Raw genomic sequence first — 40411 nt, 5'->3', positions numbered from 1 at the left:
CCGAGTCGCTGCTGGTGGCCACCGACTTCGACGGCGTGCTTGCGCCGTTCGACGTCGACCCGATGGCCGTGCGGCCCGCCGGGGGCGGCATGGAGTCGCTGCGGGCGCTCGCTGCCCTGCCTGCGACGACCGTCGCGATCGTGTCCGGACGGGACCTCGATGCGCTCGGCACCCTGACCTCCGTCGCCGAGGACGAGCCGATCGTGCTCATCGCCAGCCATGGCGCCGAGTCGACGAGCGCGGCCGTGCGATCCGCCATGGAGGCCGCGGCGGTGAGCACCGAGGACGAGAGGCGACTTGCAGCGCTCGATGCGGACATCAGTCGCCTTGTCGCCGAGCGGCATCCGTTGGCCACGGTCGAGCACAAGACCGCCGCGGTCGTCGTGCACACACGGGGCCTGCCACGCGACATCGCGGATGCGGCCGTCGCGGAGGCGCGCGAGGTGGCCCTGACCCATTCCGGCGTCAGGGTCCTCAAGGGCAAGTCGGTCCTCGAGCTGTCGGTCTCGCACGCCGACAAGGGCTCCGCCGTCACGGCCCTCGGGCGAGACCGCGGCGTCACCGCCCGCGTGTATTTCGGCGACGACGTGACCGATGAGGACGTGTTCGCGCGGATGACCCGGCCCGAGGACGTGACGGTCAAGGTCGGGCCCGGCTCGACCGCGGCGCGCCACCGCGTCGACGACATCCCCGCGGTCGTCGCCGCCCTCGAACAGCTCCTCGCCACGCGCCGCACCCACACCCCGATCGAGTGAACAGCTTTCGGGGCCTTCGGGCCCCGAAAGCTGTTCACTCGATCGGGTGTGTGCGCTCGTTGGGGATCAACGGCGGAGGGCGCCGGTCGAGCCGCGCACGACGAGCTCGGGCCGGAAGACGTACTCCGCCCGGGGAGACGGCTGGCCGGCGATCTCGTCGAGCAGAGCGCGAACCGTGGCCGCACTCATCGCGGGCACACTCTGACGCACCGTCGTCAACGGCGGATCGGTGAAGGCGATGAGCGTCGAGTCGTCGTAGCCGACCACCGAGATGTCCCGCGGCACGTTGAGGCCGCGCTTGCGCGCCTCCCGGATCGCACCGAGGGCCATCATGTCCGAGCCGCAGACGATGGCCGTGCAGCCCTTGTCCATGAGCCGGCCGGCAGCGGTCGCTCCGCCCTCGACCGAGAAGAGCGAGCGCTCGATGAGGTCGCCGACGTCGGATCGACCGAGCAGCGCCTGCATCGAGTTGCGGAAACCGGCGATCTTGCGGATGACCGGGACGAACCGGTCCGGGCCGACCGCCAACCCGATCTCACGGTGGCCGAGGCTCACGAGGTGGTCGAGCGCAAGCCCCATCGACGCGACTTCGTCGTTCGAGATGAACGGCGCGTCGACGCCCTCGATGTAGCCGTTGACGAGGACGAGCGGCAGGCCGCGCTCGCGCAGGGCGGTGTAGCGCTGGGGGTCGGCGTTCGTGTCGGCGTGCAGGCCTGAGATGAAGATGATGCCGGCGACACCGCGGTCGAGGAGCATTTGCACATAGTCGTCCTCGTGCACTCCCCCGGCGGTCTGCGTGCACAGCACGGGGGTGAAGCCGTTCTGGGCGAGGGCGTTCTCAATCTCCTGCGCGAAGGCCGGGAAGATGGGGTTGGTCAGCTCGGGCACAATGAGGCCGACCAGCCCAGCGCTCTTGCGGCGCAGCCGGCTTGGTCGGTCGTAGCCGAGGACATCGAGAGCCGTGAGCACCGACTGGCGGGTCCCCTCCGCGACCCCCGGCTTGCCGTTGAGGACGCGAGAGACGGTTGCCTCCGACACGCCCGCCTGGAGGGCTATGTCCCTGAGTCTTGCCTTCACGACCCGCCTTTCTGCTTCGCTGCCCAGCTTCGTTTGGTCCGAGCGGGATGGCTGGAGGCTACGGCCTTGCAACAGTCTTGCATAGATTTTCAGCAAACCGGGCCCAAAATCTTGCAAAGACTTGCAACGGAGTGCTTGACTCCGGTCACCACGGTGTTTCACCCAACCAAGGAGTAAGAATGCGTCGCACCGCCAAGGCCGCCGCGGCCGTTGCGGGCATCAGCCTCGCCCTCGCCGCATGCGGCGACTCGGGCACCCCCAACGAGCCCGCAGCCCAGACCAGCGCGCCCACCGCGAACCCCGCCGACATCAAGGCCGACCTGACGTGGTGGGACACGTCCGACGCCACGAACGAGGGCCCTGCCTTCAAGGAGCTCATCGCCGAGTTCAACAAGACCTACCCGAACGTGAAGATCAACTACCAGTCGGTCCCGTTCGGCGAGGCACAGAACAAGTTCAAGACAGCCGCAGCGGCGAAGTCGGGCGCTCCCGACATCCTGCGCGCCGAGGTCGCCTGGGTGCCGGAGTTCGCCTCGCTCGGCTACCTCTACGAGCTCGATGGCACCGAGCTGACCGCTGATGCCGGCGACTTCCTGGCCGCACCGGTCGGGTCGACGAAGTACAACGGCAAGACGTACGGCGTACCGCAGGTCACGGACTCGCTAGCGCTCATGTACAACAAGAAGCTGCTCAACGACGCCGGCATCACCGCCGCCCCCAAGACCTGGGACGAGCTCAAGGCGGCCGCCGCCACCATCAAGGAGAAGACCGGCAAGACCGGCGTCTACCTCAACCCGCAGGGCTACTTCATGCTGCCGTTCATCTACGGCGAGGGCGGCGACCTCATTGACCCCGAGGCGAAGAAGATCACCGTCAACGCGCCCGAGGCGGTCACCGGCGCCGAGAAGGAGCAGGAACTGCTCAAGTCCCCCGGCTTCGCCAAGCCGCCGGCCACGGACGCCTACGCGGCCATGATGAACGAGTTCAAGGCCGGCAACGCCGCGATGATCATCAACGGCCCGTGGGAGGTCAACAACATCAAGGGCGCCGCGACCTTCGGCGGCCTCGAGAACCTCGGCATCGCCCCGGTCCCGGCCGGTTCCGCCAAGGCCGGGGCCCCCGTCGGCGGTCACGACTACGTCGTCTGGTCCGGCATGCCGCAGGAGAAGGCGGCGGGCGCCATCGCCTTCATCAAGTTCATGGCGAGCGCCGAGAGCCAGGCCAAGCTGGCCGACAAGCTGGGCCTCCTGCCGACGCGCACGTCCGCCTACGACAAGGTGTCCAACCCGATCATCAGCGAGTTCAAGCCGGTGATGGAGGTCGCCGTCGAGCGCGCGTGGATCCCCGAGGGCGGCAAGCTGTTCGGCCCGCTCGACGAGGCCGCGACGGCGATCCTCGTCCAGGGCGACGACGCCCAGAAGGCGCTCGACGAGGTCGCCAGGAAGTACAAGACCGAGGTCGTCAAGGACTACTCCACTCAGTGAGCCCGGCTCGCTGAACCATGCGGTGGCGGTGGGACGACCCGTCCCGCCGCCACCGCTGGACGTTCACCCCCACCACTCGCTGCCTCCAAGGAGCCGGAATGCAACGGCTGCGCGCCAACTTCGACAAGTACTGGTACGCGTGGGCGATGGTGACGCCCGTCATCGTCGTGCTCGCCCTTCTCGTGTTCTATCCGCTCGTCCAGGGCATCTTCATGTCCTTCACCAACCTCACCGAGGCGAACCAGGCCGCCGAGGTGTGCAGCAAGACGCTCGGTGGTGGTGAGGTCTGCCAGCCCAACCCCAACAAGTGGAGCTTCATCGGACTGGACAACTACAAGAACCTGCTCACCGGCGAGGTCGGCAACTTCTGGCAGCTGTTCCGGATCACCCTGATCTGGACCGTGGCCTGCGTCGTCTTCCACTACACCATCGGGCTGGCCCTGGCCGTCCTGCTCAACCGTGAGATCAGGGGACGGGGTCTCTACCGCGTGCTGCTCATCATTCCGTGGGCCATCCCTGCCTTCGTCGCCTCCTTCGCCTGGAAGTTCATCTACGACCGCGACTACGGCATCATCAACGCCGTCCTGGCCGCACTCGGCCAGGAGCGCGTCGACTTCTTCGACACGACGGCCAAGTCGCTCACCGCCGTCATCATCGTCAACATCTGGCTCGGCGTGCCGTTCATGATGGTCGCACTGCTCGGCGGCCTGCAGGCCGTCCCCGGCGAGCTCTACGAGGCGGCCGAGATGGACGGTGCCACGCCCTGGCAGCGATTCCTCAACGTCACGCTCCCAAGCCTGCGACCGGTCTCGGCGTCGGTCATCCTGCTCGGCACGATCTGGACGTTCAACATGTTCCCGATCATCTACCTGATGAGCAACGGTGGGCCTGCTGGCACGACTGACATCCTCGTGACGGGCGCCTACAAGGCCGCCTTCCAGGGGATCCGCGACTACTCCCTCGCCGCCACGTACGGCGTGCTCATCCTCTCGATCCTCATCGTGTACTCCATCGGCTATCGCTACTTCCTGCGCAAGCAGGGAGAGGTCTGGTGATCATGAGCAAGCCCCGCCCCCGCGGACACCGGTCGCCCGCGGCCAGCATCGGCATCCACGCCACCCTCGTCCTCACGACCTTCATCGCCGTCTTCCCGGTCGTGTGGATCGCCTTCACCTCGATCAAGCCGAAGGACAAGATCGGGTCGCTGGCCCTGATCGACGAGCCGACCCTGGACAACTACCGAAACCTGCTCGCCAACACCGACTTCCTCGTCTGGTTCCGCAACTCGGTGGTCGTCGCGACGTTCACGATGATCTTCGGTGTGGCCATGGCTGCCACCGCCGGCTACGCGATCTCGCGCTACAACTTCCCCGGGAAGCGGCCGCTCATGTGGACCTTCCTCGTCACCCAGATGTTCCCGGTGGCGATCCTCATCGTGCCGATCTACGCGATCATGTCGAGGCTGGGCCTGATCAACACCCACGCGTCGCTCATCATCGCCTACTGCACCGTCGCGGTGCCCTTCTGTACGTGGATGCTGCGGGGGTACTTCGACACGATCCCCCGGGACCTCGACGAGGCGGCCTCGGTCGACGGGCTCGGTCCCTACGGCACGTTCTGGCGGGTCGTGCTGCCGCTCGCCCGCCCCGGCCTGGCCGTGACGATGTTCTACACGTTCCTCACCGCGTGGGGCGAGGTCGCCTACGCCAGCGCCTTCATCAACACCAACGACAAGTTCACGCTCGCCTACGGCCTGCAGACCTTCGTCCCCAGACCGCCGACGCTGCCGCTCTGGGAGCTGATGACCCCGGCCGCGATCCTCATCGTCATCCCCGCGGGCATCGTCTTCTTCTTCGCGCAGAAGCACCTCGTCGCCGGCCTCACGGCCGGTGGCACCAAGGGGTGATCGACGGCACCGGACGGCCACTCGACCAACCCTCGACCCCAACTCAACCCACCGCGGAGGCGGGTGTCCGGTGGACCAAGCACAGCGGCATACGACATGATCAAGGGGCCCCACCCCGAGGGCACCTTTACAACGGATCGTCCGGCACGTTCCTGCCGGTGAAGGAAAGGCAAAGACGCCAATGGCAACAGTGACGTTCGACAACGCGACCAAGACCTATCCGGGCAACCCGAAGCCCTCGGTCGACAAGCTCAACATCGAGATCGCGGACGGTGAGTTCCTCGTCCTCGTCGGCCCCTCCGGCTGCGGCAAGTCCACCGCGCTCCGCATGCTCGCCGGCCTCGAGGAGGTCAACGCCGGCCGCATCCTCATCGGCGACCGCGACGTGACGAACCTGTCCCCCAAGGACCGCGACGTCGCGATGGTGTTCCAGAACTACGCCCTCTACCCGCACATGTCGGTCGCCGACAACATGGGCTTCGCGCTCAAGATCGCCGGCGTCGACAAGGCCGAGATCCGCAAGCGCGTCGAGGAGGCCGCGAAGATCCTCGACCTCTCCGAGTACCTCGAGCGCAAGCCGAAGGCGCTCTCCGGTGGCCAGCGCCAGCGCGTCGCCATGGGCCGCGCCATCGTCCGGTCGCCGCAGGTCTTCCTCATGGACGAGCCGCTGTCGAACCTCGACGCCAAGCTGCGCGTCCAGACCCGCACCCAGATCGCGTCGCTCCAGCGCCGTCTCGGCGTCACGACGGTCTACGTCACGCACGACCAAGTCGAGGCCATGACCATGGGCGACCGCGTCGCCGTGCTCAACGCGGGCGTCCTGCAGCAGATCGACAGCCCGCGGCGGATGTACGACCACCCGACCAACGTGTTCGTCGCCGGCTTCATCGGCTCCCCCGCGATGAACCTGCTGGAAGCCCCCGTCGTGGACGGCGGGGTGGACGTCGGCGGCCATGTCGTCCCGGTCGAGCGGGACCTGCTCAAGGGCGCCGGCTCCAACGTCACGATCGGTGTTCGCCCCGAGGACCTCGAGACGGCCGAGGGCACCGCCGGCATCCCGGTCACGGTCGACGTCGTCGAATCGCTCGGCGCAGACGCCTACATCTACGGCTCGGCCAAGGCACACCAGGTCAATATTGAGGGCGAGGAGACCACCGACGCGCCGTTCATCGCGCGCGTCGACGGCCGCCGTCCTCCGGAGAAGGGCGAGCTCGTCCACCTCCGCCCCAAGACCGGCCACGTCCACATCTTCAACGCCGACTCGGGTGAGCGCATCAGCGACTGACCGTCGCCCACCGCACGAATGAGGGCCCGCGCCGCGACGACGGCGCGGGCCCTTCCCGTTTGGCGCGTTCACGACACCCACATGCCGTATGCCGCTGAGCTCGCTCCCAGCCCACCGGACGTCCCTGCCCTCCCAGTAGCGTCACGAGGGCAGATCCGTGCGGGAGCCAGCCCAGCGGCATACGGGATGGACGTGCCACGATGGGGCGGTGAGCCCCGCGATCACCACGGCACGCCCCGAGTCGGCCCTGTTGGACCTGCCGTGGTCGACGCCGCTCGAGGACTGGCCCGCGTCGGTCCTGGCGGCCCTGCCGCGCGGCATCTCACGCCACGTCGTGCGTTTCGTCCGGCTCGGCAAACAGGTCCTGGCCATCAAGGAGATCAAGTCGGAGCTGGCCGACCGGGAGTACGGGATGCTGCGCAACCTGCGGCGGCTCGGCGTGCCCTGTGTGGAGCCGTTCGGGGTCGTGCACGGCCGCACCGGCGCCGACGGTGTCCCCCTCGACTCGTGCCTTGTCACCCGGCACCTCCAGTTCTCCCTCCCGTACCGGGTGCTCTTCAGCCAGTCGCTCCGCCCGGACACGGCGGTGCGGCTCATGGACGCTCTGGCCCTGCTCCTGGTCCGCCTGCACCTCGATGGCTTCTGGTGGGGCGACGTGTCGCTGTCCAACACCCTCTTCCGGCGCGACGCCGGTGCCTTCGCCGCCTACCTCGTCGATGCCGAGACGGGCGAGCTGCACGCGCAGCTGAGCGACGGGCAGCGGCAACACGACCTCGACATCGCCCAGGTCAACATTGCCGGCGAGCTGATGGACCTCGACGCCGGCGGGTTCCTCGAGGAGCAGGCGGACCCCTTCGAGGTGGCGGCCTCGATCATCGAGCGCTACCACTCGTTGTGGGAGGCGCTGACGGGCACGGAGCGGTTCGAGGTCGGGGACCGCTGGCGCGTCGACGAGCGCATCCGCCGGCTCAACGACCTCGGCTTCGATGTCGACGAGCTGACCATGACGACGGATCTCGGCGGCACCCAGATCCAGATCACGCCCAAGGTCGTCGACGCGGGCCACCACTCGCGCCGCCTGCTCCGCCTCACCGGCCTCGACGTCGGCGAGAACCAGGCCCGGCGCCTGCTCAACGACCTCGACTCCTACGCGGCCGCGACGGACCGGCAGGGCGACGACGAGGAGATCGTGGCGCACGACTGGCTGACGAAGGTCTACGAACCGATCACCCGCTCCGTGCCCCGCGAGCTGACCGGTCGCCTCGAGCCGGCGGAAATCTTCCACGAGGTCCTCGAACACCGTTGGTACATGAGCGAGCTCGCCGGACATGACATTCCCATCGACGAAGCCCTCGCGGACTATGTAGCCACGGTGCTGCCGAGCAAGCCGGTCGAGAAGTCCGTCGTCGGCGTCGACACCATCGAGATGCCCGTCATCGCTTGGGACGACTGACCGGGCTCTGCGCCTCGTCGCCTGAATCGGACGGTTCGGCAGCGACCGCGTCGCCGCGCGTCGAGAGGATCTGCCCGAAGAGGACGATGATCCACAGCGCGAACGTCACGACGTGCACGACGGTGCACCACGAGCAGATGGCGTGGATCCGGAACAGCTCGGCCCAGACGAGGTAGAGCGCCATCCCGAGCCCGACGGTCAGCAACCCGAAGCGGAGCCAGTCCAGCCAGGGCTCCGGCCGGCGCCACACCGACGGAAGCATCAAGATGGTGACGGCCACGAAGAAGAGCAGCCCGAGCAGCGCCACGGGCACGCCCATGAACGTCGACCAGGCGCTCGACGTGACCTTGCCGCAGTCGATGACACCTGTGACGGTGCAGACGAGCGTCTCGTTGCCCGTGTAGTGCTCGAACGTCAGGTACACCGAGACGAGCAACCCCACGATCGACAGGATCAGCGAGGTGGGGGCGAGCCACCGGGGTCGGGAGATCACTTCTGGACCAGGGCCGCCGCTGCCGTCACTCCGGGGCTCGTGCAGACGTTGGCCGGCTGGCCGCCGGTCAGCTGGCACACCTGCGCCGAGATCATGTTGGCGTTCGCGTTGATCGACGTGCCGACGTCGCCGGTCCCGGTCTGCATCTGGCCGACGATCTCGTTCCAGCCGTTGTCACCGGTGTGGGCGAGCAGCGGCTCGAGCGGGATGCCCGAGCCGGACATCTCGTGCGTGCCATAGAACGTCCACGGGATGCCGCCCTGGGGGTTGTACTTCTTGAAGAGCGCCTCGACGTCGGACGGCAGGGTCTGTAGCGGCTTGTGCTCGCGGTCGCTCGTCTCCCAGGCACCGAACTTCACGTAGTCGCTGGTGTACTTCGTGTTGGTGAAGGTGACGGTCGGGATGTTGCCGTCGTTCACTGCGGACCGGGTCGGCGCGAGACCCTCGAACGTCCCGAACCGCGACAGCGCCGCCACCATGGCCCAGCGCTCCGAGGCGCAGTACGGGCAGAACTCGGCACCGACATAGATCACCCGCGGCTTGCCGTCCTCCTTGAGGACCTCCCCGCCCTGGACCTTCTGCGGGACCGCATTGGCCTCGGTGGGCGCACCGGCCGCGTCGAAGGCCGACGCCGGGATCGAGGTGAGCTTGGGGATGAACGCAGTGTCAGACGCGGCTGTCTGGCCACCGCCGTCGTTGTTGTTGGCCACCACGACACCCACCGCCACGGCGATGATGACCACCACGACCGCCACGGCGGCTGCAATCATCTGCTTCTGCTGCCGCTCCTTGCGGGCCTGTGTCGCCCGCATCTCCGCAGCGCGCGCCGCCACGTCGGCACGATTGCTCTTCGCCACGAGTCACCTCGTCCTGTTGTTACTACACGTCGTAGGAGACACTAACATCCCGAAGAACCAACTGCCGGACGGTCGTCGAGGTTCCCCTGGGTTCCATTATCCGGGTGGGTTGCGGAGGTCATGCGCGGCGCTGGCGGGCGATCTCGTAGAGCGCGACACCCGTGGCCAGTCCCGCGTTGAGCGACTCGACCGCCGAGCTCATCGGGATGGCGACGATCTGGTCGCACGTCTCCCGGACGAGCCGCGAGAGCCCCTTGCCCTCCGAGCCGGTCACCACGACGAGCGGCTCGGACGCGAGAGTGAGATCGGGCAGCTCCACGTCGCCGTCCATGTCGAGGCCCAGGACGAAGAAGCCGGCCTTCTTGAAGTCCTCGAGGGTCCGGTTCAGGTTGCTCGCCTTCGCCACGGGGATCCGGGCCGCGGCCCCGGCCGACGTCTTCCACGCCGACGCTGTCATTCCGACCGACCGCCGCTCCGGGACGACGACACCGTGGCCACCGAATGCGGCGATGGACCGGACGATGGCCCCGAGGTTGCGCGGATCGGTGATCCCGTCGAGGGCGACGACGAGCGGGATGCCGGGCGACTCCGGATCGATGAGGTCCTTCGGGTCGGCGTACTCATAGGGCGGCACCTGAAGGGCCAGGCCCTGGTGGACGGCACCGTCGGTGAGCCGGTCGAGCTCGCCACGAGGCGCCTCGAGGACGGCGAGGCCGCGCTCGCCCGCCAGCTTGAGTGCCTCCCGGACGCGGTCATCGGAGTCGATCCGGGTCGCAACGTACATCGTCGAGACGGGGACACCGGCTCGAAGCGCCTCCACGACCGAGTTGCGGCCGGCGACGATCTCGCTCGAGCCCTTGGCGCGCCGCTGGGAACGGCCCGTTCCGGACGCGCCGCGGGGAGCGCCCGCACCCGCTCGCTTGGCCGTCGCCTTCGCTCGCTTGTGGGCCGGGTGGTACTCACGGTCGACCGCCTTGGGGGTTGGGCCCTTGCCCTCGAGCCCGCGTCGCCGCTGCCCACCCGACCCGACGGTGGTCTTCTTGCCGCCCTTGCGCACCGCGCCTCGGCGCTGCGAGTTCCCTGCCATGTCAGGCCTCCTCGCCCGTGGCCCTGGTCGGTGAGCCCGAGCCACCCGTGCGGACCAGCGACCACTCGGCGCCGGACTGGGTGTCGGTGATCGCGACGCCGACAGCCGCCAGCTCGTCCCGGATCGCGTCGGCCCGCTCGAAGTCGCGCTCCTGTCGCGCCGACTGCCGCTCCTCTAGCCTCGCCTGCACGAGCGCGTCGAGCGCCGCCTCGGCAGCCGACGACGACGTGTCGCCCCTCGCAGTCCACTGCGGCGCAAGCGGGTTCACGCCAAGGACCTCGCTCATGGCAACGACCCGAGCGGCCGCCGTGAGCGCCGCCTCCTCATCCCCCTCGTCAAGGGCGACGTTGCCGGCCCGGACCGTCTCGTGGATGACGGCAAGTGCGCCCGGGACGCCGAGGTCATCGTCCATCGACTCGATGAACTCCGCCGGCAGGATTGCTCGCGCCGCCTGGCCGTCCACGGGCACGGCGATCTCGCCGCGGCGGGCCGCCCGCTCGAGGAAGCCCTCGATCCGATCCACTGCCGCGGCCGCCTCGTCAAGGGAGCCGGGGTGGTACTCGATCGTCGACCGGTAGTGCGCCGCCGTGAGGTAGTAGCGCAGCACGATCGGCCGGGTCACCTCGAGAAGGCGCCGCACCTCGAGGGCGTTGCCGAGCGACTTGCCCATCTTCTCGCCCTTGACGGTGACCCAGGCGTTGTGCAGCCAATAGCGCGCAAAACCCAGCCCCGCGGCCCGTGACTGGGCCTGCTCGTTCTCGTGGTGCGGGAAGCGCAGGTCGATGCCGCCGCCATGGATGTCGAACTCGTCGCCGAGCCACCGCCGGGCCATCGCGGAGCACTCGAGGTGCCATCCGGGGCGACCGACTCCGAACGGGGTCGGCCAGGACGCGTTGAGCGGCTCGTCGGACTTGCGTCCCTTCCACAGGGCGAAGTCGCGCGGATCCCGCTTGCCTCGCGGATCGGCGTCCTCGGCGGCCACCATGTCGTCGAGGGACTGGTTGGACAGCGAGCCGTACTCCGGCCATGACCGCACGTCGAAGTAGACGTCGCCCGAGCCGTCCGGCGCTGGATACGCGTGGCCCTTGTCGACGAGCGTCTCCATGAGCGTGATCATGTCGGGCACGTGGCCCGTCGCCCGCGGCTCGTAGGTCGCCGGCTTGACCCCCAGCGCATCCAGGGCCTCGGTCGTCAGGCGCTCGTTGTGGTAGGTGAGGGCGAACCAGTCCTCGCCGGCCTCGGCCGCCTTGCGCAGCACCTTGTCGTCGATGTCGGTGACGTTGCGGATCAGCGTGACCCGGTAGTCGTGGCCCGTCTCCAGCCAGCGCCGGAGGACGTCGAAAGCCACGGCGAAGCGGATGTGCCCGATGTGGGGAGCGCCCTGCGTGGTCAGTCCACAGATGTACATGCCGACCTTGCCGCTCTCGCGCGGGACGAACTCGCGCAGCTCACGGGTGGCGGTGTCGAACAGATGCAGACTCACCCGCGGAAGTCTATCGGCGCTCCCGACCGCTCCCGACAACGCGAGCCAGCGCCCATCGAAAGAAACACCTTCCGGGCTGCTGAGCCCAAAAGCCGTTCTCTCGATCGAGGAGTTGTGCCCGACGCTCGGATCCACCCCGCGCGGGGCAGGGTTCCTCCGACTAGCGCGCCGCGGGTGGGTTGTCGACGCCCCATCCCGGCAGAGTGCGCCGACAAGCGCGCAAAGGCTGAGTTGTCGGAGGTGCTCGGCACGACGATGCCGTATGCCGCTGGGCTCGCCCCCAGCCCAATCGAGAGAACACCTTCCGGGATGACTGAGCCCAAAAGCCGTTCTCTCGATTAGGGATTGGGCGCCCGACTGCTCCCGACAACGCGAGCCGGCCCAGCGGCATACGGCATCTCTGGAAATTTGTTCGGTGCTAATCCACCGTGCGTGCCCGCGAACCGGCAAGATCTGGCCGGACTGCCTTAGGCAGTCCTTAGTCGGCGCCGGGGTGGCGTCGGTCTATCTCAAGGGAGAGTTCATGAGGATCAGCACCGTCGCGCGCCATCGCCGGCGCGCCGTTGCTGTCGTCCCCACCATCGCACTCGCAGCCGCTGGACTGGCTGCGACTTCGGTGTCTGGGGCCGCGACAGCGGCACCCGCCGATTCGCCCACCGGCGCATCGGAGTCAAGCGGCTACTACATCAACTACGCCGCGCCCCAGATCGAGCGGGCCTACGCCAACGACAAGGCCGTCGGCTCGATCGCCAATGGCAAGGTCGACGTCAAGGATGTCGTCGCCCGCGCGGAAGCGTTCGACGCCAAGTACGCCCAGGGCAACCCGGTCACCGCACGCGAGCTGGCCAAGCTCGAGGCCAAGGCGATCACGTCGGGCCAGAGCCCCAAGTCGATCAAGAACCTCTACAAGGGCGCGAAGTCGACGCAGGAGGCCAAGCTCCTGACGATCCTCGTGGAGTTCAACGAGAACGCCAACGACGACTTCACCGGCGTCCAGGTCCCCGAAGCCTTCGGAGCAACGACCTGCAAGCCGGGCTCGGTCCAGAACGGACCGATGCACAACAACATCCCGAACCCCGCCACCGGCGCGATGAAGGACAACAACTCGTTCTGGCTGGACGACTTCTCTTCTGAGCACTTCAACAAGATGCTCTTCACCGACGAGGGCATCACCGAGCGGGTGCGCCCCGACCTGACCGGCCCCGACGGCAAGCCCGGCATCGACATCTCCGGCTACACGATGAAGGCGATGTACGAGGAGATGTCCCACGGTGCTTACACCGTCACCGGTGAGGCGACCCCGTGGGTCACGGTGAACCACTCGGAGGCCTACTACGGCGCGAGCGTCTGCCACCCGAACGACGAGGGCGTGTACGAGGCCGGCGCCATCCAGGACATGCAGGGTCACCCGGACAACCCGCTCGGTCCCGGCCAGCTGCCGATCGACGCCGTGGCGGCCCTCGCCAAGGCGCAGCCCGACTTCCCCTGGGCCGACTACGACATCGAGGACCAGGGCGACGTCGACGGTGACAAGAACTACTACGAGCCCGACGGCGTCATCGACCACGTCGTGCTCGTGCACGCCGGTGCCGACAAGTCCGGCGGCGGCGGTGCCGAGGGCACCTACGCCATCTGGGCGCACTCGTCGGCCGTGGCCGGTGGGGCTCCGATCCCCGGAACCGACCTGAAGCTGTCGAACTACATCGTGCAGCCGGAGGACTCCGGCGTCGGCGTCTTCGCGCACGAGTACGGTCACGACCTCGGCCTGCCCGACCTCTACGACACCGCCAGCGGCGGGGACTCCGACATCGACTTCTGGGACCTCATGTCGTCCGGTTCGCACTCGGGCCCGATCTTCCAGTCGATGCCGACGCACATGGGCCTGTGGGACAAGTGGGTGCTCGGCTGGGCGGACCCCGTCGAGATGAACCCCGGTGATGACCCGAAGGCGGTCGTCGTGGGACAGAACTCGCGTCCGCTCAAGGGCACGGCCGACGGCGTCAAGATCAACCTGCCGACCAAGGTCGTCACGCTGGCCACCCCGCACAGCGGCGACAACATGTGGTGGGGCAACAACGACCAGAACTGGGCCAAGAACACCCTGACCCGCTCGGTCGAGGTCCCGAACGCGTCGGATGCCAAGTTCTGGATGTGGAACAACTACGTCATCGAGAAGGACTGGGACTTCGGCTTCGTCGAGGTCTCGACCGACGGCGGCGCCACGTGGACCGAGCAGAAGGTCTACAACGAGGCCGGCGCCGCGGTGACGACGCCGGATGGCTATGCCGACCCCAACGGCCGCATGGCTGACTACGGCGGCGACGCCGGCCCCAAGAGGTACGGCTTGACCGGGACCACGGATGGCTGGAAGCACCACTACGTCGACCTGTCGGCCTTCGCCGGGCAGACGGTGCAGATCCGGCTCCTCCAGGCCACGGACGCGGCCTTCGTCGAGCGCGGTTGGTTCGCCGATGACTTCTCGGTCACCGGCGCCGGCGCGACGACGTGGTCCGACGACGTCGAAGGCGGCGCGAACGGCTGGACGGCCGCGACGGGCACCTTCGTGCAGGGCGAGGCGGTCGGTGCCGGCTGGGTCGTCGACACCGGCACGAGCTCGCGGGCGCAGTACTACCTCGTCGAGTGGCGCAACTTCGACGGCTTCGACGAGGGGCTGAAGTACGCGTACGACACGACCTACCAGGACGGCGAAGGCCAGTGGAAGGTCGAGAAGATCAAGTACAACGCCCCCGGCGCGTTGGTCTGGTACCGCGACACCTCGTTCGGCAACGCCAACCACACGCTCAACAACCTCACGTCCCTGCCGAGTGAGGGTGCCAAGGGTGGCCTGCTCATCGTCGACAGCCACTACGAGCCGCTGCGTCGCTCCGGTGCGAACGCCGCCGCGGACCCGTCGACCCTGAAGAACCTGCCGTCCCGTCCGCAGTCCTCGAACGCCGCGTTCGGCCTCCAGTCGACGTACGCGTTCAACGAGTGCCAGCTCAACGCAGCCGGCACCGAGGTGTGCAACACCTTCGGGCCGCAGGCACCGGTGAAGTCCTTCACGGACAACAAGGGTTGGTACCCGGGCTTCGAGCTGCGGCCCGATGGCCGGGTGTTCTACCGCGACGCCGACGCCTCGACTGTCGTTCCGTCGAAGGGCAACGCTCCGTACAGCACGCGCTTCGTCGACAGCAACGGCACGGCGCTCCCGCAGTACTACGGAGCCGACATCGGCGCCATCACTCCGCTGGGCTCTGGCAACCCGGCTGACGACGGCGTCGGCTTCGGCACCGTCGTCACCGTGACAAAGTCGATGTACGGCAACCAGGCCGCACAGATCAAGATCACCCCACCCACCCCGTGAGTGGCTGACTCGATCACCGGCTGACCAGAGGGCCCGTCTCCCGTTCCGGGGGCGGGCCCTCCGCTCATCTTCTTGCCCGACTCAATCGAAAGAACGACATTCGGGGCCCGCACCGCCCAGAAGTTGTTCTTTCGATCAGGGATGTCGCCGCTTGGGGGTATCGCCGCTCAGGGACGGAAGACCACCAGGGCGGTCGCGATGGCGGCGAGCCCGTCACCGCGGCCGGTGAGGCCGAGGCCGTCCGTCGTCGTGCCGCTCACCGAGACGGGGGCTCCCACGACCTCGGTCAGCACCCGTTGGGCCTCATCGCGCCGAGTCCCGATCTTCGGCCGGTTGCCGATGACCTGGACGGAGACGTTGCCGATCTGGAACCCCGCCCGCCGCACCAGCCGTGCCGCCTCGCCCAGCAGGGTCGCGCCGGCGGCCCCCGCCAGCTCGGGACGGTCGGTCCCGAAGTGCGCTCCCAGGTCACCGATCCCCGCCGCCGAGAAGAGTGCGTCGCAGGCCGCGTGCGCCGCCACGTCGGCATCAGAGTGTCCCTCCAGGCCCGGCTCGCCCGGCCACAGCAGGCCGGCGATCCACAGCTCACGGTCAACGCCCTCGGGAGCGAAGGCATGGACGTCGACGCCGATGCCCACCCTCGGGAGGCCACTCATGTCAGGCTTCCGTCTTCCAGTCGATCGGCGCTCGATACAGCTTGTGGACCGCGGCCTGGGCGACCGGCTTGACGACGAGGGTGTCGATGTTGACGTGCTGCGGCAGCCCGACGACGAAGCCAACGCACTCGGCGACGTCGGAAGCCACGAGTGGTCGGTCGACCCCCTCGTACACCTTGTCCGCGGCGGCCTGGTCACCGTGGAGGCGGGTCAACGAGAACTCCTCCGTGTGGACGAGCCCCGGCCGCACGTCGACGACCCGCACGTGCTCTCCGTTGAGCTCGAGGCGTAGCGTCTCCGAAATGACCGACGTGCCGTGCTTGGCAGCGGTGTAGCCACCGCCACCCTCGTAGACGCTTTCGCCGGCAACGGAGCTGATGTTGACGATCGTGGCCCTCGGCGACCGGCGGAGAAGAGGCAGGACGACCTGGGTGACGCGAACCGTGCCGAGGACATTGGCGTCATACATTCGCTGCCATTCGGCGAGGTCACCGTCCTCGACGCGGCTCACGCCGAGTGCCCCTCCGGCGTTGTTGACGAGGACGTCGCAGCGGCTGATGCCGGCCACCGCCTCGCGCACCGACGCATCCGACGTCACGTCCATGACGATGACGGAGGCCGCGCCGGGAAAGTCCACGTTGATCGCGGTGGCCGTCGCGTCGAGCCGCTCGCGTCGACGGCCGGCGATGACGACGTGAAAGCCGTCGGCGGCCAGGCGTCGAGCCGTTGCCGCACCGATTCCGGTGCCACCACCCGTGATCAGGGCCGTCGCCTGGGATGACTCGTCAGCGCTCACCCTGCGAGGATACGGGCCGCCGCCTCGAGGTCGGCCGGCGTGGTCACCTTGAGCGCGCGTGGATCGCCCTCGACGACGAGCACGGTCTCACCGAGACGCTCGACGAGACCGGCGTCGTCCGTGGCCTCGCTCGACTCCGCGTGCGCGCGCTCGAGCACGTCACGGCGGAAGCCTTGCGGAGTCTGGACCGCCCGGAGTTGCGATCGCTCCGGCGTGGCCACCACCCGTCCAGCAGAGTCGACCACCTTGATCGTGTCGACGACCGGAACGCCCGGGACGACGGCCACCGCGCCGTGGCGGACAGCGTCGACGACGCGGCCGAAGACGTCGGCCGGGGTGAGGCACCGCGCAGCGTCGTGGACGAGCACGATCCCGACCCGGTCGGACAGTGCCGCCAGACCAGCAGCAACCGAGTCACCGCGCTCCGCCCCACCGGCCACAACGGTCACGCGCACACCCGAAAGCTGTTCACTCGATTGAGCGGGGGAGGCTGGCCCGGCAGGAAAGGGCGGTCGCGCGGACGCCACTCCAGGCTGGGAGCCAGCCCAGCGGCATACGGCATGGGCTTCCTCCAGCCACCCGGTGGGAGACACGACGACCACCTCTGCCACGTCCGGACATGCCAACGCCCCCCGCAGGGCGTGACCCAGCAGGGGCACGCCCGCGAGGGGCACGAAGGCCTTGGGCACATCAGCGCCCAGACGACTACCAGAGCCGGCGGCGACGACGATGAGGCCGACCGCCGCCGACGCGGGCTGCATCAGGAGGCGAGAACCTCGTCGAGGATCGACTCGGCCTTGTCCTCGTCCGTCTTCTCGGCAAGCGCGAGCTCGGACACGAGGATCTGGCGGGCCTTGGCGAGCATGCGCTTCTCACCGGCGGAGAGGCCACGGTCCTGGTCGCGGCGCCACAGGTCGCGGACGACCTCGGCAACCTTGATGACGTCGCCGGAGGCCAGCTTCTCGAGGTTCGCCTTGTAGCGGCGAGACCAGTTGGTCGGCTCCTCGGTGTGCGGGGCCCGCAGGACCTCGAACACCCGGTCCAGACCTTCCTGACCAACGACGTCGCGGACGCCGACGAGGTCACAGTTCTCTGCAGGAACTTCGATGGTCAGATCGCCTTGTGCGACCTTGAGTTTGAGGTAGAGCTTGTCCTCTCCCTTGATCGTGCGTGTGTTGATCTCTTCGATCAGTGCCGCCCCGTGGTGGGGGTACACGACCGTCTCGCCGACCTTGAAAACCATGTGCTGTTTTCCCCTTTCGCGACCTCCAGATTATCACGGATCGGCGTGCGCGGCGATCTGGCGCGGCGGCATCTGCGCAGGTCAGAGCCTTTGTCGCCCTCGCCTTGCCGTCTCATCACGTCTTGACAACCGGCCGCTGCACGTGCTTTCACGGGCGCTCAGGGGGCTTGGCCGACGGGCCACCTCGGGCCGTCCACCGCTGATGCGCGCCACGCCAACCGGGTCGCCCACGAACGCCGTGGGTTCGCCGGTAGGCTGTCGCCCGTGATGCGCCGATTCCTCACCCAGACCGCCGCGCCCGCCTCGCGTTCCCGGCGCACCGCCGCCGTTGTCGGGGGTGTCGCCGTCGCCGCGCTCGCCAGCGGATGCATGGTGTTCAACCCGGTCCAGACCGACGTGCCGTACGAGCCAGCGGACGGCATCTCGGCCGAGGTCGGCAACCTCGCGATCCGGGACCTGCTCCTCGTTGGCGGTGGCGGCCAGACGGCCGTCGTCTCCGGCGCGGTGATCAATCTCGGTGACGAGCCGATCAGGGTCCAGGTCGTGCCGCAGGACCAGGCGGCCTCAGGCGGCGGCTCGGAGGTCGCGGTGGGACCGCGCGGGCACGTCAACCTGGCCGACAAGGGCTTGCGGTTCGAGGGCCTCGCGGCGAAGCCGGGAACGATCGTCCCGGTCGCTGTGACGGCACAGCCGGGTGGGACGACGATCGTCGACGTCCCCGTCCTTGCCGCGACTGGCCCCTATGCGACGCTGACCCCGGCTGCCGGCGGCCCCGAGGCCACCACAACCACGCCCGCGAAGGCTCCGACCCAGACGTCCACCGAGACGCCCACTGAGACGCCCACGCAATCACCGACGGAGACGCCGACCTCGTCGCCCACGACGAGCTGACCGACCGGGCTCATCGCCCACCCGACCGTCCGCCGTCGCGGGGCCGGTCAGTTCGTCTCGAACTTGTAGCCGAGGCCCCGGACCGTGACGATGTGCACGGGACGCGCCGGGTCGGGCTCGATCTTGGCGCGCAGACGCTTGATGTGGACGTCGAGGGTCTTCGTGTCACCCACGTAGTCACTGCCCCAGACCCGGTCGATCAGTTGCATGCGGGTCAGCACCCTGCCGGCGTTCCGGAGGAGCATCTCGAGCAGCTCGAACTCCTTGAGCGGCAGGGCCGTGGGCTTCCCGTCCACCGTGACGGTGTGCCGCTCGATGTCCATCCGGACCGGGCCGGCCTCGATCGTCGACGGGAGCAGGTCCTCGGGCTCCGCGAGCCGGCGCAGCACCGCCTTGACTCGGGCGAGCAGCTCACGGCTTGAGTACGGCTTGGTGACATAGTCGTCGGCACCGATCTCGAGCCCGACGACCTTGTCGATCTCGCTGTCCTTGGCGGTCAGCATGATGACCGGGACGGATGACCGCTGGCGCAGGGTCCGGCAGACGTCGATGCCGGAGAGGCCGGGCAGCATGAGGTCGAGCAGGACGAGGTCAGCGCCGTTCTTGTCGAACTCGGTCAGCCCTTCGGGACCGGTCTCCGCCACCACGACGTCGTAGCCCTCCTTGCGGAGCAGGTAGGACAACGGGTCGGAGAACGACTCCTCGTCCTCGACGATCAGGATTCGACTCAAGGCTGACCTCTCGTGGCTCTGGCCGCGGTGGCCGGATGTGACTGGACTGGAGCTTGACCGACGGCCTCCGGAGGAGGAGACCCGTCCGGGTGGCCGGGCTGCGAGCCCGCGCCGGGCTGCGAGTCCGAGCCGGGCTGCGAGCCCGCGCCGGACTCCGCTGCCGCTCGGACGGGCGGCGCCGCCGGGAGCGAGATGGTGAAGGTGGAGCCCCGGCCCACCTGTGACCACACGGTGACGGTGCCCCCGTGGTTCTCGACGACGTGCTTGACGATGGCGAGCCCCAGACCCGTGCCCCCGGTGGCCCGCGACCGGGCCGCGTCCACCCGGTAAAAGCGCTCGAAGATCCGCTTCTGCTCGTCCGGCGAGATCCCGAGGCCCTGATCCGTCACGGCCACCTCGACGAGGCCTGCATCGCGTCGACGCGTCGACACACCCACCCGGGTACCGGAGTCCGAGTAGGAGATGGCGTTGCCGACGAGGTTGCCGATCGCGGTGGTGACGAGCTCACGGTCTCCCCACACCTCGCAGCCGGGCTCCGCCTGGATGGCCACCTCGATGCCGTTCTCCTCGGCGAGGAGGTGGTAGCGCTCGACGGCGTCCTGGGCGCACGCACCGACGTCGACGAGAGCCGGGTCCGTGACGACATCGGTGCCCTGCAGGCGCGACAGCTCGACGATCTCCTTGACGAGGTTGGTCAGGCGGCGCGACTCGATGCCGATGCGAGTCGCGAAGCGCTGAACTGCCTCGGGGTCGTCGGCGGCGTCGAGCAGGGCCTCGGCGAGCAGGGAGATCCCGCCGACGGGGGTCTTGAGCTCATGGCTGACGTTGGCCAGGAAGTCACGCCGGACTTCCTCGACGCGGCGAGCCTGGGAGATGTCCTCGACGAGCACCAGCACGTGGTCACCGCCGAGCGGTGCGACTCGGACCGCGACGACGAGCCGGGCCTCACCGAGGCCCTTGCGCAGGTCGAGCTCGACCTCGCGGATCACCCCGTCGCGCCGGACCGCCCGGGCGAGCTGGAGCAGCTCGGGGTGGACCAGCTCCTGGCCGCGCACGAGGCCGCGCGCCACGGCAGCAGGCGAGTTGTTCACGACGCGGTCCGAGCGGTCGACGACGACGCCGCCCGAGCGGAGTACCGCCAGCACCTCGGCGACGCCCGGGGGCAGGTCGGGCGATGGCGCGATGACGACCTCGTTCCGCCTGGCCCGGTCCGAGAGCCGGACGGCGAGCACCGCGACACCGCCGAGCGCCAGGCCGGCGATGCCGCCCAGGGTCGCCGCGGTCGTCGGATCCACACCCTCAGGTTACGCATTCGTGTGGCACGCTCCTGACCAGCCGGTGCCTTGGCACGCTGGGACAGAACTGAGAGTTCATCTGCAGGCCGCCCTCCATTTACGCTCGACTGGGAGCCTCGGCCCCGAACCCGCCTGCACGACCGCACGAGACGAGGAAGACATTGCGCGACCAGTTCCACGAGGACCTCGACCGGATCACGGACCAGCTCGTCGAGCTGACCCGGCTCGCGCGGTCCGCCATTTCTCGGGCCACGACCGCCCTGCTCGACGCCGACGTGCAGCTCGCCGAGTCGGTGATCGAGGCCGACAAGAAGCTTGACGAGATCCGCATCGACCTCGACAACCTGTCGGTCAACCTGCTCGCCCAGCAACAGCCGGTCGCCACCGACCTGCGAATTGTCGTCACCTCGATGCACATGAGCTCGGACCTCGAGCGGATGGGCGACCTGGCGCGCCACGTGGCCAAGGTGGCCCGGCTGCGGCACCCCGACTCCGCCGTGCCCCCGGCCCTGCGGTCGCACATCCTCGAGATGGGGCAGGTCGCCGAGGCCATCGTGGCCAAGTGCGGCTCCATCATCGCGAGCAAGGATGTCGAGGCGGCGGCCGCTCTGGACAAGGACGACGACGCGATGGACGAGCTGCACAGCGAACTGTTCGCGGCTCTGCTCGACGAGGACCGCGCCCTGCCGCGGGCGACCGTGCTCGACCTGGCCCTCATCGGTCGCTACTACGAGCGGTACGCCGACCACGCCGTGTCGGTGGCCCGGCGCGTCATCTACCTCGTCACGGGTGAGTACGACTCCGAGGTCAGCTACGACCACGAAGAGGCCGAGGACGCCGACGTCATCGCGGAGATCGAGCGCAACGGTTGACCCCAATCGAAAGAACGACTTCGGGGCACGAGCGCCCGGAACGTGTCCTATCGATTGGGCTTGGGGGACAAGGGGGTATGCCGCTGAGCTCGCTCCCAGCGCCACGTGGCCTGCCAGCCCTGGACGCTCGAAAGGACGACTCCGGGGTCAGGGAGGCCCCGAAAGCTGTTCTTTCGATCAGGCAGGGGTGAGGATCAGCGGCCCTGCTTGGCCACGGCCTCCGCGGCAGCCCGGGCGGCCTCCGGGTCGAGGTAGCGGCCCCCGCGCGTGACCGGCACGAACGAGTCGTCGAGCTCGTAGATGAGCGGCATTCCCGTGGGGATGTTCAGACCCGAGATGTCGTCGTCACTGATCTCGTCGAGCGTCTTGACGAGCGCCCGAAGTGAGTTGCCGTGCGCGGCGAGCATGACCGTGAGGCCGTCGGCGAGGTCCTGCTGGATCTCCTGCTCCCAGTACGGCAGCATCCGTGCCACGACGTCCTTGAGGCACTCCGTGCGGGGCATGGCGGCACCGAGGCCGGCGTACCGCGGGTCCCCGGTCTGGGCGAACTTGTCATCGGGGTCGATGGGCGGCGGCGGCACGTCGTAGGAGCGGCGCCACTGCATGAACTGTTCCTCGCCGAACTGCTCGAGGATCTCCTTCTTGTTCTTGCCCTGGAGCGCGCCGTAGTGACGCTCGTTGAGCCGCCAGCTTCGCTTCACCGGGATCCAGTGCCGGTCGGCCTCGTCGAGCGAGAGGTTCGCCGTCGTGATGGCACGCCGCTGCACCGAGGTGTGGACGATGTCCGGCAGGATGCCTGCCTCCTTGAGCTGTTGGCCAGAGCGGATGGCCTCGGCCCGCCCCTTCTCCGTCAGGTCGACGTCGACCCAGCCGGTGAACAGGTTCTTGGCGTTCCAGTCGCTCTCCCCGTGGCGGACGAGGACAAGGGTGTAGGTCATGGCGCCAGCCTAGCGACGCCGTCTCAGCCGTCAGCCGGCTCGTCCAGCAGGTGACGGAACGGCTCCAGGTTGCGGGTCGACTCTCCTCGGGAGACGCGCCAGGCCCACTCCTTCTTCATCGAGCCGAGGAAGCCGAGGGCGAGCAGCTCGTTGAACGCCTCGTCGCTCGCGGCGAGGATGACACCGAAGAGTTGGTCGAGGTATTCCGCTTCGAGGGCACTGGTGGGGACCTCCCCGCGGACGTACACGTCGCCGTCGCCGTCGATCGCGTAGGCGATGCCGGTGAGTCGAAGGTTCCTGCGCAGCAGGGTCCGGTAGAAGTCCTCGTGGTTCTCGTCGGGGTTGCGGACGACGAAGGCCGACACACTGGTCGTCCGCGCCCGGAGGAGGAGCGAGACGACGGTCCTCAGCTTCTTCTCGCCGGGCAGGGTGACGATGTATTCACCCTCGCGGCCACCGAGCTCCCACTCGAGGTCGACCGATTCGAGGTACGCCACGAGCCGCTCCTCCGCGGCCGTCACCGGTTCCGTCGCTGGCTGGGTCTCAGGCTCGCTCACACCGCCATTCTGCCAACGCTGGGTCGACGTCCGGTCGGCGCTGCGAGCCGCGGGCTCACGGGATCACGGCGCGCGGGACTCCCGCCAGCCCCTCCCCCTCCGCGATGGGAGAGTGGGTGCGGTCGTGGATCGCCTGCCGGTAGACGGCCAGCAGCCGGTCCGTCGTCGCCTCCCACCCGAAGGCCGAGGCGTGCTTGACGGCCAGACGCCCGAGTTCCGCGCGGCGCTCATCGTCGTCGAGCAGCTCCCGGACTGCGTCGGTCCAGACGGCGACGTCGTGGCCCTCGACGAGCACGCCCGCATCTCCGACGGCAGTGGGCAGGCCACCGACGTCTGCTGCGACGACCGGCGTGCCGCAGGCCTGTGCCTCGATGGCCACCAGGCCGAAGGACTCGCTGTAGCTCGGGACGAGGACGAGGTCCGCTGCGCGGTACCACTGGGCGAGGACCGGGCGCTCGACCGGCTTGACGAACCGGACGACGTCGGCGATGCCGAGCTGCTCGGCGAGGTCCTCCAGCTCGTGAGGTCTGGCGAGGCCGGTCCCGCTCGGACCCCCGAGGACCGCAACGGAGAGTTTCGACCGGCGACCCGGGTCACGGCGCAGCAGCTCCGCCGCGACGCGCAGGAGCAGGTCCGGCGCCTTGAGGGGCTGGATCCGCCCGACGAAGAGGAGCAGGTCCACGTCACGGGGCAGCCCGAGCTCAGCCCGGGCCTGGTGCCTGTCGCCCGGGGTGAAGGTCGTCAGGTCCACCCCCGGAGGGACGACGGAAACCTTGCCGGCGGGTGCGTCGTAGAGCGCGATGAGGTCGCGTGCCTCGCCATCGGTGTTGGCGATGAGCCGGTCCGCGGCTTCGACGACCTGGGCTTCGCCGATCTCCCGGCCCCGCGGCTCAGGCCTGTCGCCCTCGGCGAGGTGCAGGTTCTTGACGCGCGCCATGGTGTGCATGGTGTGGACGAGGGCGACGCCCCACCGGTCGGCGGCCAGCCAGCCCACCTGGCCGGAGAGCCAGTAGTGCGAGTGGACGAGGTCGTAGTGGTCCTCGGGCACGGACAGACCGGCCTGCATGATCCCGGCGGAGAACGCGCACAGCTGGCCCGGCAGCTCCTCCTTGGCAAGTCCCTCGTAGGGACCCGCGGTCACGTGCAGCACGCGGACCCCGGGCACGAGCCCGCCGATGATCGGCGACTCACCTGTGGTGCGCCGCGTGAAGATGTCCACCTCGACGCCGCGGCGGGCCAGCTCCTTCGCCGTCTCGGCCACATAGACGTTGAGGCCACCCGCATCGCCGGTGCCCGGCTGCTCCAGCGGGGACGTGTGAACGCTGATCATCGCCACGCGCTTGGGCTCGTCCGACATCTGCGTCCTTCTCCTCGCCCCTGTCTCTCCTGACTCAACCACACGGTCGATTTGATGTATTCCGCCGTTCGTCCCGTGGTCACCGGCATGGGCTCGCCGTCCCCGGACGTTATGCTGCGCGCCGTGTCCGGCCCAGTTCGCCCCGTCGGGACGATCACCCGGGGCACGACGAACCCGAACCGGCTCCGTCGTTGTGACCGCTGGCTTGCCGGACCGCAGGCCTGGCGGTTGCGCCGCAGTCCGACCCGACCGATCGTCGTTGACCTCGGCTACGGATCGTCACCGGTCACGGCGGTGGAGCTGCATCGCCGGATGCGCCACGTACGGCACGACGTCCACGTGGTCGGCATCGAGATCGATCCCGACCGCGTCGCAGCGGCCAAGCCGCTGGAGCGTGAGGGGCTGGCCTTCCGAAGGGGTGGTTTCGAGATACCGCTCCGTGATGGGACTCGGCCGACCGTCGTCCGTGCCTTCAACGTGCTGAGGCAGTACGGGGAGGCCGACGTACCGGCCGCGTGGGCGCGCGTCCAGGAGCGCCTCGCGCCGCGCGGCCTCCTTGTCGACGGCACGTGCGACGAGATCGGCAGGCGTGCCACGTGGGTAGCCGTGGACGCGACGGGACCGGTGTCGCTGACCCTGTCGCTGCGACTCGGGGGTCTGGCGTGGCCGTCGGACGTCGCCGAGCGACTGCCCAAGGCGCTGATCCACCGCAACGTCGCCGGTGAGCGCATCCATGCCTTCCTGGCAGACCTCGACCGGGCGTGGGCCCGCAGCGCGCCTCACTCGTCGTGGGGTGCGCGCCAGCGGTTCCTCGCCGCTGCAGCCGAGGTCGGTGAGCGTTGGCCCCTGCTCGACGGCCCGGCGCGGTGGCGTCTCGGGGAGATCACCGTCGCGTGGGAGGCGGTGGCCCCGCGTCCCTGACGCCCAGAGGCGGACGCGCCGTCAGCGGGCGTAGTCGTCCTGAAGTCGCTCGATGTCACCCTCGTCGAAGTGGCCGAACGCCACCTCGAGCAGACGTCCCGGGTGCGAGCCGGAGTTGCCCATGCGGTGCGTCGACCCGCGCGGCACCCAGACGGTCTCGCCGACCTCGGCCGTCCACGTCCGGTCGTCGACCGTGATGTCGATGGGCACGTCGAGCACCTGCCACATCTCACCCCGGTGGTTGTGCCGCTGGAGCGAGAGCCGGTGGCTGGGCTCGACCGTGATGATCTTGACGGTCACCTGCTCGTTCGAGACGAACTGCTGGAAGGTTCCCCACGGGCGCTCGGCGACGAAGATGTCGTCGGTCGGGTCACGGTCGCCCAGCACGTAGTCGTCCGGGGTGTGATGCGACAGCGGCTGGTGGCCGCCGTCATCCACGTCCGGCAGCTCCGTCGCGGTCGACCCAGCGGTCTGGTTGTTGCTCATGCCCTCCCCTTTGGCTCGTGAGTGCCCAGTGTGCCGCATCCCGGCAGCGCTCGGGCCCAGTTCACCCGATGGTCACCACTGGCCCCGCGATCCGCCGATCCCGCGCACCTGGCGCAGGGCGGGACGCACATCGGCGAGGTAGACGGCGGCGCCCACGATCGCGAGCAGTCCGAAGATGGAGAGCGGGTTGAACATGGTCACGAAGCCGATCGCGACCGCCACTCCGAGCAGCACGAGCCAGAAGGCGCGGGTGCGCTTGCCCGCCGCGAGGTAGGCCCGCTCGGGGTGGCGCAGGGCATCCACGAACGCAAAGACCTCCGCAGCAAAGGCGACGATCCCGATGACGAGTTGGACGGCGCTCTGGAAGCCGTAGAACAGCTGCATGCTGAAAGCCTAACTGCCGATGTGGCCCGAACCACCACGCCGTCATCACGATCGGGTCGAGTTGGGGGATCTTCCAGGGTGATCCCCGGGCCGCGACGCCTCGCTCGCATCGCGAGCGGTCACGCGTCCACGACGAGTGTGACCGGTCCGTCATTCGTCAGCGAGACGGACATCATCGCGCCGAAGCGGCCGGTGGCCACCTCGACGCCTCGAGCACGAAGCGCGGCCACGACGGCCTCGACGAGGGGCTCGGCCACCGGTCCGGGTGCGGCCGCCGACCACGAGGGCCGCCGACCCTTGCGGGTGTCGGCGTAGAGGGTGAACTGGCTCACGACGAGGACCGGTGCGGCCGCGTCCACGAGGCTCTGCTCATCGCGCAGGATGCGCAGCTCGGCGATCTTGCGCGCCATCCGCTCGACCTGCTCCGGCCCGTCGTCGTGCGTGACGCCGACCAGGGCCACCAGCCCTGGACGGGAGATCTCTCCGACGACCTCGCCATCGACCTCGACCCTCGCCCGGGTCACCCGCTGGAGCACCGCCCGCACGGCGGTGTCAGATCTCGACCGCGACGACCGCGCCGACGGGGTGACCATGGCCCAGCACGGGTTGATGCTCAAGGGCGGCGAGCACCTCGTCATCCTCGATACCGAGCCTGCGGAGCACGGCCGCGACGACAACCGCGCGCGCACGTGAGCCGCCATCCGCGATCTTCACGGCGATACCGCGGCCGTCGGCCAGCCCGACGGCATAGACGGCCTCCGCGCCGTCCTTGGCAACGAGACCTGGCACGCGACGCATCAGCGTGGTCACGTCACGTCGTGTGCCGCCGACGTATTCGGGGAAGTCCCGCATCGCCTGCGCGACCCGCGCCTCCGGGCCTTCCTGCGCCGCGGCGAGGCGGCCGAACGATCGCGCCAGCCCGGCGAGCGGGATGGCATGGATCGGTGCACCACACCCGTCGACGGCAACCGCCGACGGCATCGCGCCGGCCAGCTCGGCGACCGTCTCGGAGATCACGACCTGGAGTGGGTGGCTGGGTTCGCGGTACGTCGCGATGTCCCAACCGTTGGCGACGCACGTCGCGAGCATGGACGCGTGCTTGCCGGAGCAGTTCTGCACGATGGACTGCTTGGGCAGCCCGGCGGCGATCCACGCGGTTCGAGCGACCTCGTCGTAGGGGTAGTCAGGCGTGTTCTGCAGGTCCGCCTCGGACAGACCCGCCCGGGCGAGGATCTCCCGGGCGGCGTCGACGTGGAACTCCTCGCCGGAGTGGCTCGAGCAGGCCAACGCGAGAAGCGCTCCATCCGAGTCGAGGCCGTGGCGCAGCATGGCGAGAGCCTGGATGGGTTTGCTCGACGAGCGAGGAAACACCGGGCCCGCCGAGTCGCCCACCTCGAGCTCGAGGCTTCCGTCCGGAGCGGTGACGACGGCCAGGCCGTGATGCACCGACTCGACGAAACCACCCCTGACGACGTGGGCGACGACCGGCGCGCTGGTCAGGGCCGACGAGGCCCACGCGTCAACGGGCAGGGACAGTTCGGCGTCGGCGGGCACGCCCCGAAGTATGCCGCAGGACGGCAGTCGGGCCGCCACCCCATGAGGGTGACGGCCCGATCGTGTGACGTTTCGGTCACTCCGCGGTCTTCTTGGCCGCGGTCTTCTTTGCCGAGGTCGTCTTCGCGGGGGTCTTCTTCGCCGGAGCCTTCTTGGCGGTGGCGGTCCCCGTGGACTTCTTGGCGGCGGCGCTGCGCGCGGCGACCTTGCGGGTCGTCGTGCCCTCGACCTGGGCAGCCTTGCGCGTCGCCGCACCCTGTCGAGCCGCTGCCGAGCGGACGGCGGTGCTGCGAGCCGGCGTGCGCTTCACCGGGACAGGCTCGGCGGCCCGCTCGACCGACTGGACCGAGGACTCGACCTGGGCTGCGACCTTCTGGGCGTCGTCGGACACCGTGTCGGCGAGCGTCCGGGCGACCTTCTCGCCCTCGGTCCGCGCCGTCTTCGCGACCTTGCGGCCCCGAGCCATGACGGACTCGGACCGCTCGGCCAGGCCGACGGCGGCCTTGGTGCCCTCGGTGCGCAGGTCGGCCACGACTCGCTCACCGCGCGCTGCGGCGGCGTCGTACTGGTCCTTGGCGTTGCTCGCGAGGACGAGACCCTGGTTGAGCACCTGGGCAGGGAGCTCCTGGGCCTCCTTGATGAAGCGGTCCGCGTACTGCGTCGCCATCTTCTGGAGCTCCGCGGTGCGTGCCTGGAGCTCGTCAAGCCGCTTCTGGAGGTCCTTCTGCAGCTGCTTCGCCTCCTTCTTGGCACCCTTGCGCACGTCAGCGGTCCGGGCCTCCTTGGCAGCGACCTGCAGCTCGTCACGGGCGTGCCGGACCGTGTCGACCGCGATGGTGGCGGCGCCCACGACGGCGAAGAACGGCGTCGGGTCGACCGTCAGGTCGGGTAGCCGGTCGTCGATCTGGCTGCGCATGTCGGCGACGGCTGCCTCCGCCTGCTTCTGGGCATCCTTGACGGCCTTGCTGATCTTCTTCTGGTTGAGAGCCATCTCAGTTCTCCTTCTGGGTTGCCTTGCGCTTCCCATGGGTCTTGGGTGCCGTCCCGCCCCGGCGCGACTTCGGGCCGACGAACGACTCGTAGATCTCGACGAGCACCGCGCGCTGCCGGTCGGTGAGGACCGGGTCGGCCGCAATGGCTTCGAGGACGCCCGGGGCGGTGGCCGGGTACCCGTTGGTGAGGACCCGCTCGTCGAGAATTCCCGCCCGGACGTAGAGCGACTCCGCGGACACCTCGAGCCCCTTTGCGATCTGCTGCAGGATCTCGGCGCTCGGCTTCTTCAGGCCGCGCTCGATCTGCGACAGATAGGGATTCGAGATTCCGGCGATCTCGGCGAGCTGCCGCAGGGACAGCTGGGCGTTCTCGCGCTGCTCACGCAAGTACGCGCCGAGATCGGGAAGCCTGCTCACACCTCCATTATGCTAACTAAAGCAAGCAGAATGCAAACTCCAGACAGCGTGACACCGCACACACAGCCGCGCCGGGCGCAGCACCTCCACGTGGCCTACCCATGGGATGCAGAGTGAAACGAGCCCGGTCCCAGCCACCCGTCATCGCAGGCGACGACGCGAGCGAGCCCAGCGGCATACGGCATCGAGGGAGGTTCACCCCCGTCAACCGACGATTCGGGACTCCCGGTCATAGTTCTTGCCAAGAAACATGGGCGCCTGGGCCCACCGGAAGGCGAAGACCATGACAAGCAACGTCGCGACGTACGGCAACATCGACACGAACTGGTGCGGGATCCCGATGCCGACGACCTGGGCGCGCTGTGCGAGAACGTCCATGGCGGCGAAGAAGGCCGAGCCGGCGAGGATGAACTGCGGCCGCCAGCCGCCGAAGAAGGCGAGTGCGATCGCGAGCCAGCCGCGACCCGCGACGATCCCGTCGGCGTAGACGCCCGAGAAGGCCATGGGCAGGTACGCGCCACCGATGGCCATGAGGGCCGCACCGATCGTCCCGGCCAGCATGCGCGTGCGAGTGACGTCGATGCCCAACGAGTCCGCCGCCTTGGGGTTCTCACCGACCGATCGCAGCCGCGTTCCCGAGTCCGTCCGATACAGCCACCACCAGAGTGCGATGGACAGGGCGATCGCGATGATCACCAGGACGTCCTGGCCGAAGATGACGTCCGGGAGCGGCTTGATCCGCGGTGGTTGGTCCTGGCCGATGACGACTCGGTACAGCAGCGAGGCAAGGCCTCCGGACAAGAAGAACAGCGCCAGGCCGACGACGAACTGGTCCATCCGCAGGTAGGTGGTCGCCCACGCGAGGAGGGCACCGAACAGGGCGCCGGCGAGCGCCGCAATGACCAAGCCCATTGCGTTGGAGCCGAACTCGAGCGAGACCAGGTAGCCCACGGCTGCTCCGAGCAGCATGAGGCCCTCCTGGGACACGTTGAAGATGCCGGCCCGCCCGGACAGCATCGTGCCCTGGGCCACGAAGAGGAACGGAACCATCGCCGTGATCACGAGTGCAAGGAACTCCATCAGGTCACCGCCACTCTCGCGCGTCGTGCGGACACGCGCCCCACGACGACGTCCGACATGAGGATGAAGAGCAGGATCAAGCCCTCCAGGATGAGGACGAGCTCCGCCGGGGCGCCGGAGACGCGTTGCATCGAGCCGGCGCCGACCTCCAGCACGGCAATGCCGAACGCGACGAACGGTAGTGCGACGAGCGACCCACGGGCGATGAGGCCGATGATGATCCCGAGCAAGAGGTAGTTGGACTGGATGCCCTCGAGCATCCGGTGGTGGACTCCAGCGACCTCGATGCCACCAGCGAGGCCGGCGAGCGCCCCGCCGACGACCATCGACCCGACCGCAACCCGTCTCGTTCGGATGCCGTGGAGTGCAGCAGCCCGCTCGTTCAGACCAACCGCTCGCAGCTCGAAGCCGGGGACGCTGCGTCTGGCGAGGAACGCGAGGGCGATCACCAGGATCACCACCAGGACGACGCCGACATGCATGGGCGGTCTTCCAATGGTGGGGAGCTCACCCCCCGCACCGATCGGGAGGGTGACCGCCCCACCGGCCCCCACGTCGGGCCAGGTGTACGAGGCGAGATAGTCGAGGATCTCGAACGAGACGAAGTTCAGCAGCACCGTCGACAGGATCTCGTTGACCCGAAAGCGGTCCATGAGCCATGCCGCGATCCACGCCCACACGGCACCAGCCAGCACGGCGGACACGAGGAGTAGCGGGAGCAGCACCAGCAGAGGGAGCTCGCTGAAGGTGATGCCAACCGCGACTGCCCCGACTGCCCCGAGGATCAGCTGGCCCTCGCCGCCGATGTTGAAGCGGCCAGCCCCCAACGGGATCGCGAAGGCAAGCGCGAGGAGGGTCAGTGCCGTCCATTTGTGCAGGGTCTGCACCATGCCGAAGGTGTTCCTGAACGAGTTCGTCAGGACGGCGCGGAAGGCCTCGAGTGGATCATGCCCGAGAAGCGCGATGAGCACGGCAGTGACGGCAAATGCAGCGAGCACCGCCAGGACATAGGGGACCGCGCGGCGCAGGATGGTGGCGACATTCATGCCCCGACTCCCGTCATCAGCCGTCCGAGTTGATATGGGTCGGTCTCGCCGCGCGGCGTGTCTCCGACGAGTCGACCCGAGTAGATGACGCGGACGCGGTCCGCGAGGGCGATGACCTCGTCGAGGTCCTCCGAGATGACGATGATCGCGGCGCCGGTCGCGGCCGCCCGCCGGATCCGCTCGTAGACGAACTGCGTCGACGCGATGTCCAGGCCGCGAGTCGGGTTGTGGAGGACAAGGACCTTCGGATCGCGTGCGAAGGCCCGGGCGAGGATGACGCGCTGGATGTTGCCCCCGGACAGCTGACCGCATGGCGTCGAGGCACTCGGGGTCTTCACCCGGAACTCCCTTATGGCAGCGGCTGTCTGCTCACGGGCATCTCCCCAAGGGATGAGACCGCGGCGGGCGCGCGAGCGATGTGAACCCAGAACGAGGTTCTCGGTGATGTCCCCTCCCGGCAGGATTCCGTCTCGCTGACGGTCCTCCGGGACGTAGACGACGCCGGACTCGAGCCAGTGAGCTGTTGGACGCCCGACGAGCTCCGTACCGTCCAGGCTGAACGACCCGGTCGTGGGACGACAGCCAGTGAGCGCCTCCGCGAGCTCGACCTGGCCATTGCCTGCCACACCGGCAATGCCCAACACCTCTCCGTGGCGCAGCTCGAAGGCGACCGCATCGACGAGTCTCGGAGCATCTCCAGGACCGGGGACCGTGAGATCTTGGACGCTGACTCGTATTGGCTGCTCGGTGACCTCGACATCGGGGAGCTCGATCCTCGCTTGTCCCAACGTCGTCTCGCCGAGCGCAACGGCAGCGGACTCGGACACTGCGTCAGCGTCGCCGACCATGCGGGCGGCGAGCTCATCAGCGGTCGTCTCCGTCTTGGCGACTGTCCCGACAACTGCGCCGTCGCGCATGATCGTCAGCTCGTCGCAGACCGCCATGGTCTCGCGGATCTTGTGCGTGATGAGAACCACCGACATGCCCTCGTCGACGATGGCCCGCATCGAGCCGAAGAGCGCATCCACCTCCTGAGGGGTGAGGTTGGTCGTGGGTTCGTCGAGGACGAGCACCTTGGCACCGCGGTACAGGGCCTTGAGGATCTCTACGCGCTGACGTACGCCGACCGGAAGGTCCGCGACCCGGGCGCTCGGGTCGACGGCGAGACCGAACCGTTCGGACAGCTCCGCAATGCGGCCCTTGGCGTCCACACCCTTGGTATCGGTCCCGAGGACGACGTTCTCGGTCACGGTGAACACGTCGACCTGCAGAAAGGTTTGGTGAACCATTCCGATTCCGGCCGTGATCGCGTCGCGGGGAGAGGCGATGGTCACACGTCGCCCGTCGATCTCGATAGACCCACTGTCCGGTGCGTAAAGGCCGTAGAGGACGTTCATCAGGGTCGTCTTGCCGGCACCGTTTCCGCCGAGCAGACCGTGAACCTGCCGAGCCCCCACCTCGAACTCGACTCCATCGAGCGCGGTGACGGAACCGAACGTCTTGCGTATGCCGCTCATGCGCACGGTTGGCGGGACGGTGCGCCCCGCCGCCGGTTGAACTGCTGTCACGTCACGCGTCTCCGAGGCTGACCGGCACCGGCTCAGCCGACCTTGCTGGTGTCGAGCTTGACCGTGATGGTGCCGTCCTTGACCTTGGCCATTGCCTCATCGACGGCAGTCTTCACCTCCGGCGGCACGTTGTCGCTCACGTTGATCGTGACTCCGGTCTCAAAGCCCAGCGGGTAGCGACCGGTGGTCGTGCCGGCCTGAATCTTGTCGAGGACGTCGGCAAGCGGCTTGGTGAAGTCGTACTCGAGCGAGCCGGCGTAGTGCTCTCCCGCGGCGGCCGACTTGTCCGTGTACTTCGCTGTCACCCACCCGGCACCGGCTGGCTTGCCCTCGAAAGCCTGGAACGTACCAGTCGCACCCTGGTTGAGGGATCCCACAATGACGTCTGCACCGCTGTCAAGCAGCTGCGTGGTGAACTGCTGCGCCTTCGCAGCGTCGTTGAAGTCACCCGTCCACACGGGCTTGAGAGTCACGCTGGAGCCGCTTTCCTCGAACGCCTGCTCCATGGCGTGCACCTCAGCGAAGGAGAACGGGAGCGACAAGCCGCCGACGTAGCCGACGGTCCCTGTCTTCGACAGGTTCGCGGCGAAGACCCCCATGCCGTAGAAGCCGAGGTGGAACTGGCGGTCGATGGTCCAGACGTTGGCCGGCAGGTCCTTGTACTCACCGTCGTACTCGGCGATGAAGTTGACGTCGGGGTTGTCCTTGGCGACCTTGACCGTTGCGTCGGCGAACTGCGAACCGTGCGTCCAGATCACCGTGTTGCCGTCACCGACCGCCTCGTTGAGTCTCGCCTCGATGTCCGGAACGGCGACCTTCTCGCTGAAGCTGACCTCAGCACCGTTCTCCTTGGCGGCGTTCAGGGCCGCGAGGCCGATCGCGTTGTAGTCCGCGTCGTTGGTCGGTCCCGAGAAGATCGCAGCAATCTTGAGGTCGCCGCCAGTTGCCTCGTCCCCCGTGGGTTCGCCCCCGCTGCCGCAGGCGGCAAGTCCCATGGAGCCCGCAAGGAGAGCTGCAAGCGCGAAGGAGTGGAAGCGGAGACGGGTCATGGCAGTTCCTCTCGGCGAGCCCTCTGACGCTACGGCCGGTGTGACGTAGGCAACTTCGGGTCCGGTGTTTCGCACGAGTGTGACGTCCGCGCACGAGCGCACTCACTGGCATACTCTGCCCAGAAACGGGGCGTGGCTTGGCACATCTTCGCCCGTGCGCAGGCACCTCGGAATGCGATGAGGACCCTGCCGGCGGTGTCAGGCAGGGCGACGGTCCTTGACGGCGAGCAGCTCCCGCGCCTCCCCCGTCGACATCGGGGGGCGCTGCATGATCGTGGCGAGCTCCGCAGCGCGAGCGACGAGCTCCTTGTTGTGCGTGACCGGCTGGCCCTTGGCGAAGACGAGGTTGTCCTCCATCCCGACCCGCAGGTGGCCGCCCGCAGACAGCGCGGCTGCGGCGATCGGCAGGTGGGTGCGGCCGATCCCGGTCGCCGACCACGACGTCACCTCCGGAGGGAGCAGCGCCAGCCCGGCCAGCAGAGTCTGCGGGGTGCCGGGCATCGCCCCCGGGACGCCCAGGACGAAGTCGACGTGCACCCTGCCGCCGTAAGGCAGCCCGCACTCGTCGATGAGCCGACGCAACGCGTGGACGTGCCCGAGCTCGAAGAGCTCGAACTCCGGCACGACCTCCCGTTCCTGCGCCTGGCGGTAGAGGTCGACCATGAAGCCCCACGGGTTGAGGAACACGTCGTCACCGAAGTTCGTCGTGCCACAGGTGAGGGAGCACGAGTCCGGGTCTGCGTCGAGGACGGTGAGGCGCTTCTCGAGTTCGTCGGTGACCGCCCCTCCCGTCGAGAGCTGGACGACGAGGTCGGTGGCCTCGCGAACGGCGACGACCGCCTCCTTGAGCAGGACCGGGTCGAGCGTCGGACGGTGGTCGGAGTCGCGGACGTGGATGTGGATCAGCGCCGCACCCGCCGCCTCGCAGGCGACGGCTGTCTCGACGAGCTCCTCCGGGGTCGTGGGGAGGGCCGGGACGTCGGCCTTCGCGGTCTCGGCCCCGGTCGGGGCGACGGTGATCAGGGTGCGCGCGGCACTGCGTGCGGGAGCGGTCGTCATGGCGCCATCCTGCCAGCGGCCGGTACCCCGGGGCGGTCAGGGCGAGACGATGACGGTCTGCGCCGCGCTCACGCCCTCGACGTCCAGCACCAGCTCGGGGTCGGTGTTGCGCTTGACGACCGCGAGCGCGATCGGGCCGTCGGTGTGGTGCCGGGCGATCGACGTCACGTGGCCGACGACGCGCTCCCCCGCGCGAACCTCGGCGCCCGCAGACGGCAGGGCGTGACCGGAGCCGTCGACGTGGAGGAAGACGAGGCGCCGCGGCGGGCGGCCGAGGTTGTGCACGCGGGCGACGGTCTCCTGCCCGCGGTAGCAGCCCTTGTGCAGGTGCACCGCCGTGCGCAGCCAGTCGACCTCGTGGACGATCGTGCGGTGGTCGGTCTCCGCGCCGAACCGCGGCCGCCAGGCAGCGATCCGGAGGGCCTCGAAAGCCCAGAGACCAGCCAGTGGGCGGTCACCGACGGCCTCTTCAAGGGATGCGCGCGGGACGATGACCTCACGCCACGACCATCTCGTGCCGGGGTGGTCCTCGACCGGACCGTACGCGGTCGTGTCCCCGACCAGGTCGGGCCACGGGTCGCGCCATGCGAGCGGCTCGCCCGGGGCGGACTCGGCTCCGTGGGGCTCGCCGAGGACCCCCCAGTCGGCGGTCACATCGGCGACCTCGACGCGCAGCATGAAGCGCATCCTGTCGAGCCACTCACGCAACCCATCGCCGTCGCCCGGCTCCGTCGTGATCCAAGTGGTCTTGCCGTCGTCGACGAGGTGGAGCGAGTGCTCGACGTGCCCCTTGGGAGTGAGGATCAGGGCCTCGCGCGACTCCCGCACCCCGAGGTCCACGAGGTGCTGCGTCGTCAGGGAGTGCAGCCACGACAGGCGGTCGGGGCCGCTGACCGTGAGGACCGACCGGTGCGAGAGGTCGACGACGGCGAGACCCTCCTCGAGGACACGCTGCTCCCGCATCGGGTCGCCGTAGTGGATAGCGACGCCCGCGGCGAGGCCCTCACCCGCCACGGCACCGGGTCGGTCGAGCAGCGGGCTGCGATGGAGGACGGGAAGCTCAGTCATGTCGGTCACCCTCGTGCAACGCCCTTCGCAGCCACCCTCATCCCAGCGATCCCGGTCATTCCGTCACCCGACCCGCTTGAGCGTCGCCGACAGGTGGCTCTGGAGCTCCTGCCCCACGGCGGCCATGTCCATCGCCCACATCAGCTGCGAGTCGACGAGGCCGTACATCCGGGTCGCCGCGTTGTACTCCTTGGCGCGTGGGGACCGCATGACTCCGTCGGTCTTGAGCTGGATGCGCGCCGGCTCCATCGTGCCGTAGTACATCTCCAGGATGCCGGTGGGGTGCACGAGGAGCAGCTCGACCTCACCGTCGGGCAGAGGCCGCCAGAAGCCGGACTCCACTGCCGCGGGGCGCACCCGTTCGCCGGTCGCCGAGTCGAGGATCCAGGCGCGGCTCTCCCACTTGAGGAAGGCCCGCCCGTCGTGGGTCACCTCGATCTCCTGCCCGAAATGGGCCGACTCGATGGTCGGGTAGCCGAGCACGCCGGCCCCCTCCCAGCGACCGATGAGCCAGGCGAGGGGACGCACCGGCTCGGGGAGGTCAGCATCGAGGTGGAACATGCTCGTGATCGTAACCTGAGCGCATGGACGCACCCGAACGATCCCTCGTCGTCAAGCTGACCTCGGGCGTCGAGGCGCCGGAACGCCTGTCGCAGGCCTTCACCGTGGCCTCCACCGCAGTGGCGAGCGGGGTCACCGTGAGCCTGTGGCTCACCGGGGAAGCGACGTGGATGGCCGTTCCCGGGAGGGCTGAGGAGTTCGAGCTGCCGTATGCCGCTGAGCTCGCTTCCCTGCGCGACGTCGTGATCGCGGGTGGCCGGCTCACCGTCTGCACCCAGTGCGCCGCGCGGCGGGACCTCACCGAGGATGCGCTCGTCGCCGGGGTGACGATCCGAGGCGCGGCCGCCTTCGTCGAGGAGGTCATGGCGCCGGGCGCCCAGGCCCTCGTCTACTGACCTTCCCCCCTTCCCCCCGCTGCTCCCCCTAACGGGGCGGTCCCCATCCGATCGAGAGAACAAGATCCGGGGCGGTGGTCCCGAAAGCTGTTCACTCGATCAGGGGGAAATGAGGGTCAGGAGACAACGGTGAAGATGTGCACGAGGACGCCGAGTATCAGCACGGAGCCGACGCCTGCGGCGATCTGACCACGCGTGCCGAGCATCGCCGGCTGCAGGGCGAAGATCCGCCGCCAGGACCACGACAGGGAGCCCGCACCAGCAGCCACCCCGACCGCCGCCCATCCTCCGACCTCGTCGACGAACAACCCGGCGATCACTGCGCCGGCAATCGCGGCGAGCAGGGCCACCACCCCGAGGAACGGGGCGAGTGCCCGCTTGCGGACCAGCAGGTCGGCCACCACCGCGGCGGCAGCAGCGGACATCGTGACAACGAGGTAGTCGCGACCCCGGGGCACGTCGGCCGAGCCGACCGCCAAGGTGGCCGAGGCCATCGGGACGAGGCCGCCGAACGACGCGAGCAGGGTCAGGACGAGCCCCGCCCGGCCCGTCTTGCGGACGAGCTGGCCCATGAAGGACAGGACGATGCCGAGCGCGACCGCGGCGGCCGTCCACGTGAGGTCGTCGCTCAGCGAGGTGAAGATGATCGCCGGTGCGGCGACGAGCAGCACGATCGACGTCGCCCGGGGCGTGTGCGAACCGCCCAGGACCGGCCAGCACCAGGCGAGCACCAGGGACAGGACCAGCGCGGCGACGAGGACGAGCCGGAATCCGCCTGCCGTCGCCACGGCCAGCGCCGCCGCTGCGACGACGACGGCGCCGATCGTCACCGGGCGCACGTGGTCGGCACCGGTGGGCGAGAGAGGGAGTCGAAGCGAACCGCCTTGGAACGGCACCGAATCGATGCTGGAGTCGGTGCTGGAATCGGTGCCTCCGACGGTCGGACCGTTCGCATCAGAGGCATCGGTGGCGTCGGGCACGGTCGTCATTGTGCATTACCCACCCGCGAACGGCGGCAGGACCTCGAGCGTCGCACCCGACGCCAGCACCGCGTCCCGGCCCGCTGCGCGCCCGTCGATGAGGAACGTCGCCACTCTCGCGACTCGCGCCAGGTCCGGGTGCGCCGCCACCGCGGCGGCGACCGCGTCGGACACCGTGGCGTCGGCGCCGAGGCCGAGCCGCTCGTTGTCCACCCCGGCAGCCTCCCGCGCCGCGGCCCAGTAGCGCACCGTCACCGTCTGCTCGGCCGAGCCGACCTCGCCCATCTCGCTCCCGTCTCATCAAGACTCATCGAGTCTCGTCGTGCATCCAGTCCCTCTGGCGCAGGTCCAGTGTCGCCTATCCTGCAGGGGATGGCCCGGCTGCTCCTCCTGACGAACGCACTCGCCCCGAGTGCCGAGGTGCTGCCCGCGCTCGGGTTGCTCACCCACCCGGTCCGCGTCCTGCCAGCCGAGGCGACCGCCCTCGTCGACTCCCCGGACTGCGACGTCGTCATCGTCGATGCGCGGCGAGAGCTCGCGAGCGCACGGTCCCTTTGCCGGGTGCTGCGCACCACCGGGATCGCGACTCCGCTGCTGGCCGTCCTCACCGAGGGCGGCCTTGCTGCTCTCACGGGCGAATGGGGGCTCGACGACGTCCTGCTTGACACGGCGGGTCCGGCGGAGGTCGACGCCCGGCTCCGCCTGGCCATGACGCGCGGCCAGGGCGAGGAGGTCGACCTGAACGCACCGATCACGTCGGGCGACCTCGTCATCGATGAGGCGAGCTACTCGGCGCGGTTCCGCGGCCAGCCACTGGACCTGACGTACAAGGAGTTCGAGCTGCTCAAGTACCTCGCCCAGCACCCCGGCAGGGTCTTCACCCGGGCCCAGCTGCTCCAGGAGGTCTGGGGCTACGACTACTACGGCGGTACCCGTACGGTCGACGTCCACGTCCGTCGCCTCCGCGCGAAGCTCGGGCCCGACCACGAGGCGCTCATCGGCACCGTGCGCAACGTCGGCTACCGCCTCGTGCCGGACAAGGCCACCAGCGCGTGAACATCGAGCTGCGTGACGGCCAGCCTCTCCGGCCCGGGGAGGTACGCCAAGTCCTCCACATCGCCGAGGAGGCCGAGGCAGCCGACGGGTCGCCACCCCTGTCGGAGCAGTTCCGCCTGTCCGTCGAGTCGGGCGACCCGGACGTCACACACGTCTTGTCGTATGCCGCCGAGCCGGCTCTCGCAGGCTACGCACAGGTCCGCGCGGGGTCGGGTGAGGAACCCCCCTCCGCCGAGCTCGTCGTGGCCCCGGACTGGCGCCGCCAAGGGGTGGGGTCTGCGCTGCTGGCGGCCCTCCCCCAGGACGCACGGGTGTGGAGCCACGCCACGGGACGGGCTGCGGCGGCAGCCGACGCGTTCGCCCGAGCGATGGGGCTTGAACCGGTGCGATCCCTGCACGTCATGGGGCGCTCGCTCGTGGACGGGCCACCCTGGCCGGCTGCGGCCGTGCCGGAGCGCTACTCCGTCCGGAGCTTCGAGTCCGGCCGCGACGAGGACGCCTGGGTCGCGGTCAACGCCGCGGCGTTTGCATCCCACCCCGAGCAGGGGGCGCTGACCCGCCGGGACCTCGAGCAGCGGATGGCCCAGCCGTGGTGGGACCCTCAAGGGTTCATCCTCGTCGTCGACGAGTCGGCCACCGGCGACACCGACCACGTCGCCGCCTTTCACTGGACGAAGGTCGACCCGCCCGACGGCGACACCGGCGAGGTCTACGTCGTCGGCGTCTGCCCGGACCGGCAGGGCGAGGGCCTCGGCAAAGCGGTGACCATCCTCGGGCTCGACCACCTCAAGGCCCGCGGGCTGCGCGACGTGGTCCTCTACGTCGACGAGGACAACGTCGCAGCCGTCCGGACGTACGCAAATCTGGGTTTCACCGACCGGGAGGTCCACCGCCAGTACGCCCGCCGGCCGTGACTGGCCTGCCGGCGCTCACTCCCGTATGACAAGTGTCGGGCCTTGAGGGACGAATGACGGGACGAGGTGTTGCGGCTCCTGCGTGGGCACCGGGCTCGGCCGGGTTTCGGTCCCGTCATTGCTCCCGGACGGAGTGGCACGTTTCGACTCAAACATGGCCGGAGCAGTAGCGCGGCTTGCAGCACAAGCCAGCTCAGCGGCATACGGCCGCGGACGTAGTCACTCCCCCTCCGTCGCAAAACGATGTCACGATGGGGACATGAGCACCGGCAGTCTCGAACGAACCGACCTCGAGGGCCGG

42 protein-coding genes are annotated in these 40411 nt (G+C 68.9%); 13 read left to right on the top strand and 29 right to left on the bottom strand.

Annotated features, from left to right (window positions below; genetic code table 11):
• The first annotated feature begins 8 nt into the window (after positions 1-8).
• On the top strand, positions 9-755 hold the full coding sequence (gene otsB, locus VIR15_RS12260; protein WP_414654957.1) for a trehalose-phosphatase: 747 nt from the start codon (positions 9-11) through the stop codon (positions 753-755).
• Between the two features lie 66 nt (positions 756-821).
• Here the strand turns inward: otsB and VIR15_RS12255 are convergent, their stop codons facing one another.
• On the bottom strand, positions 822-1832 hold the full coding sequence (locus VIR15_RS12255; RefSeq protein WP_331927975.1) for a LacI family DNA-binding transcriptional regulator: 1011 nt from the start codon (positions 1830-1832) through the stop codon (positions 822-824).
• A gap of 179 nt (positions 1833-2011) precedes the next feature.
• On the opposite strand from VIR15_RS12255, the gene VIR15_RS12250 reads away from it, so the two are divergent.
• The 5 genes from VIR15_RS12250 to VIR15_RS12230 all read left to right on the top strand — a co-directional run bounded on the left by VIR15_RS12250 (position 2012) and on the right by VIR15_RS12230 (position 7960).
• Positions 2012-3316, top strand: a complete 1305-nt coding sequence (locus VIR15_RS12250; protein WP_331927973.1) for an extracellular solute-binding protein — start codon at positions 2012-2014, stop codon at positions 3314-3316.
• A gap of 98 nt (positions 3317-3414) precedes the next feature.
• A complete protein-coding gene (locus VIR15_RS12245; RefSeq protein ID WP_331927971.1) occupies positions 3415-4371 on the top strand; it encodes a carbohydrate ABC transporter permease in 957 nt (318 codons plus the stop codon).
• A 2-nt stretch (positions 4372-4373) separates the two neighbouring features.
• Positions 4374-5222, top strand: a complete 849-nt coding sequence (locus tag VIR15_RS12240) for a sugar ABC transporter permease (RefSeq protein WP_331927969.1) — start codon at positions 4374-4376, stop codon at positions 5220-5222.
• A gap of 181 nt (positions 5223-5403) precedes the next feature.
• On the top strand, positions 5404-6507 hold the full coding sequence (locus tag VIR15_RS12235) for an ABC transporter ATP-binding protein (RefSeq protein WP_331927967.1): 1104 nt from the start codon (positions 5404-5406) through the stop codon (positions 6505-6507).
• Between the two features lie 208 nt (positions 6508-6715).
• Positions 6716-7960 (top strand): DUF4032 domain-containing protein, encoded by a 1245-nt coding sequence (locus VIR15_RS12230; protein ID WP_331927965.1) that lies wholly within the window; start codon positions 6716-6718, stop codon positions 7958-7960.
• Here VIR15_RS12230 and VIR15_RS12225 read toward each other — a convergent pair.
• The 4 genes from VIR15_RS12225 to cysS all read right to left on the bottom strand — a co-directional run bounded on the left by VIR15_RS12225 (position 7941) and on the right by cysS (position 11880).
• Positions 7941-8453 (bottom strand): vitamin K epoxide reductase family protein, encoded by a 513-nt coding sequence (locus tag VIR15_RS12225; protein WP_331927963.1) that lies wholly within the window; start codon positions 8451-8453, stop codon positions 7941-7943. The genes VIR15_RS12230 and VIR15_RS12225 overlap by 20 nt on opposite strands.
• Positions 8450-9310 carry a DUF929 family protein gene (locus tag VIR15_RS12220; protein ID WP_331927961.1) on the bottom strand — a complete coding sequence of 287 codons (861 nt, stop codon included), beginning with the start codon at positions 9308-9310 and terminating at the stop codon, positions 8450-8452. Before VIR15_RS12220 ends, VIR15_RS12225 begins: the two co-directional genes overlap by 4 nt.
• A 118-nt stretch (positions 9311-9428) precedes the next feature.
• A complete protein-coding gene (gene rlmB / locus VIR15_RS12215; protein ID WP_331927959.1) occupies positions 9429-10397 on the bottom strand; it encodes a 23S rRNA (guanosine(2251)-2'-O)-methyltransferase RlmB in 969 nt (322 codons plus the stop codon).
• Position 10398: 1 nt separating this feature from the next.
• Complete coding sequence (cysS, locus tag VIR15_RS12210) at positions 10399-11880, bottom strand: cysteine--tRNA ligase (RefSeq protein WP_331927957.1); 1482 nt, start codon at positions 11878-11880, stop codon at positions 10399-10401.
• 523 nt (positions 11881-12403) lie between these two features.
• On the opposite strand from cysS, the gene VIR15_RS12205 reads away from it, so the two are divergent.
• Positions 12404-15244, top strand: coding sequence for an immune inhibitor A domain-containing protein (locus VIR15_RS12205; protein WP_331927955.1), 2841 nt, complete (start codon positions 12404-12406; stop codon positions 15242-15244).
• A 167-nt stretch (positions 15245-15411) separates the two neighbouring features.
• Here the strand turns inward: VIR15_RS12205 and ispF are convergent, their stop codons facing one another.
• Genes ispF through VIR15_RS12185 form a run of 4 tightly spaced genes read right to left on the bottom strand, consistent with a single transcriptional unit; the run spans position 15412 to position 17939 of the window.
• The gene (gene ispF, locus VIR15_RS12200) at positions 15412-15900 is read right to left on the bottom strand and encodes a 2-C-methyl-D-erythritol 2,4-cyclodiphosphate synthase (RefSeq protein ID WP_331927953.1); all 489 of its coding nucleotides are present in this window, start codon (positions 15898-15900) and stop codon (positions 15412-15414) included.
• 1 nt (position 15901) lies between these two features.
• Positions 15902-16696: an SDR family NAD(P)-dependent oxidoreductase gene (locus tag VIR15_RS12195; protein WP_331927951.1), complete on the bottom strand. Its 795-nt coding sequence runs from the start codon at positions 16694-16696 to the stop codon at positions 15902-15904.
• Positions 16693-17457: an IspD/TarI family cytidylyltransferase gene (locus VIR15_RS12190; RefSeq protein WP_331927949.1), complete on the bottom strand. Its 765-nt coding sequence runs from the start codon at positions 17455-17457 to the stop codon at positions 16693-16695. Before VIR15_RS12190 ends, VIR15_RS12195 begins: the two co-directional genes overlap by 4 nt.
• Entirely contained in the window at positions 17457-17939 is a 483-nt protein-coding gene (locus VIR15_RS12185) for a CarD family transcriptional regulator (RefSeq protein WP_013493734.1), read from the bottom strand. The genes VIR15_RS12190 and VIR15_RS12185 overlap by 1 nt, the downstream gene beginning before the upstream one ends.
• Positions 17940-18206: 267 nt before the next feature.
• On the opposite strand from VIR15_RS12185, the gene VIR15_RS12180 reads away from it, so the two are divergent.
• The gene (locus VIR15_RS12180) at positions 18207-18830 is read left to right on the top strand and encodes a hypothetical protein (protein ID WP_331927981.1); all 624 of its coding nucleotides are present in this window, start codon (positions 18207-18209) and stop codon (positions 18828-18830) included.
• A 47-nt stretch (positions 18831-18877) separates the two neighbouring features.
• On the opposite strand, the gene VIR15_RS12175 is transcribed toward VIR15_RS12180, so the two are convergent.
• Both VIR15_RS12175 and VIR15_RS12170 read right to left on the bottom strand, forming a co-directional pair.
• A complete protein-coding gene (locus VIR15_RS12175) occupies positions 18878-19561 on the bottom strand; it encodes a response regulator (protein ID WP_331927944.1) in 684 nt (227 codons plus the stop codon).
• Positions 19558-20856: a sensor histidine kinase gene (locus tag VIR15_RS12170; RefSeq protein ID WP_331927942.1), complete on the bottom strand. Its 1299-nt coding sequence runs from the start codon at positions 20854-20856 to the stop codon at positions 19558-19560. Before VIR15_RS12170 ends, VIR15_RS12175 begins: the two co-directional genes overlap by 4 nt.
• A 161-nt stretch (positions 20857-21017) precedes the next feature.
• On the opposite strand from VIR15_RS12170, the gene phoU reads away from it, so the two are divergent.
• Positions 21018-21728 carry a phosphate signaling complex protein PhoU gene (gene phoU, locus VIR15_RS12165; RefSeq protein ID WP_331927940.1) on the top strand — a complete coding sequence of 237 codons (711 nt, stop codon included), beginning with the start codon at positions 21018-21020 and terminating at the stop codon, positions 21726-21728.
• A gap of 194 nt (positions 21729-21922) precedes the next feature.
• Here the strand turns inward: phoU and VIR15_RS12160 are convergent, their stop codons facing one another.
• The 3 genes from VIR15_RS12160 to mshA are packed head-to-tail and all read right to left on the bottom strand — an operon-like array spanning position 21923 to position 24580.
• Positions 21923-22666 (bottom strand): phosphoglyceromutase, encoded by a 744-nt coding sequence (locus VIR15_RS12160; protein WP_331927938.1) that lies wholly within the window; start codon positions 22664-22666, stop codon positions 21923-21925.
• Between the two features lie 23 nt (positions 22667-22689).
• Positions 22690-23223: a YbjN domain-containing protein gene (locus VIR15_RS12155; RefSeq protein ID WP_331927936.1), complete on the bottom strand. Its 534-nt coding sequence runs from the start codon at positions 23221-23223 to the stop codon at positions 22690-22692.
• Between the two features lie 55 nt (positions 23224-23278).
• The gene (mshA, locus tag VIR15_RS12150) at positions 23279-24580 is read right to left on the bottom strand and encodes a D-inositol-3-phosphate glycosyltransferase (protein WP_331927934.1); all 1302 of its coding nucleotides are present in this window, start codon (positions 24578-24580) and stop codon (positions 23279-23281) included.
• A gap of 111 nt (positions 24581-24691) precedes the next feature.
• Between mshA and VIR15_RS12145 the strand changes: the two genes are divergently transcribed.
• Positions 24692-25501 carry a class I SAM-dependent methyltransferase gene (locus VIR15_RS12145; protein WP_331927979.1) on the top strand — a complete coding sequence of 270 codons (810 nt, stop codon included), beginning with the start codon at positions 24692-24694 and terminating at the stop codon, positions 25499-25501.
• A gap of 21 nt (positions 25502-25522) precedes the next feature.
• Here the strand turns inward: VIR15_RS12145 and VIR15_RS12140 are convergent, their stop codons facing one another.
• From VIR15_RS12140 to VIR15_RS12080, 13 genes are all read right to left on the bottom strand, one after another.
• A complete protein-coding gene (locus tag VIR15_RS12140; protein WP_331927932.1) occupies positions 25523-25987 on the bottom strand; it encodes a phosphomannose isomerase type II C-terminal cupin domain in 465 nt (154 codons plus the stop codon).
• Positions 25988-26059: 72 nt separating this feature from the next.
• On the bottom strand, positions 26060-26371 hold the full coding sequence (locus VIR15_RS12135) for a DUF2516 family protein (RefSeq protein WP_331927930.1): 312 nt from the start codon (positions 26369-26371) through the stop codon (positions 26060-26062).
• Positions 26372-26490: 119 nt separating this feature from the next.
• Positions 26491-26916, bottom strand: a complete 426-nt coding sequence (gene dtd / locus VIR15_RS12130) for a D-aminoacyl-tRNA deacylase (RefSeq protein WP_331927928.1) — start codon at positions 26914-26916, stop codon at positions 26491-26493.
• A gap of 7 nt (positions 26917-26923) precedes the next feature.
• The gene (locus tag VIR15_RS12125) at positions 26924-27925 is read right to left on the bottom strand and encodes an asparaginase (RefSeq protein WP_331927926.1); all 1002 of its coding nucleotides are present in this window, start codon (positions 27923-27925) and stop codon (positions 26924-26926) included.
• A 76-nt stretch (positions 27926-28001) separates the two neighbouring features.
• Entirely contained in the window at positions 28002-28916 is a 915-nt protein-coding gene (locus tag VIR15_RS12120) for a hypothetical protein (RefSeq protein WP_331927924.1), read from the bottom strand.
• Position 28917: 1 nt separating this feature from the next.
• Positions 28918-29334 (bottom strand): helix-turn-helix domain-containing protein, encoded by a 417-nt coding sequence (locus tag VIR15_RS12115; protein ID WP_331927922.1) that lies wholly within the window; start codon positions 29332-29334, stop codon positions 28918-28920.
• A 204-nt stretch (positions 29335-29538) separates the two neighbouring features.
• Entirely contained in the window at positions 29539-30414 is an 876-nt protein-coding gene (locus VIR15_RS12110) for an ABC transporter permease (protein WP_331927920.1), read from the bottom strand.
• Positions 30414-31460 carry an ABC transporter permease gene (locus VIR15_RS12105; RefSeq protein ID WP_331927918.1) on the bottom strand — a complete coding sequence of 349 codons (1047 nt, stop codon included), beginning with the start codon at positions 31458-31460 and terminating at the stop codon, positions 30414-30416. The genes VIR15_RS12110 and VIR15_RS12105 overlap by 1 nt, the downstream gene beginning before the upstream one ends.
• Positions 31457-33028 carry an ABC transporter ATP-binding protein gene (locus tag VIR15_RS12100; protein ID WP_331927916.1) on the bottom strand — a complete coding sequence of 524 codons (1572 nt, stop codon included), beginning with the start codon at positions 33026-33028 and terminating at the stop codon, positions 31457-31459. Before VIR15_RS12100 ends, VIR15_RS12105 begins: the two co-directional genes overlap by 4 nt.
• A gap of 32 nt (positions 33029-33060) precedes the next feature.
• Positions 33061-34077 (bottom strand): BMP family protein, encoded by a 1017-nt coding sequence (locus tag VIR15_RS12095; RefSeq protein WP_331927914.1) that lies wholly within the window; start codon positions 34075-34077, stop codon positions 33061-33063.
• Between the two features lie 198 nt (positions 34078-34275).
• Complete coding sequence (locus VIR15_RS12090; RefSeq protein ID WP_331927912.1) at positions 34276-35136, bottom strand: beta-keto acid cleavage family enzyme; 861 nt, start codon at positions 35134-35136, stop codon at positions 34276-34278.
• Between the two features lie 36 nt (positions 35137-35172).
• On the bottom strand, positions 35173-36204 hold the full coding sequence (ygfZ, locus tag VIR15_RS12085; RefSeq protein WP_331927910.1) for a CAF17-like 4Fe-4S cluster assembly/insertion protein YgfZ: 1032 nt from the start codon (positions 36202-36204) through the stop codon (positions 35173-35175).
• A 63-nt stretch (positions 36205-36267) separates the two neighbouring features.
• A complete protein-coding gene (locus VIR15_RS12080) occupies positions 36268-36765 on the bottom strand; it encodes a heme-binding beta-barrel domain-containing protein (RefSeq protein WP_331927908.1) in 498 nt (165 codons plus the stop codon).
• A 23-nt stretch (positions 36766-36788) separates the two neighbouring features.
• Between VIR15_RS12080 and VIR15_RS12075 the strand changes: the two genes are divergently transcribed.
• Positions 36789-37160, top strand: coding sequence for a DsrE family protein (locus VIR15_RS12075; protein WP_331927906.1), 372 nt, complete (start codon positions 36789-36791; stop codon positions 37158-37160).
• A 116-nt stretch (positions 37161-37276) separates the two neighbouring features.
• Here VIR15_RS12075 and VIR15_RS12070 read toward each other — a convergent pair whose 3' ends face one another.
• Complete coding sequence (locus VIR15_RS12070; protein WP_331927904.1) at positions 37277-38149, bottom strand: hypothetical protein; 873 nt, start codon at positions 38147-38149, stop codon at positions 37277-37279.
• Positions 38150-38155: 6 nt separating this feature from the next.
• A complete protein-coding gene (locus tag VIR15_RS12065) occupies positions 38156-38425 on the bottom strand; it encodes a MoaD/ThiS family protein (protein WP_331927902.1) in 270 nt (89 codons plus the stop codon).
• Positions 38426-38512: 87 nt separating this feature from the next.
• On the opposite strand from VIR15_RS12065, the gene VIR15_RS12060 reads away from it, so the two are divergent.
• Both VIR15_RS12060 and mshD read left to right on the top strand, forming a co-directional pair.
• Positions 38513-39196, top strand: coding sequence for a response regulator transcription factor (locus VIR15_RS12060; protein WP_331927900.1), 684 nt, complete (start codon positions 38513-38515; stop codon positions 39194-39196).
• Positions 39193-40110 (top strand): mycothiol synthase, encoded by a 918-nt coding sequence (gene mshD, locus VIR15_RS12055; protein ID WP_331927898.1) that lies wholly within the window; start codon positions 39193-39195, stop codon positions 40108-40110. The genes VIR15_RS12060 and mshD overlap by 4 nt, the downstream gene beginning before the upstream one ends.
• Positions 40111-40411 lie beyond the last annotated feature (301 nt).

The sequence above is a fragment of the Intrasporangium sp. genome, from assembly GCF_036566125.1.
Classification (GTDB): Bacteria; Actinomycetota; Actinomycetes; order Actinomycetales; family Dermatophilaceae; genus Intrasporangium.
This window is presented reverse-complemented; position numbering and strand designations above follow the sequence as displayed.

What these genes read in the sequence shown, in the direction of transcription:
- VIR15_RS12080 (WP_331927908.1), bottom strand. Translation starts at nt 36,765, where the DNA reads ATGTTCCACCTCGATGCTGACCTCCCCGAGCCGGTGCGTCCCCTCGCC.
- VIR15_RS12060 (WP_331927900.1), top strand. Translation starts at nt 38,513, where the DNA reads ATGGCCCGGCTGCTCCTCCTGACGAACGCACTCGCCCCGAGTGCCGAG.
- VIR15_RS12160 (WP_331927938.1), bottom strand. Translation starts at nt 22,666, where the DNA reads ATGACCTACACCCTTGTCCTCGTCCGCCACGGGGAGAGCGACTGGAAC.
- VIR15_RS12235 (WP_331927967.1), top strand. Translation starts at nt 5,404, where the DNA reads ATGGCAACAGTGACGTTCGACAACGCGACCAAGACCTATCCGGGCAAC.
- VIR15_RS12075 (WP_331927906.1), top strand. Translation starts at nt 36,789, where the DNA reads ATGGACGCACCCGAACGATCCCTCGTCGTCAAGCTGACCTCGGGCGTC.
- ygfZ (WP_331927910.1), bottom strand. Translation starts at nt 36,204, where the DNA reads ATGACTGAGCTTCCCGTCCTCCATCGCAGCCCGCTGCTCGACCGACCC.
- VIR15_RS12090 (WP_331927912.1), bottom strand. Translation starts at nt 35,136, where the DNA reads ATGACGACCGCTCCCGCACGCAGTGCCGCGCGCACCCTGATCACCGTC.
- VIR15_RS12240 (WP_331927969.1), top strand. Translation starts at nt 4,374, where the DNA reads ATGAGCAAGCCCCGCCCCCGCGGACACCGGTCGCCCGCGGCCAGCATC.
- VIR15_RS12190 (WP_331927949.1), bottom strand. Translation starts at nt 17,457, where the DNA reads ATGCAGCCCGCGTCGGCGGCGGTCGGCCTCATCGTCGTCGCCGCCGGC.
- ispF (WP_331927953.1), bottom strand. Translation starts at nt 15,900, where the DNA reads ATGAGTGGCCTCCCGAGGGTGGGCATCGGCGTCGACGTCCATGCCTTC.
- rlmB (WP_331927959.1), bottom strand. Translation starts at nt 10,397, where the DNA reads ATGGCAGGGAACTCGCAGCGCCGAGGCGCGGTGCGCAAGGGCGGCAAG.
- VIR15_RS12070 (WP_331927904.1), bottom strand. Translation starts at nt 38,149, where the DNA reads ATGACGACCGTGCCCGACGCCACCGATGCCTCTGATGCGAACGGTCCG.
- VIR15_RS12120 (WP_331927924.1), bottom strand. Translation starts at nt 28,916, where the DNA reads ATGGCTCTCAACCAGAAGAAGATCAGCAAGGCCGTCAAGGATGCCCAG.
- VIR15_RS12205 (WP_331927955.1), top strand. Translation starts at nt 12,404, where the DNA reads ATGAGGATCAGCACCGTCGCGCGCCATCGCCGGCGCGCCGTTGCTGTC.
- VIR15_RS12140 (WP_331927932.1), bottom strand. Translation starts at nt 25,987, where the DNA reads ATGAGCAACAACCAGACCGCTGGGTCGACCGCGACGGAGCTGCCGGAC.
- VIR15_RS12245 (WP_331927971.1), top strand. Translation starts at nt 3,415, where the DNA reads ATGCAACGGCTGCGCGCCAACTTCGACAAGTACTGGTACGCGTGGGCG.
- VIR15_RS12065 (WP_331927902.1), bottom strand. Translation starts at nt 38,425, where the DNA reads ATGGGCGAGGTCGGCTCGGCCGAGCAGACGGTGACGGTGCGCTACTGG.
- VIR15_RS12145 (WP_331927979.1), top strand. Translation starts at nt 24,692, where the DNA reads ATGCTGCGCGCCGTGTCCGGCCCAGTTCGCCCCGTCGGGACGATCACC.
- VIR15_RS12135 (WP_331927930.1), bottom strand. Translation starts at nt 26,371, where the DNA reads ATGCAGCTGTTCTACGGCTTCCAGAGCGCCGTCCAACTCGTCATCGGG.
- VIR15_RS12185 (WP_013493734.1), bottom strand. Translation starts at nt 17,939, where the DNA reads ATGGTTTTCAAGGTCGGCGAGACGGTCGTGTACCCCCACCACGGGGCG.
- VIR15_RS12095 (WP_331927914.1), bottom strand. Translation starts at nt 34,077, where the DNA reads ATGACCCGTCTCCGCTTCCACTCCTTCGCGCTTGCAGCTCTCCTTGCG.
- VIR15_RS12250 (WP_331927973.1), top strand. Translation starts at nt 2,012, where the DNA reads ATGCGTCGCACCGCCAAGGCCGCCGCGGCCGTTGCGGGCATCAGCCTC.
- VIR15_RS12180 (WP_331927981.1), top strand. Translation starts at nt 18,207, where the DNA reads ATGCGCCGATTCCTCACCCAGACCGCCGCGCCCGCCTCGCGTTCCCGG.
- VIR15_RS12105 (WP_331927918.1), bottom strand. Translation starts at nt 31,460, where the DNA reads ATGAATGTCGCCACCATCCTGCGCCGCGCGGTCCCCTATGTCCTGGCG.
- mshA (WP_331927934.1), bottom strand. Translation starts at nt 24,580, where the DNA reads ATGTCGGACGAGCCCAAGCGCGTGGCGATGATCAGCGTTCACACGTCC.
- VIR15_RS12110 (WP_331927920.1), bottom strand. Translation starts at nt 30,414, where the DNA reads ATGGAGTTCCTTGCACTCGTGATCACGGCGATGGTTCCGTTCCTCTTC.